This window comes from Microbacterium aurantiacum (assembly GCF_040532595.1).
Classification (GTDB): domain Bacteria; phylum Actinomycetota; class Actinomycetes; order Actinomycetales; family Microbacteriaceae; genus Microbacterium; species Microbacterium chocolatum_B.
Genome location: NZ_JBEVYX010000001.1, coordinates 671,665 through 727,197, shown reverse-complemented (window position 1 = coordinate 727,197; position 55,533 = coordinate 671,665). Strand labels below are relative to the sequence as shown.

The window sequence follows — 55,533 nt, the reverse complement described above, 5'->3', positions numbered from 1 at the left end:
TCGCCGGGTGCCTCCTCGTCGCTGGCGGCCTGCCAGAGGGAGGTGACGAGTTCCGTGCGCTCGATGGTGCGACCCTCGCGGAGCACCAGGTACTGCAGGAGCTCGAACTCCTTGAATGTGAAGGCCGCCGACTCGCCGTCGATCAGCACACGCTTGCGCGAGATGTCGACCACGACGCCACCGGCGACGGCATCCTCTTCGAGGGGCTCGTCCTGCTTCGTGCGCGCGACCGCGGACGGCTCGTGGAGGGCGAGGCGGACGACGTCGACGTCCCGCCCGCCCGCACCGACGGGGGCGAGGGCGACGGTGGCGTAGGTCTCGGCCGAGGGGGCGAGGTCGGCGAGCGTGCGGCGGAGCGCGTCGACGAGCACGCCGAGGCTCACACCGGATGCCGCGGCCTTGGCCTCGTCGATGCCGACGTACAGTGCGAAGCCGCGCGGAGCGGTGCCGGGCGGGAGGCTCCGCGCCGCGGCGGCGCCCGCAGCCGCGGGTGCGGGCGCCGGTGCGGGCGCGGCCGCAGGAGACGGCTCGACCGCGGAGGTCGGCTCGCTCACGGGGCGGAGGTGGCGGACGGGGGCGGCGGGACGCTCGAGGAGTGCGGTGTTCGACATGATGATGGTCCTTGAAGGAGGTGAACCCCGGGAGTTCGTCGGCGGCGGTGGCCGGAAGAGGGTTCTGCGTTTCGATCGCTCGGAAGCGACGGGTGCCCGGTCGGGGCGGTGTGCGAGGACTCCGACGGCGCGTGATCGACGCGTCCGCGCGGCGTCTCGGGGGATCCGTGGCGCGTCGAAGGCTCGCTCCAACGGGCGGATCCGGCGGGGATCACCGTGCTAGTGGCACATTCGACAACACAGCGCCACGCGGCCGGCCATCATCATGCCGGCAGTCCCGTTCGCCTCCCAGGCGGACAGAGAGCGTGCGTTGTCAGTCATGCCGTGATTATGACCGAGTGTTTCCGCGACGGTCAAATCACCGAAAAGGTGCCCCGCGACGTGTGACGAAATGTGACAGATCGCCCACGCGGATGCCGGTGCGCTGGGCAATCGGGGTGCGCTGAACTTTTTTGTTGCGTTTCCCCTCAAACCTCTTGCGGGTGCCGCGTCGGTGCCGTACCTTCGTCATCGAAGCGCTTAGCGAAGCGTTTCGATGATCCACACCGACAGACGACGAGGTCGACATGGCGAACATCACCGAGGTGGCTGCGGCCGCCGGCGTGTCGATCAGCACGGTCTCGTACGCGCTGAGCGGCAAGCGCCCGGTGGCGCCCGACACCCGTCGCCGGATCGAGATGGCCGTCCGCGACCTCGGTTACAGCCCCAATGCCGGGGCGCGCATGCTCGCGGGGCGTCGGACGCAGATCTTCGCGCTCACCGAGCCCCTGCGCCGCGACACCCACGCTCCCACGCACATGTCGTTCGTCCTGGCGACGGCGGTCGCCGCTCGACGCCACGATTACGACATCCTGCTCCTCACGGACGAGCAGGCGCAGGCTGGGATGCGGAGGGTCGCGGCGAACGGACTCGTCGATGCGATCCTCGTCCTCGATGTCGCCCCCGACGACCCGCGAGTCGAACTGGCGCGTCAGATCGACACGCCCACGGTGTTCATCGGCGTCCCCGATGACAATGAGGGGCTGGTGTGCGTCGACCTCGATTTCGAAGCGGCGGCCGCTGAAGCCGTCTCGGTCCTTGCGGATGCCGGCCACCATCGGATCGGCTTCATCGGACAGGCGGATGCCGCCTATGAGACGTCGAACTTCCCGCCCCGTGTGCGGCGCAGCGTGCGGGAGGAGGCGGAGCGCTGCGGCATGGAGCTCCTGCTGGCAACCACCGGCACCACGCGAACCACGCGCGAGGCAGCCCGGCGGGCGGCGGCGGATCTCCTCGATGCCGGTGTCACCGCCTTCGTGCTCCACTGCCTCGACGAGGCCCACGCGTCGGTCCTCGCCGAGGTCGACGAGCGAGGGCTCTCGGTGCCGGAAGACGTATCGATCATCTCGGTCGGCGCCTCCTTCGACACCGGCTCGCTCGCGACGCCGATCGATTCCCTCCCGCTCGTCCCCGAGGCATCCTGTGACCTCGCGGTCGAGCTCGCGCTCGAAGCGCTGGGCGACCAGCGCCCCGAGCCGGGGCTGCGCCTGCTCGCCCCGACCCGTGTCGTGCACGGTTCCGTATCGACGCCGCCCGCCGGTCGTACGGGCACCGTCTGACGCTCCCGCCCGTCCGTCTGCTCTTCTGTTTACCCCGAGTCGAAACGCTTCGACTTTCTTTGCCTGAACCGACCAACGACGGTCCCTGAGAAAGGAATGCCACCGATGGCACCCATCACCCGCTCCACCGCGCGCCGGTCTTCGACCGCTGTCGCCGCCCTATCCGCCGGCGTCCTCGCCCTGTCCGCCTGTTCGGGCGGCGGGGGTGGAGAACAGGACTCCGACACGCTGGTCCTCTGGCACTACGAGGGCCCTGACAGCGCCATGGCGAAGGCCTGGGACGAGGCCATCGCGATCTTCGAGGAGGAGACCGGCGCCACGGTCGAGTTCGAGGAGAAGTCCTTCGAGCAGATCCAGTCCACAGCCAGCCAGGTGCTCGACTCCAATGCGGCGCCCGACCTGATGGAGTTCAACAAGGGGAACGCCACCGCCGGCTTCCTCGCCAGCACCGGACTGATCGCCGACATCAGTGACGCCGTCGCTGAGTACGGCTGGGACGAGATGCTGGCGCCGTCGCTGCAGACGACCGCGAAGTACACCCCCGAGGGCGTCATGGGAGGTGACACCTGGTACGGCATCCCGAACTACGGCGAGTTCGTCGGGGTGTACCACAACCTCGACATGTTTGAGGCGGCAGGCCTCGAGGTGCCGACCACCTACGACGAGTTCATCGACGTGCTCGACGCGTTCGTCGCCGAGGGCACCACACCGCTCGCCGAGGCCGGCGCCGAATACCCGCTCGGTCAGCTGTGGTACCAGCTCGCATTGAGCCAGGCCGACCGTCAGTGGGTCGACGACTACCAGCTCTACGAGAACGCCGTCGACTGGGCGGGCCCCGAGGTGACCTACGCCAGCGAGACTCTTCTGGACTACCTCGACGCCGGCTACATCGCCTCGGATGTGTCCTCGGTCAAGGCCGAGGATGCGGGCGTGGGCTTCATCAACGGCACCTACCCGATCTTCGTATCGGGCTCCTGGTGGTACGGCCGCTTCATCGCGGAGGCGACCGACTTCGACTGGACGATGCAGGCCTTCCCCGAGACCACGCTGTCGCTCGGCAGCTCGGGCAATCTGTGGGTCGTTCCGGAGAATGCGGCGAACAAGGACCTCGCCTACGAATTCATCGACATCACGATGCGCCCGGAGATCCAGGCGATCATCGGGAACAACGGCGGGGTGCCGGTCGCGGCAGACCCCGCGGACATCACCGACCCGAAGAGCCAGGAGCTCATCGCGACCTTCAACGGCGTGCTCGACGACGACGGGCTGTCCTTCTACCCGGACTGGCCGGCTCCGGGCTTCTACGACGTGATCGTGCAGCAGCTGCAGGGGCTCGTCACCGGTGTGCAGGACCCTGCGACCACCAACGCGAACCTCGGGTCCGCGTACGACGAGGGAACCGCCGAGTTCCGTTGATCCGTCATGCGGGGGCGGATCCCCTCCGCCCCCGCACCGACCTGGAGTCCCCGCGATGACCGTCACATCCCCGCGTCCCCGACGGGCGACGCTTCCTCCGGATCAGCCCCTGATCCCACAGCGCAAGGGGGGAACAGCCGGCTACTGGCTGTACCTCCTGCCCGGCACGATCCTCCTCCTCCTGATCATCGTGATCCCCTTGGTCTGGAACGTGTACCTGACCTTCACGCGCTGGCGCGGCGTAGGAACGCCGGAATTCATCGGCCTCGAGAACTGGACGCGGATCTTCACCGATGATGACTTCTGGACATCGTTCTCGAACTCGGTGTGGATGATCCTCGCGATGGTCGTGGTCCCGACACTGCTCGGGCTCGTCATCGCCGCTCTTCTCTTCGACGTCGTCGGCCGCAAGTTCGGCGGCAGGGTCGGCAGCTTCCTCCGGGCGACCTACTACCTTCCCCAGCTCCTGCCGATCGCCGTGGCAGGCATCGTGATCGGGTGGATCGTGCGTCCCGGTGCGGACGGTGCGGCCAACCAGATCCTGGCGTCCCTCGGCCTCGGCCCGGTGGACTGGCTCGGGCAGATGCCGTCCGCACTGATCGTGCTGATGGTCGTGTTGATCTGGGTCCAGATCGGCTACCCGGTGGTCATCTTCATGGCGGCCCTCCAGCGCGTCGATCCCGAGCTGTACGAGGCAGCCGAGCTCGACGGTGCGAACTGGTTCCAGCGCTTCTCCGCGATCACGGTCAGCATCATCCGGCCGGAGATCTTCGTCGTCGCCCTCACCTGCACCATCGCGGCACTCAAAGTCTTCGGCCCCGTCTACGTGATCACCCGCGGAGGGCCGGCCGGCGCGACCCTCGTGCCCGCGTACTACGCGTACACCGAGTTCTTCACGAAGCGGAACATCGGGTACGGCGCGACGATCGCGACGGTTCTGACGATCCTCGTCGTCATCGTCTCGGTCATCTTCATCCGGGTGCAGACCGCGCTCGAGCGCAAGGAAAGGGCGGGGCTCTGATGACCGCGATCCTCACGTCCTCCGAGGCCGCCACGGTGCGCAGCGGACGTCGGCGCCCGCCCCGCTCCCGCGGCGGGATGACCAGGCGCGGCCCCGTCGACTGGCTGATGCTGGTCTTCGTGGTGATCGGCGCCCTGGTGGTGATCGCCCCGTTCTATCTCGTGCTGGTCAACTCGTTCAAATCGCCGGTCGACTACGCGACGTCGGGGCCGCTCGCTCTGCCGACGGCGCTCGACTTCACCGGGATCACGCGGTTCTGGGAGAGGGTGAACTTCCCGCAGAAGCTGTGGAACTCGCTGTTCATATCCGCCACGGTGGCGGTCCTGGCGGTGCTGGTCTCGCTGGTCAGCGCATTCGCCATCGGCATCGGTCGCGTGCGGGGTCGCACCTGGATCGTCCTGCTGTTCCTCCTCGCGAACCTGCTGCCGCAGGAAGCGCTGCTGTACCCGCTGTACTTCATGTTCAAGGAGGTGGGTCTCTACGACAGCGTGTGGTCGGTCATCATCGTGTTCGTCGTGATCCAGGCGGCCTTCGGCACCTACCTGCTGTCCTCGGTGCTCGGGACCTTCCCGAAGGAGGTTCTGGAGGCGGCATCCATCGACGGGGCCTCGCGCTGGCAGATCCTGTGGCGGGTGGTGCTGCCCATCAGTCGCCCGATCCTGTCCGTCCTGTTGATCTTCTTCTTCATCTGGACGTGGAACGAGTTCCTGCTCCCGCTCACCTTCCTGCCGTCGAACGCCAATCAGACGGTGCCGGTGGCGATCAGCGTGCTCCAGGGCGACCGTCTGATGGATGTCACGACCACGAGTGCCTCGGCGCTGCTCGGCATCATCCCCACCCTCCTCTTCTTCCTCATCTTCCAGCGCACCCTCACGCGCGGCATCACCGCAGGAGCAGTCAAGTAATGAAGTTCACCGATGGTTTCTGGCAGCTGCGTCCCGGCGTCACGGCCCTGTATGCCCAGGAGGCCTACGACATCGAGACGACGGATGCCGCGACCGACGGAGCCGGCGTCGTCGTGACGGCTCCGACCAAGGTCATCGAGCGCCGCGGCGACACGCTCAACCGCCCCATCCTGACGGTGACGCTCTCCTCTCCGCTGGAGGGAGTGGTGCGCGTACGCATCACGCACCACGAGGGCGGGCACGACCACGGCGGATTCGACCTCGTCGGCGCGGTCGCGGGCGGCGCGGGTGCGGCATCCGTCATCGACGGCGCGGGAGTGCTCGAGACCGGCAGTCTGCGCGCGACGATCGCCCCCGGCGCGCCGTGGGACCTGTCGTTCGAGGTCGACGGGCAGCGCGTCACCGGCAGCGGCCCGCGCTCGACCGGGTACGTCCACGTGGCGCCCGGAGCGGAGGTCGACCGCGGCATCGTGGCGAACGCCCGCGGCGGCGGCGGCTTCCCTCCGATGTCGACGTTCATCCACGAGCAGCTCGATCTCGGGGTGGGCGAGCTCATCTACGGTCTCGGCGAACGCTTCGGGCCCCTGGTCAAGAACGGGCAGAGCGTCGAGATCTGGAACGCCGACGGCGGGACCTCCAGCGAGCAGGCCTACAAGAACGTCCCGTTCTACCTCTCCAGTGCCGGTTACGGGGTACTGGTGAACGACCCCGGCCATGTCTCGTTCGAGGTCGGTTCCGAGGCGGTCGAGCGCGTGCAGTTCTCGGTCTCGGGCGAGACCCTCGAGTACTTCGTCTTCGCCGGCCCCACTCCGAAGGACGTCCTGGCGCGATACACCGCACTCACCGGGCGCCCGCCGATCGTCCCGGCATGGTCCTACGGGCTGTGGCTGTCCACGTCGTTCACCACCGACTACGACGAGGCGACGGTGTCCTCCTTCATCGACGAGATGGCCCGGCGCGAACTGCCTGTCTCGGTGTTCCACTTCGACTGCTTCTGGATGCGGGAGTTCAACTGGACCGACTTCGCCTGGGATCCGCGCGTCTTCCCAGATCCGGACGGGATGCTCGAGCGCCTGCATGCCAAGGATCTCCGGGTGAGCGTCTGGATCAACCCCTACATCGCCCAGCGCTCGCCGCTGTTCCGCGAGGCCGCCGACCGAGGGTTCCTCGTCCGCCGAGCGGACGGAACGGTGTGGCAGTGGGACCTCTGGCAGGCCGGGATGGCGCTCGTCGACTTCACGAACCCCGACGCCACCCGGTGGTACCAGGACAAGCTGCGCGCGCTCGTCGCGCAGGGCGTGGACTGCTTCAAGACCGACTTCGGCGAGCGGATCCCGCTCGAGGTCGCCTGGGCGAACGGCGAAGATCCCGAGCGCATGCACAACCGATACGCGCAGCTGTACAACCGCGCGGTGCACGACGTCCTCGTCGAGGCGCGCGGTGAGGGCGACGCGGTGCTCTTCGCGCGCTCGGCGACGACCGGCGGCCAGAGCATGCCCGTGCACTGGGGCGGCGACAGCACCTCGACCTTCGTGTCGATGGCCGAGACCCTCCGCGGCGGACTGTCGCTCGCGCTCAGCGGCTTCGCGTTCTGGAGTCACGACATCGGAGGCTTCGAAGGGACTCCGGATGCCGAGGTCTTCAAGCGCTGGACGGCGTTCGGTCTTCTCGGCAGCCACTCCCGCTTCCACGGTTCCAGCTCGTACCGCGTGCCGTGGCAGTTCGACGAGGAGGCGGTCGAGGTCACGCGTCGGTTCACGCGGCTGAAGATGCGGCTCATGCCCTACCTCTTCGGCCTCGGCACGGAGGCCGCGGCATCCGGTGTGCCGCTCATGCGTCCGATGGTGCTCGAGTTCCCGGACGACCCGGCTGCGACCTACCTCGATCGCCAGTACATGCTCGGCCCCGATCTCCTGGTGGCGCCGGTGTTCCGCGCCGACGGGCGGGTGTCGTTCTACCTCCCCGCGGGGGAGTGGACCCACCTGCTCACCGGAGCGCGGGTGACGGGAGGACGCTGGATCGAGGAGACCCACGACGTCTTCAGTCTGCCGCTCTACGCGCGTCCGGGGGCCGTCCTGCCGTGGGGTGCGCGCGACGACCGCCCCGACTACGACTATCTCGAGGGCCTCACGTGGCGGATCTATCCCGGTGGGAGCGGTACCATCGAGCGTCGGATCGCGACGCCCGACGGTCGCACCGCCTCCTTCACCATCGACCGCACGGGAGTGACCGAATGACCGCGACCACCGGCCGTACCGATTACCGCGACAGCGGCCTGGTCTTTCCCGAGGGCTTCACCTTCGGGTCGGCGACCGCCGCCTACCAGGTGGAGGGCGCGTTCGACGAAGACGGTCGTGGACCCTCGATCTGGGACACCTTCTCCAAAACCCCGGGCAAGGTCTGGAACGGCGACACCGGCGACGTCGCGTGCGATCACTATCACCGGGTCGAGAGCGACCTCAACCTCATGGCCGACCTCGGCCTCGGCGCCTACCGCTTCTCCATCGCGTGGCCCCGCATCATGCCCGCCGGCGTCGGCGAGGTGAACCAGGCGGGCATCGACTTCTACGCGCGCCTGGTCGACGGGCTGCTCGAGCGCGGCATCCGTCCCGTGGCGACCCTGTACCACTGGGATCTGCCGCAGGCGCTGGAAGATGCCGGCGGCTGGCCCGTCCGCGCGACCGCCGACGCGTTCGAGCGCTATGCCGAGGTCATGGGCGCGGCGCTCGGCGACCGCGTGCACACCTGGACCACGCTCAACGAGCCGTGGTGTTCGGCCTACCTCGGCTACGGACAGGGCGGTCATGCGCCCGGTCGACACGAACCGGATGCCGCGCTCGCCGCCGTCCACCACCTGAACCTCGCGCACGGCCGGGCCGTCCAGGCGCTGCGCGCGACCTCGACCGGCGATCCGGAGTACTCGGTGACCCTGAACTTCCACGCTCTGCGCGGGGAGGGGGACGGCGCGGCCGAGGCGATGCGGCGCATCGACGCCCTGGCGAACCGGGCCTTCACGGGCCCGATGCTGCACGGCGCCTACCCCGAGGACCTCCTCGTCGACACGCGCGAGGTCACCGACTGGTCGTTCGTCCGCGACGGCGACCTCGCCGACATCCGTCAGCCGATCGACGTGCTGGGTGTCAACTACTACTCCACCGCCACGGTCCGGATGTGGGACGGCGTCTCGCCGAAGCAGACGAACGACGGCCACAAGGGCGTTCCGGGCGCGACGGCATGGCCGGGCAGCGACCGCGTCGTGGAGTTCGTCGAGCAGCCGGGACCGTACACGGCGATGGGGTGGAACATCGCTCCCGAAGGGCTCGAGGAGCTCCTCGTGGCGCTGGGGGAGGAGTTCCCCGATCAGCCGCTCATGGTGACGGAGAACGGTGCCGCCTTCGACGACGTCGTCGCCGCGGACGGATCGGTCCCGGACCCCGAGCGCGTGGACTACCTGCGCCGTCACTTCACCGCCGCGCACCGCGCGATGGAGCAAGGGGTCGATCTCCGCGGGTACTTCGTGTGGTCGCTTCTCGACAACTTCGAGTGGGGCTACGGCTACGCCAAGCGCTTCGGCATCGTCCGTGTCGATTTCGACACCCTCGCGCGTACGGTGAAGGACTCCGGGCGCTGGTACGCCGAGCTCGCGCGCACCGCCGTCACGCCCTGAGCCTCATCCGAGACGGGCGAGGAGTCGCCGCAGCCAATCGGTGCGCGCGCGGAGCGACGCACGGCTGAGCTGCGCCTCCGGCACGAGCGCGTCGAATCCGTGGGCCCCGCCCGGCCAGACGTGCAGCTCGGCGTCGCCCCCGGCCGCCCAGATGCGTCGCGCGTAGTCGACATCCTCGTCGCGGAACGTCTCGGCGGACCCGACGTCGACGAACGTCGGAGGCAACCCCGAGAGGTCGTCGGCGCGCGCCGGGGCGGCGTAGGCGGGGACGGGGTCGATCCCGGCGAGGTAGGCACGCCACGCCGTGGCGTTGGCGCCGCGGTCCCACGCGCCGATCCCCGCCATCTGCAGTGACGATGCGGATTCGTTGCGGTCGTCGAGCATCGGACAGAGGAGCATCTGACCGGCGGGTACGGGGCCGCGCCGGTCACGGCTGAGCAGCGTCACAGCCGCGGCGAGGCCTCCGCCCGCGCTGACGCCGCCGACGACGATGCGCTGTGGATCGAGTCCGAGGGAGGGGGCCTCGCCGGCGAGCCACACCAGCCCCGTGTAGACGTCCTCGACCGCCGCCGGGTACGGGTGCTCGGGCGCGAGGCGGTAGTCGACCGCTGCGACGGCGAAGCCCGCGGCGGACGCCCACCGAGCCACCGCCGGCAGATCGTCGTAGGGGGTTCCGACGACCAGGCCGCCCCCGTGCACGTGATAGAGCACGGGGACGGGGGCGGCGGCCTCGGTGGGGCGCAGCAGGACGATCTCCACCGACTCCCGTCCGGTGAGATCGGCGCGGAGGACCCGCACCTCGAGCTCGCCGTCGAGGCTCAGGGCCTCGGCATCCGGGCGTATGCTGCGCGTGCGCAGCGCCGGGATCTCATCGTCGGCGAGCCCGGTCACGACGTCGTCGCGCGTGGCGAGAGCGTATCCGACCTCCGGGTCGAACGGCGGTGGGGTGGGCATGTCAGCCTTTCAGGGAGCCCTGCAGCAGCGCCGAGACGAACTGCCGCTGGAAGATCAGGAAGACGATGAGGGTCGGGGTGAGAATCAGCAGCGAGCCCGCGCACAGGAGCGGGATGTCGGTGCCCCACTGGCCCTGGAAGGCGCCGAGCGCGCCGGCCATGGTCCGCTTCGTCGGGTCGTCGACGAGGACGATCGCGAGGAGGAACTGGTTCCACGTCCACAGGAACAGCAGGATGCTGAGCGAGGACAGCGCCGGCAGCGACAGCGGCACGTGGATCTTCCAGAACAGCTGCCATGTCGTCGCGCCGTCCATGCGCGCGGCCTCGGAGAGGTCGTTCGGCATGTTGATGAAGTGCGCGCGCATCCAGGTGACCGCGAACGGCATGAACAGCCCGATGAGCGGCAGGATGATGGCCCAGCGGGTGTTGAGGAGCCCCATGTCGCGGATCTGGTAGTACAGCGGCACGATGATGCCCTCGAAGGGGAGGGTGAGCCCGAGGATGAACACGACGAACACGACGCGTCCGCCGGCGGGCTTGAGGTGCCCCAGCGCGAAGCCGGCGAGGGTGGCGATCAGGACAGCGATCGGGACGACGCCGAGCTCGATCAACACGCTCGACCAGAGCAGCGCCGGCATGTTCGCAGACTGGAACGCGAGGAGGAAGTTCTCCCAGTGCGGCCGCTCGGGCAGGCTCAGCCCGTTGGGGTACGTGCCCGGCTCGTGCAGGGCGGTGATGAACAGGCTCACGAACGGGACGATCGTGACCAGCATGAAGACGATGATGAGAACCCGTCCGAGGACGCGCTCCCGTGTGGAGACGATCATCCTTCCCTCGCTCGGAGAAGGCGCTGCAGCGGGAGCACGACGATGAGGACGAGCACCATCAGCGTGATGCCGAGAGCGGAGGCCGTCCCGATGTCGCGCTGGAAGAACGCGAGGTAGTAGATCTGCAGACCGGGGACGAGCGTGCTGTCGCCGGGCCCGCCCTGGGTGGAGATGTAGATGATGTCGAAGCTCGCGAGTGCCGAGATGACGGTGATCGTCACGGCGACCGCGATCTCCTGGCGGAGGCTCGGGAGAGTGATGGACACGAACTCGCGGACGGGACCCGCGCCGTCGATGCGTGCGGCCTCGTAGAGGTTCGGGTCGATCTTCGTCATCCCTGCGAGGAGCAGAAGGAGGCAGAAGCCGAACTGCACCCACGCCCCGATGACGCCGACCGCGGGGAGGGCGGTGGAGAAGTCGCCGAGCCACGCACGGGTCACTCCCTCGAGGTCGATGAGGCGCAGGAGCTGGTTCACCATGCCGTTGGAAGACAGCAGCCAGGTCCACATGATGCCCGCCGCGACCAGCGGAATCACCTGGGGGAGGAACAGGACGGTGCGCGAGACGCCCGCGAGCTTCGTTGCCGCGATCGCGCGGATGATGTTCGCCGCGAACAGTGCGAGGGTCACCGGGATGATGCTGAAGTACAGGATCAGCTCGAAGGCGTTGAGGATCGAGCCGGTGAGCTTCGGGTCGGTGAAGACCTGGACGTAGTTGGACAGCCCGGCCCACGTGGCGGGGGTGATGCCGTCCCAGTCGTACAGGGAGTACTGCGCCGTGCGCCCGATGGGGAGCAGGACGAACGCGGCGTAGAAGACGGCGGCGGGGAGTACGAGGAGGTACACTCCCGCCGCCGTCCGCAGCCGCCGGGACCGGCGACCGCCCGCCACGCGTCCGGGGGTCGTGGGGGCTGCGTTTCGGGCCGCAGCCCCCCGCGTGGAGGTTGTCATTCGTCAGTCGCCGATTTCCTGCTCGTAGTCGGCCTGGACGTTGCTGAGCACGGTCGCGGCGTCTTCTTCGCCGGCGGCCAGGCGCTGGACGTTGGGGGTCCAGCTCTGCGCGTAGATCGCACCGGTGGCGTTGGCGATGAAGTCCATCGCACCGTTGACCTCGTTGATCGTGTTGCCGGCGGCGAGGGTCGCCGCGGTAACCGACTCGGGGTCGACCTCGGGCATGAAGGCGTCAGCCGGGCCCATCGGGTGGCTGCCGCCGACCTCGACGGTGATGGTGCGGGCCTCTTCGTCGGTGGCGATCCAGTCGAGGAAGAAGGCCGCGCAGTCGGGGTTCTCCGCGCCGGCGGCGATCCCGTAGGTGAGCGGTGCCGACATGGCGCCCATCTGCTCGCTGCCCTCGAGCGGCGGGACCAGGAAGAAGCCGGCGTTTCCGGGCATCTGCGCGTCGAGGTTGCCCGACTCCCAGTCGCCGCTGAAGACGAAGAGGCTTTCGCCGCCGATGAAGCGGCTCATCATCTGCGAGTAGTCCAGGGAGTTGATGTCGTCCGCGAAGTAGCCGGCGTCGATCCAGCCCTGGAGGTGCTCGGCGGCCGCGAGGGTCTCCGGCGTGTCGATCGTCGCGCCGGGCGCCTGGAAGATCCACTCGTTGATCGGGGCGGTCGGACCGTAGGAGGCCATGAGGCCCTGCAGCGGGAACAGCAGGCCGCCGGTCGCACCGCCGTTGAACTGCGCGATCGGGGTGATCCCGGCATCCTTCGCCGCCTGCAGGTAGCCGTCGAACTCCTCGAGCGTGGCGGGCGCCTCGGTCATGCCGATCTGCTCGGCGAGCTCCTTGTTGTAGAAGACGCCGGTCATCGAGAAGTTCAGCCCCATGCCGTAGAGGGGTCCGCTTCCTCGGCGGCCCTCGTCGTCGACGCGCAGCTGCTCCAGCTGCGACTCGGGCCACTCGGTCCATCCGTACGCCTCGGCGTAGGGATCGAGGTCGAGCAGGAGCCCGCCTTCGGTGAGCGCCGACATCTGCGGCAGACGCATGAGGTCCGGCGGCGAATCCTGCAGCACGCGCGGGGCGTTCTGCGTGATCACGGCGAACTGGTCTTCGCGGATGTCGAAGGTGACGTTGGGGTACTGCGCCGTGAACGCGGTGGCGAGCTCTTTCGGCAGCGGGAAGCCGGTCTCGATGTACATGTCGAGGACGACGTCCTCCGTGCCGCATCCGGCGGTCGGGTCGATGTCGGCCGAGCCGGTCGGTGCGCTCTGGCCGCCTCCGGGAGGGGCGCAGGCGGTGAGGGCGAGGAGGGCGCCGACGCCGACGGCGGAGAGGGACAGCATGCGGCGGTGCGGGATTCGAGACATCGATGTCTCCCTTTCGAGCTGTGGGGACGGTGTTCGGGTGTGTGCTGCAGTGATTGCTAAATCGCGTTAGCAAAGTCATCTTGCGCCGCTCGCGGCTGATTGTCAACTCCTTTCGGATGAATGGATCGTCGCGCCCTGTCGCTAGGATTCTCGCGACAGGGAGGGGCGTGGATGCACAAGCGGGTCACGCTCGCCGACGTGGCGAACGCCGCGGGAGTCTCGCGGACGACCGCCTCCCTCGTGCTGTCGGACCGCGGCGACGAGCTGCGGATCTCGGAGGCGTCGCAGCAGCGGGTACGGCGGGTCGCTGCCGAACTCGGCTATCGGCCCAACGTCATCTCCACCAACCTCCGCAGCGGATCGAGTCAGACGATCGGGTTCATCTCCGACACCGTGGCGACCTCGCAGCTCGCCGGGGACATGATCAAGGGGGCCCTGGAGCACGCGCACCGCAACGGCTACATGCTGTTCATCGGTGAGACCGAGGGCGACCTCGACGAAGAGCGTCGTCTCGTGCAGGCGATGGTCGACCGACAGGTGGACGGGCTCATCGTCGCGTCGATGTTCACACTCGAGCGCTCGGTTCCCGCCGGTATCGACCCCGGCGCTGTCGTTCTGCTGAACGCCCTTCCCGAGGCGCCGGCGGATGCCGTGATCCCCGACGAGTACGCCGCCGGGCGAGCAGCGGTCGAGACGCTTCTCGCACGCGGGCACACCAGGGTGCATCTTCTCGGGGCCGGGCCCGGGCGCACCGATGTCCCCGGTCAGACCGTCGCGGGGAGCGAGCGTCTGGGCGGCATCCTCGACGCGCTGTCGGATGCCGGGTTGGAGCCCGCGAGTGGACGCCTGGCCCGGGTCTGGCTCCCCGAGGACGGCTTCGCGGCGATGCGGGACCTCCTCGACACCGGAGTCCGCGGGGAGGCGGTGATCGCGTTCAACGACCGTCTCGCCTTCGGCGCGTATCAAGCCGTGCAGGAGGCCGGGCTGCGGATTCCGGACGACTTCTCGATCATCTCCTTCGACGATCATCAGCTCGCCGGGTGGCTGCATCCGGCGCTCACCACATTCGCGCTGCCGCACTACGACCTGGGCAGGCGTGCCGTGGAGATCCTGCTCGCGCGCGCCGATACCCGCCGGGAGCCCGCGGTCGAGCGGTTGCCCATGCCCCTGCGCGTGCGCGGATCGGTGGCCGCGCCGCGGGCGTAGCCTGGTGGGGTGACCGATCTGCGCTTCTCCCACGAGACCGACGCGTCGCGCTACACCCTCCATCGCGGTGGCGACCTCGTCAGCGTCCTGGATTACCGCGACGACGGACGCACCGTCGCCCTGACGCGCGCGTACACCGTTCCTACCTTCCGCGGCCACGGGTACGCCGCCGAGGTCGTCGACCGAGCGGTGGCCGAGATCGAGGGTCTCGGCGACCGTCGGGTCTCTCCGGTGTGCTGGTATGTCGCCGACTGGTTCGCCGCCCACCCGGAGCGAGCGGCCATCCTGGCCGACCGGCGCTCGGCCTGACGCTCGGTCCGTCGCTGTTCGCGCCCTATGCTGGCGGCGTGAACCTGGAAGAGGTCTTCGTCGCGGTCGCCATCGCGTTCGAACTCATCGGCGCGACGGCCATGGTGATCGGGTTCGTCGTCGCCCTCGTGCTCGGCATCCGTACCCTCGCCCGGGGTGACGGCGGGCAGGCGGCCTTCATGACCCTGCGCACGACCCTCGGCGGAGCGATCCTCCTCGGGCTCGAGGTGCTGGTCGCCGCCGACCTCATCCGCACCATCACCTCCAAGCCGTCGATGGAGGATGCACTGATCCTGGGGATCATCGTCCTCATCCGAACGGTGCTGTCGATGTCGATCCAGATTGAGATCGAAGGCACTTTGCCCTGGCGTCGCGCGCTCCTCACCTCGGGCGCGGCGGTCGTCGGCCGCGAGATCGCTCGTGACCGCGATCAGGCGGCGATGAAGCGCGATGCGCCGGAGCGCACCTGAGGGGTGTTGTCAAGCCCGTGGATCGTCGACGCCGCGGTGTGAGGCTGGTGCGCAGACGAGAGGAGTGCGCCATGAGCACGACAGGCAACGAGTTCGAACAGCCGGGAGTGAACTACCCCGACCGCAACGACGCCGACGGCGCCGAGGAGACCCCGGGGGCCGCCGACGCAGAGCGCGACGCAAGCCCCACCGACATCGGAGACGACGGCGCGAGCCACGAGGCCGTCGGGATCGGTGTCGTCGGCGGTGCCGATCACCACGGACAGGATGCCGACCGTGACACGCTCACCGTCGGTGAGGCGCAACGGAAGAACGGCTTGGGCGATGCCGCCGAGCAGAGGTTGCCGGCGATGTCGCAGAACAACGCCGACGACGTGGCGAAGGTCTCCGGGATCGTCGCGCAGACCCGATCCGACATCGGCACCGGCTCGTTCGACGAGATCCGGCACGTGCTCGCGCAGCGGCTGGAGCAGACCGGCATCGCGCTTCCGGACGACGAGGTGGATGAGCTCGTCCGTCAGATCTCCACCGGGGACGCCGCGGCCCCCGACCGTCCCTGACGGAGGACTCAGGCGGCGCCGCGCGACCCGTAGAGGCCGACACGGTCCGGGATGTCGAAGTGGACCGCCGGAAGCCACGACGCCGGGTCGGGCCATGGGCGGGAGGCCGGAAGGCTGCGGAGTCGCCGACGGAGCGCGGCCGCCGACCCCTCGATGGGCAGCACGCGCGCCGGGGCCCGATGGGCGAGTGCTCCGAGCCACCAGTGCTTCCACTCGCCCTCGACGGAACCGGGGGAGGCGACGACGTAGTAGTCGGGCATGAACGCCGTGCCCGCGTCGAACAGGGCCAGAAGCGCCTCCACCTCGACTTCGAGCGTGCCCAGGGTGGCACGCTCCTGGAACAGTTCCACCCACGCGGCGGCGACATGCTCGAGCGGATCGGCATCGTGGACGACGTAGGGCTGGGGTCTGGTCGCGATCGCGAGGGCCGCGTCGGATGGATCCTGCCCGCGAAGGGAGAGCGCGGCAACGGCGGGGAGATCGGAGATCCCCTCGAGAAGCTCGTTGCGGTCGCATCCGACGACGGCGACGACGGTGGACCGGGCTGCGGAGTCGGAAGAAGGCGCCATGGTCCACGATAGGACGCCGGGTGTTTCGCCCGGGTATCGACTCGGCGACGATCCGCGGAGTGATCGCCGGGGCGTCGGGTGCGACGGTGCGGCAGTCGTCCGGCGTGGGGGAGTCCGGCCCCGCCTCCATCCCAGCGGGATAGCGTTGAGCGAGTGACGCTGAACCATATCCGACGGGGAGAGGGCAGCCCACTGCTCCTCGTGCATGGCCTGGGCGCAGGGTGGCGATCCTGGGCCCCGCTCCTCGATCGGCTGGCCGAGCACCGTGAGATCATCGCGGTCGACCTGCCGGGCTTCGGCGAGACCCCACGCGGGGCCGGCGAGGTCTCGATCGCCACGCTCGCCGACTCCGTCGCGGACTTCATCCACGACCAGGGGCTGGACGGGGTCTCCACCGCCGGTCAGTCGATGGGCGGCCGGATCGTGCTCGAGCTCGCGCGGCGTGGGGTCGGCGGCGACACCGTGGCGTTGGATCCGGGCGGCTTCTGGAACCATCGCGAGCTCGTCGTCTTCGGAGCAACTTTACGGCCGTCGATCGCTCTGGTCCGAGCGATGCGCGGGATGCTGCCAGCCCTCCTGGGCAACCCCGTCGGCAGGACTCTGCTGCTGGCGCAGTTGTCGGCGCGGCCCTGGGCGCTCTCGCCCGAGACCGTGCTGCCGGACGTGCGCGGACTGGCCGATTCGCCGGCGACCGGTGACGCCCTGAACGCCCTCACGAAAGGACCCGTGCAAGAGGGCGCGCCTGCCGGGACGGTCCCCGGCCGAGTCACGATCGGGTGGGGGAGGCGCGATCTGGTGACCGTTCCCCGCCAGGCCTCTCGGGCTGCGGAACTGTTCCCCGATGCCGTGCTGCACTGGTTCGAGGGCTGCGGCCATTTTCCGCAGTGGGACGCCCCCGACGAGGCGACGAGACTCATTCTCGACCGCACCCGCTAGGGCGTCTGGGTGTCTGCCCGGCGATCGAGATGGTCGAGGCAGGCAGATTCGTTTACGGTCGGCTGCATGACCGGTTCGACCGCTGAATGGAATGATTCCGGGTGGCACACCGCGGCTCGTGACTTCGTTCCCGCGTCACATCGCCATCTGCCCATGCTGCGCGTCTATCTGCCCTTCATCGACCGCGACGGCAACGTCGTGCGATGGTCCGAGTACGTCGACGTCGAGGAGCACTCCGCATCGCTCGACTGGTTCGAAGCGACCCGTCACCTCTTGGGCGACAACCCGGGCATCAGCGACCTGGACTCATGCAAGGGCGAATTGGACGCGCCGACCGCGCAGGCGCTTCGCGATGCCATCGGCGATCTGCCGCTGCGATGCCTTCGGTGGGTTGGATATGGCGAGGTGCCCACTTCCCCCACGGTTCGCGTGTTCGGGGAGGACTATTTCGAAGCCGATCTCCTGGCCGTCGACGTGAAAGCCGAGCGCCGCATCCCGGAGTTCGCCTGGGATCCCGACGGGAGGCTGGCGTGGGGCGGCCGACTCTACCCCGATTCCCTCATCGTCGCCGCTGAGCTGTCCACCTTCCGGCAGCTCCGTAACGACCCGCGCTTGGACTCCGTGTCGGTTCGTGCCGATCGAGATGAGCTGCCCGCCAGCGCGGGAGATTGAGACGTCACGAGCATCGTCATGGCCCACGGGAGAGTCGACGCCGCGTCCGACGAAGAGCGGGATGGCCGGCGGCAGGCGTGAGAGGACCTCGCGGCGGCGACCGCGGGTGGTCGAGGGCTACTCGTACCAGAGTTCGTCCGACTCGAGCCAGCTCTCGAATTCGCCGTCGGTCCAGGCCTCGCCCGATTCGACGGCGATTCTGACGAGATCTCCGGACTCGTCTGCGATCACGCAGTGCTGTTCGCCGTTCCGGAGGGCTTCGAACGTCATCGGCACGCTCACGAGCCATGTCCCATCCGATCGCTGTGCGACGCGGGCGTGGGACACGTCGGCTGCAACGGTCCCGATCTCGGCGTCGCCGACGCATTCCTCGGCGAGCTCCTCTTGCGGGGTGGCTGAGATCTGGCTGCCAACGGTCGCCGACGGGGAGGGGGAGGGTAAGCCCACCGCATCGTCTGTAGGCACGCAACCGCTCAGGGACAGCGCCCCGACAACGGCGAGTGCGACCTTCGTGCCGACTCGGATCCGTGAGAGCGCGCTCTGGATTACCTCGACGTGATCCACACCGCGATCCTATGAGCGACCAGGGTCCGCCTGCGTGAGCCTCAGTCGCGGAGAATGCGAATTGCGAACGGATGGTGTCGCGTTGAGCGGTCTTCTTGCGGGCTCCGCCCGAAAGGTCTTTAATTCACTTGAAGATTCGGACTTGAATGTCGGAGGTCGTCGCTAGTATTCGAACATGAATACGAGCCGGTTGATCGAGTTCAGCGAGGAAGAGCTCGCGGAGCTCGACGAGGTCGCGCAGTACGCGGAGGCGATGACCCCGGCGCTGGGGGCGATGGAGGTCGGCAACGTCCGCAATCAGGCCCGGGCGGGTGCGATCGCGGAGCGGGCGGCGCGGCGTCAGTCGGCGTCGGTGCGGTCGCAGGAGATGGTGTACCGCTCGGTCGCAGCGGAGCTTGCCGGGGTGACCTTCACTACCGACCGGTCGATGCAGGCGCAGATCAACCAGGCGATGGAGTGGGTCGAGTGCTACCCCGCGACGCTTTCGGCGTGGGAGGCGGGGCGGATCACCCGCGGCCACGCGACGGCGGTGTTGCGGTGCGGGACGGTTCTGCCGCGGGATGCGCGGGCGGAGTTCGACGCCGCTGCGGCGGAATTGTGTGTGGGGCAGAGCGTCGGGAGGGTGAAGGACCGTCTCGACCACCTCGCGCAGGAGCTGCACCCCCGCACGTTGGCGGAGCGGCACCGGGACGCGCGATGCGAACGCCGTGTCGGGTCGATCCCCGTCGGCGATGGAATGTCGGATGTCATCGCCCGCGTCCCCGCGATCCTCGCCGCAGCGATCGATGACCGGCTCAACGAGCAGGCCTCCACCATCATCGACGCCGACCCCGACGGCAGAACCCGCGACCAGATCCGCGCGGACATTCTCTGCGACATGCTCCTCACCGGCTCACCCCTCGCCGACCCCACCATCGATGGAGACGGCAACGGCACCCTGGGGATGATCCGCGCGAAAGTACAGGTCGTCGTGCCGGCATTGACGCTCCTTGGGAAAGACGACGATCCCGCGAACGACACCACCACCGCCGATCTTGTCGGGTCGGCACCGATCGACCCGGCCACCGCCCGCGCACTCGCCGGCGCCGTCGCGACCTGGGAGCGTCTCGTGGTGCACCCGGTGTCGGGGCAGGTGCTGTGCACCGACTCCTACCGTCGAACCGCGTCGATGGCCAGGTTCCTGAAGGCCCGGGACCGGCACTGCCGATTCCCCGGATGCCGCCGGCCCGCGATCCGCTGCGAACTCGACCACACCTTCGACTTCGCCCTCGGCGGGCCCACAGACATCCGAAACCTCTGCCACCTGTGTCAACGACACCACTCGATGAAGCAATTCACCTCGTGGGGTGTCCGACAACTCGGCGGCGGGGTCCTCGAATGGACCTCCCCCACCGGGAGGGTCTACATCGACGCCCCACCGGCGCCACTCGTGCGATTCATGCCGTCGGGAGGTGGAGCACCACCCCCGGACGGGAGCGGCGGCGCCCCACCGCCCGACCCCGCACCCTTCTGACGCAGACCGTCCGGTTACCGAACGATCGCGCAGGTGCCTCAAGGCCCCCAGAGTGAGACACGGACGTTCGGCGCGCCGTAGATCGCTGTCGTCGCTATCAGCGGTGCACGTCGGTGACCCCAGGTCGATGACCACCGCGCGGCCGCCCGGGCCGTCATGGACGGCAATTTACCGCAGGCTGATGTGTGTTGATTTGCCTAACCGGCAGTACCAATGTGGCATCCGTCGGCTTCACTTCTGATCGCATGGATAGAACGCCTGCTACTTGGCATGCAGAGGTAGGCCGAGCAGAGGAGACCTCCGATGGAAGATGAGGGAGGTCAGATCGAGTGGAATAGCTCAGGGGTGGGGCGTGCCCTGACTCTTCCTTCTTGGACGCGTGCTTGGGGCAGGATGCCGACCATGCGGTCTACCGAGGGCGACGGCGCGGGCGTGTCGACCGGACGCGGGGCCGGAACCACCCCCACGTGAGGGACAGAGCCGTGACTCCCATGAGCGAGAAGAAGACCGTCGTCGCCCAAACTCCTGACAGCGCCGCGACAACAGCTGCAGAGAGCATTACGACTCCGGCAAGCATCAGCGCCCACATAGCGATTCGCGGGACCATGGTTCTCAGCATGCCAGTGTGATCGATGCGATCCGCCCGGCGCGGGGGCGGGCGTCCAAGCTCGACGATCGGCGGCCTGGGTCGGGCAGATCCGCGGTAGTCCGCGTCTGTTAGCGTCGCGGGATGCGGCCCTGGAGGAACTCCGTCATCTACTGGGCGGGACCGCCTTTCCCGTTGCTCGTGATGCAGCTGGTGCTGTGGCTCGCCCTGGGCGGGGTCTGGACATGGGCGGCCGTGCACAACCCCGACGCTTGGCGAGTCGTCCTGAGCGTCGGGTCCATCGGACTGGCGGTGTTGTGGTCGATCACGACCGTCGCGGTGATTCGCTATCGGAAGAAATGGCGTGCGCGATAGGTGCGAGGCGACCCGTCGGTGAGTTGCAGCAGCCGGGCGGCATCCGATCCCCTCCCCGTCGAACGGGTCTAGGTTGGACCCGATGTCCACATCCGCCTCCACCGCCCCTTCGACCCTGTCGATTCCGCTGACGAACCCCCAGCGGTGGCGGGCGTTCTGGGTGTGCGTGTCGGTCGCGGCCATCACGATCCTCGATCTCACCAAGGTCAACGTCGCGGTTCCATCGATCGAAGCCTCTCTCGGCGCCGACCCCACCGCGCTGCAGCTCGTCGTCTCGGGCTACGTGCTGACCTTCGGCCTCGCGCTCGTGCCGTTCGGCCGGATCGGCGACCAGTGGTCGCGGCGCGGCCTGTTCATCATCGGTCTGGCGCTGTTCACGCTCGCGAGCGCGGTGTGCGCCCTCGCGCCCGATCCGACGACGCTCATGATCGGACGTCTCGTGCAGGGCATCGCCGCCGGCATCCAGATGCCGCAGGTGATCGGAACGATCCAGCAGCTCTTCCAGGGCAAAGAGCGCGGGCGGGCGTTCGGTCTCTTCGGTGCGACCATCGGCATCTCCACGGCCTTCGGGCCGACCCTCGGCGGACTCCTCATCGCCCTCGGCGGCCCCGAAGACGGCTGGCGCTGGATCTTCTGGATGAACGTGCCGCTCTGCCTCGCCGCGATCGGTCTGGCGATCTGGGTGCTCCCGAGCGTCCGCAAACGCGACGGCACGCGCATCGAGCTCGACCCCGTGGGGGTGTTCCTCTTCGCCATCGTCGTCATCTCACTGATGTGGCCGTTCCTCTTCACGACCGGCTCGCCCGACGACAACCCGGCGCGATGGTGGGCGCTCGCCCTCTTCGCCGTTTTCGGGGTGCTCTTTTTCCTCTGGGAGCGCCGGTATGCCGCGAGCGGGCGCGCGCCGCTCGTGCCGTTCGGTCTCTTCCGCATCGCGTCCTACCGGAACGGCACGCTCATCGCCGCGTCGTACTTCACCGCTGCGCCCGCGCTGTTCCTGCTCACCACACTGTTCCTCCAGCTCGGCCTCGGGCTCGAGCCGGTCTTCGCCGGCATGGTCGGCATCGGCTTCGCGGTCATCAGTGCGGTCGGATCGTGGGTCGGCGGCAATCTCGTCAACCGCTTCGGACGCCCGCTGGTCGTCATCGGCCTCGCGATCATCCTGGTCGCGGTGATCGCGCTCGCCGTCGTGGCGTTCTTCCTGCCGCCCGAGATCGCGCCGTACGCGATGGCCGGGGTGATGGCTGTCGGCGGTCTCGGCGGCGGTCTGGTCATCGCCCCGAACCAGACGCTCGCGCTCGCCGACATCCCGGTCCGCGACGGCGGCCTCGCCGGATCGGTCGGCCAGCTCGGCCAGCGCATCGGGTCGGCGGTGGGCACCGCGGTCGGACTGTCGCTGTTCTACTCGACGATCTACCGCGAGGTCGGCAACGGCACCCCGACCCTGTCGACCTACCACGACGCCTACGCGTTCGGCATGGGCGCGGTGGTGCTGTTCCTCCTGATCGCCCTCGTGCTCGGCATCCTCGACATCTTCTCGCGCCGTCGCGAGCCGGATGCCGAGCCCGCCGCGTCCGCGAAGACCGAGTCCGCCGGCGTGGAGGGAACCTCCCGCTGAGCGGTTCATCGACGGGCGCGGCCTGCCGAACGAGTGATGTCGGAGGACGCGTCTACCGTGGAAACATGCGCATCCTGCACACCTCCGACTGGCACATCGGGCGCTCGTTCCACGGGCACTCGACGCTGGAGGCGTTGCGCGGCGTGCTCGAGCGTCTGGTCGCGCAGGTGCGCGATAACGACGTCGACCTCGTGCTCGTCGCCGGCGACGTGTTCGATTCGGCAGCGCCGTCCGCGGCCTGCTACCCGATCCTGAGCGACACGCTCCTCGCCCTCCGCGAGACGGGTGCAACGGTCGTCGTGACCAGTGGCAACCATGACTCGGCCGCGCGGCTGGGCTTCCAGTCCGCCCTCCTGCGCGACGGCATCCACGTCCTGACCGATCCGGCCGCGGTCGGCACCCCGATCACGGTCAGCGACGCTGCCGGTCCGGTCCACGTGTACGGCATTCCCTACCTCGAGCCGGCGCTCGTGCGCCATGTGTGGTCCGGGGTTCCGATGCGCTCCCAACACGATGCGCTCACCCACGCGATGGCGCTGATCCGAGCCGATCACGCCGCGCGCGGCGGCCGTGCGGTCGTGATGTCGCACTGCTTCGCGGCCGGCGTCGAGGCGACGCCCGGTGTCGAGCGCGAGATCCGCCAGGGAAGCCTCGATGTGGTCCCGGTGTCAGTCTTCGACGACGTCGACTACGTCGCACTCGGGCACATCCACGGTCGTCAGACGCTCGCCGATCGCGTGCGATACGCCGGTGCGCCCCTGCACTACAGCTTCGGCGAGCAGGACAAGCCGCGTGGCTCGTGGCTCGTCGACCTCGACGACGGCGGATTCTCGACGGCAGAATGGCTCGAGCTGCCGATCCCGCGCCGTCTGGTCACGGTGCGCGGTCCGCTCGACGAACTCCTCACCGATGAGCGGTTCGCGGATGCCGAGAACGCCTGGGTCTGCGCGCAGTACACCGACCAGACGCCGCAGATCGACCCGATGCGGCGGCTGCAACAGCGCTTCCCGCATTGCGCGACCGTGATGCACACCCCTGACGTCCCGCGGGTCAGCGACGAGCGCTCCTACGCGCAGCGGGTGCGGCACGCCCGGTCGGATGCCGAGCTCATCGACGCCTTCCTGGTCCACGTGCGCGAGGGCGAAGGGGCCGACGAGCGCGAGCGCGAACTCATCCGCGAGGTCCTCGACGACCACGCCCTCACCGAGGCACGGTCGTGAAGCTCCACCGGCTCGAGCTCACCGGGTTCGGTCCGTTCCGCGACACCCAGATCGTCGACTTCGACGCGTTCGAGACCGACGGGATCTTCCTCATCGCCGGCCGCACCGGCGCGGGCAAGTCGAGTGTGCTCGACGGCGTGTGCTTCGGGCTCTACGGCGGTGTCCCGCGGTACGAGGGCTCCGAGCGGCGCCTGCGCAGCGACCACTGCGACCCCGCCGACCCCACCCGTGTGGTGGTGGAGTTCACCGCGGGTGACACCCGTTGGCGCGTGACGCGCTCGCCCGAGTACGACCGGCCGAAGCAGCGCGGCACGGGGATGACCACCGAGCCGCACCGCGCCCAGCTCGAGGAGTGGATCGACGGCGAATGGATCGGCCGCGCCGCCCGCCCCGTCGACGTCGCGCGCGACCTCGATGAGATCCTGGGGCTCAGCCAGCAGCAGTTCCTCCAGGTGATCCTCCTGGCGCAGAACCGATTCGCCGAGTTCCTCCTCGCCAAGAACGACGACCGTCAGCGCCTCCTCCGGCGTCTGTTCGGCACGCGCACCTACGAGGGCTACCAGTCCGCGCTCGACGAGCGTCGGCGCGCCGCCGAGGCGCACGTCACATCCGCCGGCGAGGGTGTGCAGATGCTCCTCGCCGAAGCAGAGGCGATGCTCGCCACCGATGGTCTCGAGGGGGCCGATGGTGAGGCGAGTGACCCGGACGGAGCGCGAGCGGAGATCGGGGAAGGGGCGCCGCTCGAGTCTCGCATCGCCGCCGTCGGGCGCGGCGTCGACCGCGCGGCCTACCGGGCCGAGAGCCTCCGGCGGGAGAGCGACGCGGCCGAGGAGGCGCACCGCTCCGCCGACCGTGCGCACACCGATCTCGTCGCCCTGCGAGATGCGCAGGGCGAGCGCGCTCGGGCCCGCGCGGCGCTCGCGGCGCGCGAAGCCGAGTGCTCCGCGATCGACGCGGACCGCGCGGTGCTCGCCGCCGCGCGTGAGGCGGAGGAACTGCGTCCCGTGCTCGAGGCGGAAGCCGCCGCCGAGGTGGCGCTGGCCACGGCGCACCGGGCGGAGGATGAGGCCCTCACGCAGTGGCGGGTGACCGCCGAAGCGGACGACGCCGATCATCCACGGAATCCCGCAGTGGACGAGCTCGCGGCCATCATCGACGCGGCGACGGCCGCGGCCGCCGTCGCCGATGCCGCCCGCGGTGTCGAGCGCGATCTCGAGCGGTGGCGCGCCGAGCTCGACGGCATCTCGGCGCGGGTTAGGGCCGGCGAGGTCGCGCAGGCGGACCTGGAGGCGCAGGCCGCTGCGCTTCCGCTCGAACTCGCAGCGCTCGACCACGACCTCGCCGTGGCGCGGGACGCGGCCGGAGGGCGGGATGCCGCGCGGCAGCGGGTGGCCGATCTCGAGTCGCGGCGGATGGCCGCGCAGGAGGTCGTCCGAGAGGAGGTGCTGCTTCGCGACGCCGAGGCGGCATACCTCGCGCGGACGACGGCGCACGACAGCGCACGGACGGCGGTGACCGCGCTGCTCCAGCGTCGACTGGCCGGCTACGCCGGCGAACTCGCGAACGCGCTCACACCGGGTGAGCCGTGCGGTGTCTGCGGATCGATCGAGCACCCCTCGCCCGCGCGCCACGACGGCGAACCCGTCACTGATGACGAGATGCATGCGGCGGAGAGCGCGCGCGATGCCGCAGCCGCCGCCGAGCAGGAGGCGGCGCGACTCGCGACCGCCGCGCGCGAGCGTGTCGCTGCGGCGCGCGAGCGCGCGGGCGGCGAGTCCGAAGAGGCCCTGACCGCCACGCTGACCGCGGCCCGCTCCATAGCCGCAGACGCGGATGCGGCGGCCGTACGCCGCGAAGAACTCGTCGAGCGTCGTGCCCAGCTGGCGGCGAAGGTCACTGACGTCGCCGCGGAGCGCGACCAGGTGCGGCTGCGCCTGTCGGCGGAGCGCGAGCGTGCGGCATCCGTCCGCGCAGAGATCGGTGCCGCCGAGCAAACAGTCGATCGAGCCCGCGGAGGCTACGCGACCGTCGCCGCCTGCCAGGAGGCCGCCGAGACCCGCCGGGGGGCGGCGGAGGCGCTGCGGCGCGCACGAGAGGAGACCGCGCGGGCCCGCGCGGCACGGGAGCAGGCCACCGCGCACACCGCCACGGCGCTGGAGCCGACACGGTTCGCAGACCCTCTCGACGCGGCCGGCGCCCTGCGTGACCGCGCGACGCGCGGACAGCTCGAGACCCGCATCACCGACCACGACGTGGCGCTCCGCACCGAACGCGACCGCGTCCGCGAATGGGAGCTGAAGCTCGCCGGCGTCGACGACGAGCCGGTCGACGTCGAGGCCGCCGCCGTGGCGGCCGCCGCCGCGCGCGACGCGTGGAGCGCGGCGGTGGAGGCCGCAGCGAGGGCCGCGCAGCGCGCCGCGCACCTCGGCGAGCTGGCCACCCGTGCCGGTGACGCGCAGCGGAAGATCGGCGACCTCGCGGCGGAGGCCGCGGCGGTGACGCGCCTCGCCCACACCGTCGCCGGGCGAGCACCGAACACGCATCGGATGACTCTCGAGTCCTTCGTCCTCGCCGCCGAGCTCGAGGAGATCGTCGCCGCAGCCAACCTCCGTCTCGACGAGATGTCCGCCGGTCGGTACCGCCTCCAGCACAGCGACGCCCTCGCGGCGCGGGGTGCGGCATCCGGACTCGGCCTGCAGATCCTTGACGCGCACACGGGACGCCCGCGCCCGGCATCCTCGCTGTCCGGCGGTGAGACCTTCCTCGCGTCCCTCGCGCTCGCGCTCGGGCTCGCCGAGGTCGTCACCGCGCGCGCCGGCGGCGTGCGGCTCGACACCCTCTTCATCGACGAGGGCTTCGGGTCGCTCGACGACGAGACGCTCGACCTCGCGATGCGCACCCTCGATGGACTCCGCCAGGGCGGACGCACCGTCGGCCTCATCAGTCACGTCGCCGCGATGAAGGAGCAGATTCCCGCCCAGCTGCTCGTCGAAGCCACGGCGCAGGGCCCGAGCGTCATCCGCCAAGACGTCGCCGTTCCGGCCCCGGGCTAAGCTCGAACCCATGAACAAGAGCACGCTGTGGACGATCCTCGGGGTCATCGTGGCCGTCATCATCGCGTGGGTGCTCGTCGACGTGCTCTTCTCGGTGCTGTGGTTCATCGGCAAGCTCGTTATCGTCGCCATCGTCGCGGCGATCGTCTTCTTCATCATCCGCGGCGCCTTCTCCCGCCGCGAGTGACGTCGCGCGCTCGCTCGCGGGTGCCGAGCGCAGCCAGTCGCCGCGTCACGAGGTGAGCTCGCACCGCCGGATCTGCGGTAAGGCCGATCGCGATATCGAGACAACGGTTCCGGTCGTCCTGGTCGCCTCGTCTGATTGCCAGATCGGCTCGGCAGACCCAGTATGGCTGGTGTTGTCGGACGGCGACCTCCGGTAACCCGCCCAGCAGTTCACCGGCCTCGGCGACCAGCCCCGCGCGCAGCATCGCTCCTGCAGCCCCGATCGTGGCCCCGAGCGACGGAGCGGAGTGGAGCAGCCCCCGGTACAGGGTGAGGATGGCGTCGATGTCTACGGGTACTTCGTCGGCGCGCGAGGAATGTATGGCACTGATGGCCGCCTCCAGCTGAAACCGTCCGGGGCGTCCGGCCGCGGACGCGCGCCGTAGACACTCGTCGGCTCGTCGACGGAGGGGTGTCGACCACAGCGCGATGTCCTGATCCTCCAGAGGGATGAAGACACCCGCGACGAGGCGTGCCGGGCGCCTGCTCTCGGTGTGGAGAAGGAGGGCGAGGAGGCCCCACACTTCCGGCTCACCGGGTATCGCCTCGGCGAGCACCTCAGCAAGACGGATCGCCTCGCCCCGGAGAGCATCGTCGCGCTCGTCCCCGGTCGCCCACACTGCGTCGCCGGCGCCGTACGCCGCGTAGACCGCCTGGAGCACCGCGTTCAGGCGGCGCGGCAGATCCTCGGGGTCGGGGTGGTGGTATCGGATACCCGCGTCGCGGATCTTCGCCTTGGCTCGGCTCAGTCGCTGCCCCATCGTCGACGGGGGAACGAGGTAGACGCTCGCGATGCGAGCGGCGTCGAGCCCGAGCACAGCCTGCAGCATCAGCGGTGCGTGCAGGCGGGCGTCGATCGCCGGGTGTGCGCACACCAGGAGAAGCGTCAACCGATCGTCGACCTGCGGCTCTGGAGTGGCCTCGGCAGCCTCGAGATCGGTGAACTCCTCGGGGTCCACGACTATGGTGCGGGTCGCACGGGTGAGGGCGGTACGGGCGTTGTTGCGGGCGGCGACGCGCAACCACGCCTCCGGTGACGAGGGAACGCCTCGATCTCGCCACGCGGAGACGGCGGCCAGGAAAGCCGCCGCCACCGCGTCTTCGGCGAGTTGCAGGTCTCCCGTCATCCGGAACACCCAGCCGACGAGCCGCCCGAAGAAGGCGCGATGGGCCTCGTCGAGCGCGGCGTCAGCGGATGCGCGACTCATTCCATGGGAGGGATCAGCGGGCGCACCTCGACCGTGCCGCGCACCGCGGCGGGGCAGCGGGCGGCCCAGTCCATCGCGCTGTCGAGGTCCGGCACATCGATCAAGAAGATGCCCCCCAGCGACTCTTTCACGTCGGCGAACGGGCCGTCCTGAACGTGCACCGTGCCCCCACGAAGTGTCAGCGTCGTCGATGTCTCTGGGGGCTGGAGACCTGCGGCGGCGCTCATCACCCCGCTCTCGCGCAACGCGGTGACATAGCCGGACCACGACGCCCAGTAACGCGCGGCGCGGTCCGGATCGGTGCGGTCTGCGAAGTCCTCAGCGGACTCATTGGCAAGAATCGCGTACTGCATCGTTGCTCCCTGCATCGTCTTCCTGGTGGTCGCATCAGTGACTGGGTGCGGGCACCAGAGGAGAGCCAGTCTCCAGCATCGTCTTCAATCCCGACAGGATCAGCGCCCATCCGCGCTCGATGTCGCGGGCGGTCTCCGTGTCGGGCAGGCCGTCATGCCGCAGAGTGAGGTGAGTGAGCCCGGGAACACCCATGGCAGCGGGGCTGAGCTCGTACGTCACGACACTCTCGGGAAGCAGGGCGACATCGTCGTTCCAGCGGCCGCGGAACGTCATGCTCAAGCGCGTGTTCTCGACCACGTCGCGCAGCTCCCCGGTGATGACAGATGCCTCGCCGAGGCGGTACTCGTACGAGGCGCCGGGACTCAGCTCGTCGAAGTGCGCCGCGAAGCCGAAGTAGTAGCCCGAGCTGGAATCGCGCGCGGTGAGCGCCTCCCACACCTGTTCCGGCGTCGCGGCGATGACGGTCTGAAGCTTCTGAATCGACATGGTGGTCTCCTTCTCTGGTGGCACGAACCGCTCGTGTCACCAGAGAGACCATCGGCCTTCCACCGTTTCGACATTCGGAGGAGAACATCGTCAGGTCATGCGGTAGCCGACGCCGCGAACGGTCTCGATGACGTCGCTGCCGAGCTTCTGGCGAAGATACCCGACGTACACGTCGGCGACGTTGGAGCCCGGATCGAAGTCGTACCCCCACACCCGACTGAGGAGCTGCTCGCGGCTGAGCACCTGACCGGCGTGCCGCACGAACTCCTCCGCGAGGGCGAACTCGCGCGCCGACAGCTCGACCGACTGGCCCGCGACATGCGCCCGGCGGGTACGGATGTCGAGGGCGATGTCGCCGTGCACGAGCTCGTCCTTCGGGGCGGCGTCGTCCCGGCGCATGCGCAGGCGGATCCGCGCGACCAGTTCGTCGAAACGGAAGGGCTTGCCGAGATAGTCGTCGGCGCCTCCCTCGAGCCCCGCAACGGTGTCTTCGAGCTCGACGCGCGCGGTCAGCATGATCACCGGCATCCGGGAGCCGGACCCGCGGAGGTTCTCGAGCACCGCGAAGCCATCCATGCCGGGCAGATTCACGTCGAGGACGAGGAGATCGAACTCACCGGTCAGGGCCAGTTCGAGTGCGTCCGTGCCGGTCGCGGCGACGCGGGTGGCGAAGCCGGCGGAACGCAGGCCTTTGTCGATGAAGCCCGAGATCCGGGCCTCGTCTTCGGCGATGAGAATCGATGCCATGGCTGTTCTTTCAGGGGGCGGTCGGGGCGGAGACGGAAGCGGGCGGCGTCGACGACGGTGTGGACGGGGGAGGGGGCGGAAGGTCGGGGCGGGGGGGGATCACGAGCCCTTCAGGCACGCTGAGGCGACTGCTCGACAGGGGGACCGAGATGATGAAGACCGCCCCTCCGTCGGGGGCATCGGTCACCCGCGCCGCGCCGCTGTGGGCGCGCGCGATGACCTGGACGATGTTCAGCCCGAGGCCGCTGCCCGCGGCATCCGTATCGGACCCTCGGTGGAAGCGGTCGAACACGCGCTCCTTCTCGTCGTCGGCGACACCCGGCCCGAAATCGCGTACCGACAGCTCCCAGCGGTCGTCGACGACGGCGCTGGAGATGACGAGGCGACCCCCGCCGTGTGTGACGGCATTCTGTGCAAGCTGCAGCGCCGCCTGGGTGATCCGGGCGGGATCGAGCGCGGTGACGACCTCGGCGATCGGTCCCGACTCGACCTCGGCGCCGGTGATGCCCTCGCTCTTGCGGATGATCTGCCGCACGAGATCGGCGGCATCGACCTCCTCGGACTTCACGGGCGCGGGCCCGTGGAGGGCGGCGGAGGCCGCGAGATCCTGCACGAGCCGCGCCATGCGCTCGAGCTCGTCGACGACGAGGTCTCGCGTCTCGCGCACATCCCGGGGGTCATCGGGATCGAGCACCTCGAGGTTGCCGCGCACGATCGTCAGCGGGGTCTTCAGCTCGTGCCCGACGTCGCTGAGCAGTCGCCGCTGTGACTCGAGGGCATCGTCGATGCGGTCGAGCATGTCGTTCATCGTCTCGGCGAGCTCGGAGACGTCGTCTCGTCCGTGGATCGGGATGCGTTCGGTCACCGACTGCCCCGACACGCGTTCGGCGGTGTCGCGCATCTGGCGGATCGGGCGCAGCAGCCGAGTGGTCACGAGCGCGGCCGCGCCGGCGATGACCGCGATGGTGATGGCGGACGCGATCACCCAGACCTGCGCCGACTGCTGGACCTCCGCGAGCTCGGCGGTGAGGTCGTAGGCGAGCACGAACGTCCCGTCGTCGCCGTCCCCGACGGAGATCGGGGTCGCGAGGTATCGCCAGAGGACGTCGTTCTCGGCGTAGGTGCCGATCACGGGATCACCGGCGGCCGTTACCTCCGCGACGTGGAGGATGAACCCGGGCTGTGTCAGCAGGTCGACATCGAGCGCGACGCCGGGGACCAGCCGCGGGGCGCCGTTGATGAGGCCGACGGTGCCGGTGTTGTCGTCCGGCGCGGTGCGCTGTACGACGGCCGCCAGTGCCTCCGACGTCGAGGCCCAGGTACCCGCCCGGGGGTCGCCCTGCTCGACGAGGAACCGGGCGGTGTCGAGACCGCCCTGCAGGAGCGCGTCGACCTGCTGGAGGGTGCGCGCGCGTTCCTGCAGGAACACCGCGAACCCCACGGCGGTCACACCCAGCGCGGCGACGATCGTGATGACGGCGATGAGGCGCGTGCGCACCGAGAACGCCGGAAGGCCCCGGCGGCGTGCGGTTCTCGTGCGCGTCACGCGTTTCAGTATGGAGCCGCACGCGCTCGCGCCGGGTGAGCCTAAGAGAGGTCTCATCCCATCGGGCCGGCTCACGTGCTGGAATCGAGAGGTGTCCGCCCCGCTTCCCGATGAGCTGCTCCTGCGCGAGGCCCTGGAGATTCCGGATGCCGTGCCCGTCGCCCTCCGCACCCGTGAACCGCTCGGCGCGGGGACCGTGACCGGCTTCGAGGTGGTGGGCGCCGACGGACACCCGGCGACGTACTTCGTCGACACCTCGGGGCGCCGGGTCGCTCAGGAGACGGGACTCGCCACCGGAACGCCGGATGCCCCGGGCGAGCGCATCTGGCTCCACCCGCAGGATCCTCACCTTCCCGCGCTCGCCCCGGTCGCGTTCGGCGACGCCGCGCGCACCCTCCTCCGTCGCATCGGCCGCGATGCCATCGAGGCTCCCGAGCTCGTCGCCTACCGCCCCGGGCGGCGCGCGGTGTTCCGGGTCCTCTGCGGCGACGGCGTCCGCTGGGTCAAGGTGATCCGGCCCGAGCGGGTGGAACGGATCGTGGGGCTCCACGCCCTCCTCGCGGATGCCGCGCTGCACGTTCCGCAGATCGAAGCGTGGGCGGACGCCGGACTCCTGGTGCTCCCGCAGGCGCCGGGCCGGCCGGCCGTCGAGGTCGCTCCGCCGGCATCCGGTCTCCTCGACGAAGTCGACCGTTGGCGGGCGGCGATGGCGGGTGCTCCGCTCGAGAACCGTGCCCGGTCGGAGCTGCCCGAACGCGCCGCGTGGTACACCGCGCGCCTCGCGCAGCGCCTCACCCCGGACGCGGCGGAGCGCCTTCGGACCCACGCGGCCCGTGTGGCGCCGCTCGTCGGAGACGGAGGCGAGCGAACGGTCATCCACGGCGACCTGCACTTCGGACAGCTCTTCCTCGACGACGCCGGACGGATGTCGGGGGTCATCGACGTCGACACCGCCGGACGCGGTGCGGCCGCGGACGACAGTGCGGCCCTCATCTCGCACGCTCTCGCCAGCGCGGCGCTCGATCCCGGTGCACGCGGCGGATGGGCGTACGCGGTCGGAGTCGCCGCGCTCGCGCGCTGGGACGACGCCGCCGCCCACGTGCGGGAGCGCGTCGCTGTGCATCTGTGGGGGCACGCGCTCGGTGCCGACGGCATCGGCGACGTCGCGCGACGCGATGTGCTGCTGACGGTCGCGAAGGCGCTGCTGGCAGGTGAGGACGTCCCTAAGGACGGTCTCATGGACGCCTTCGATACGCCTTAGCGAAGACCCTCAGAGTGGAATCACCGCCGGTTCCCCCCGGACTGCGGCAGAGAGAGGACAGCATCATGAACACCAAGAAGAAGTGGATCGCCTACGGCGTCGCCGGCGCCCTGGGACTCACGATCGCCGGCGGTGCGGCCGCCGCCACCGCCGCCAACATGACCATGCGCACCACCGACGGGACCGTCGTCCCCGGCGGCTCGATCGAGGGCAACTCCGGTCAGCTCGGTGACACCGTGCAGATCCGGGCGACGCTCACGTCGGCGTCGATCCAGTCGTCGCCCTCGCCGACCCCGTCACCGACGATGAGCGCACCGTCGGTGCAGAGCTCGCCCTCCCCGGTGACGCCGCCCAGCGTTCCGTCGCCCGTGACGCCCCCGTCGCCCGTCACGCCCCCGTCGCCGGTGTCGCCGCCCTCGCCGGTGACGCCGCCCAGCCCGGCATCCGTCCCGTCGCCGGCCTCGGCGCCGTCGGCCGCGTCGAACTGACGCGCACCTGACCCCCACCGGAGACCCCGGAGTCCTGCAGGCTCCGGGGTCTCCGGTTGTCCGGGGGAGGTGGTGTCACACCTCGGACGTGGCTAATGCGGGTGCGTCTCGCTGAGGTGGGAGTACAGCTGGGCGCTGCACGCGGTCACCGCGGTGCGCCAGTCGGTGATCGCGTCGTCCTGCGCACGGTCCGAGACCGCCTTGAAGATGCGGATCGGCACGTCGAAGTGCCCCGCGACCCAGATGTAGGCGTAGGTCTCCATGTCGACCAGGCCCGCACCGAGCGGCCGGATCACCCCTACTGCTTCGACATCGTCGACGAAGTGGTCGCCGGTGGCGATGACCGCGTCGCCGCCCGCGGTCTCCAGGCGCTGGGGGAGCGAGACGTGCTGGCCCACGATCCCGTCGATGTCGGTGACGTCGTGCTGGACGGCGGCGGAGATCTCGTACACGCCGTAGTCGATGCGCGGATCGATCGCGCCGGCCGTGCCGACGACGACGATCTCGTCGTAGTCTCCTGCGTCCAGGGCCCGGGTGAGCGCGTAGGTGGCCTGCAGCTTTCCGGGGCCGGTGACGAGCCGGTCGAACCCGGGGATCTCGTCGGGGAAGGCGGACAGTTCGGCTTCGAGTGCGGCAACGAGCAGTTTCACCCCCCTATTGTCCTCCGCCGCATCGCGCTTCTGGGGCAGGATGGGCGCGAGGAGGAATGCTCATGCCGTCAGTCGCCCTGGATGCCCCCGCGGGAATCGACGCCCGTCTCGGGTGGGACCCGAAGGTCGAAGCCCACGATCGCAAGCGGGCACTCGCCCGCGAGATCGTCGCCGAACGACTGGGGGTGCACGAGAGGGACGTCCTCATCGTCCGCGAGGCGCCGGGGTCGTTCGGTTTCCACACCCAGCTCATCGCCGAGATCGACGGCGAGGTCCTGCCGCTCACGATCCGCAACATCAGCTTCCGCGCGGCGACCGTCGTAGCCGTCGGCGACGCGGGCCGGGTCTTCGGGCTCGACCTCCGCGACGCCCAGCCCGACCCGGACACGCTGGCCGAGATGCGGCGCCACTCGCACCTGTTCAACGAGGACGACACCGCCGCTCTCGTCCGGCACTGGACCCGCGTGCAGGCCGTGCGCGACGCGGACGGGCGCGGCACCCGGGTCGCAGCCGAGCACGTCCGACTGGATGCCGGGGGCCGACGGGGCTGGATCCCCGACCGTCGGGCGCGCTACGACGTGGTCGACCTGTCACGGGACGGGTGGGTCATCACCCTCGCGGCGGCTCGACCGGCATCCTACGAAGCCTGAGTTCGAGCGGCGCCGCCCCCGGGTCAGTCTTCGACCAGGTCGGGGAGCGCGGAGCGGAGCTCGTCGAGCCACGCGCGCGCGTTGCCGTCGGACGGCGCGCGCCAGTCCCCGCGCGGTGAGAGCGACCCGGCGGGGGAGACCTTCGGCCCGTTCGGGATCGCCGAGCGCTTGAACTGCGCGAACGCGAAGTACCGGCGGAGGAACACCTGCAGCCACCGTACGATCTCGGGCAGGTCGTACGCGTAGCGGTCGGTGTCGGGGAAGCCGGGCGGCCAGCCCCCGGCATCCGCATCCCGCCAGGCGTGCCACGCGACGAACGCGATCTTCGACGGGCGGAAGCCGAAGCGCAGCACGTGGAAGAGCGTCAGATCGTGCAGCGCGTACGGACCGATGCGGTCTTCGGTGGACTGGATCTTCCCGTCCTGCCCGGCGGGCACGAGCTCGGGCGAGATCTCGGTGTCGAGGACCGACTGCAGGACCTCTCGAGCGCGCTCGCTGAGTTCGGCCGCGCCGTCGCTCCCGCCGCGATGGGCGATCACCCAGCGGATCAGGTGCTGGATGAGCGTCTTCGGCACACCGGGGTTCACGGCGTAGTGGCTCATCTGGTCGCCGACGCCGTAGGTCGCCCAGCCGAGCGCGAGCTCGGAGAGATCGGACGTGCCGATCACGATGCCGTTCTTCTGATTCGCGAGCCGGAACAGGAAGTCGGTGCGGATGCCGGCCTGCACGTTCTCGAACGTCACGTCGTACAGCGGCTCGCCGCCCGCGAACGGGTGGTCGATGCCGCGGAGGATCTCGGTCGCCGCCGGACGGATGTCGATCGTCTCGATCGAGGCGCCGATGGCCTCGGCGAGGGCGATGGCGTTCGACTTCGTGTGGTCGCTCGTTGCGAAGCCCGGCATCGTGTAGGCGAGGATGTCGCGGCGCGGCCGCCCGAGGCGGTCCATCGCGCGCGCGACGACGAGGAGGGCGTGCGTGGAGTCGAGCCCGCCGCTGACGCCGATCACCGGGCGCGGGTTGCCGATCGCCTGCAGACGCTGGACGAGACCCGAGACCTGGATGTTGAACGCCTCGTAGCAGTCCTGCGCGAGGCGCGCGGGGTCGTCGGGGACGAAGGGGAAGCGGTCGAGCGGACGCCGGAGCCCGATGTCGGTCGCGGGCGGGTCGAGGGTGAACGGGATCGAGCGGTGGGGCGCGGCATCCGTCATCGTCCGCCGGTTGTCGTCGAACGTGCCCTGCCGCACGCGGTCCTGACGCAGGCGGTCGAGGTCGACATCCGCGATCGAGAGCCGCGGCCCGTCGGGGAAGCGCTCGGTCTCGGCGAGGAGCGTCCCCGCCTCGTAGATCATCGTCTGGCCGTCCCACGACACGTCGTTCGTCGACTCGCCCTGACCCGCCGCCGCATACGCGTAGGCAGCCAGGCACCGCAGCGACTGCGACTGGCAGAGGTCTTTCCGGTCGTCTGCGCGCGCAATGGTGATCGGACTGCCGGAGAGGTTCACGAGCACGCTTGCGCCCTCGAGGGCGGCGAGCGACGACGGCGGGACGGGGACCCACACGTCTTCGCAAACCTCGGCGTGGACGACGAGCCCGGGCACGTCCGTCGCCGGGAAGAGGAGGTCGGGCCCGAAGGGGGACTCGAGCGAACCGACCCGGATCAGCTGTCCGCGCTGGTCGTCGCCCGGTGCGTACCAGCGGCGTTCGTAGAATTCGCGGTAGGTCGGCAGATACGACTTGGGAGCGACGCCGAGCAGGCGCCCGCGGTGGATGACGACCGCGCAGTTGTAGAGGCGGTTGCGGTGCCGGAGAGGCGCGCCGACGACGAGCATCGGCATCATGTCGGCGGATGCCGCCACGAGACGTTCGATCGCGGAGACGACGGCGTCGAGGAGGGCGTCCTGCATCACGAGGTCTTCGATCGAATATCCCGTGAGGCAGAGCTCCGGGAACACGGCGACCGCGACGGACTCGTCGTGGCAGCGGCGGGCGGCGTCGAGGACGGCGTCGGCGTTGGTCGCGGGGTCGGCGATCGCCACGGGCAGCGTGCAGGCGGCGATGCGGGCGAACCCGTGCCGGTAGGCGCTCTCGAACGGCAGGCTCATGGATCCCAGTCTGTCAGGGAGGGTCCGCCGGGCGCGCGCCTGTCGCGGCGATGCGCAGCTCAGTCGCTGCGGGTGAGGCCGGCTTGGATCGCCTGGCGGATTCGCCAGATCGGGAAGCCGCTGAGTTCTTCAATGAGGTCGACGTCGAATCCGTGCACGAAGTACGCCTCGCGTATCGCGCGGATGCGGGTCGGGGTGTCTCCGAGGGCCAGGGCGAACTCGGTCGCGTAGCGCTCCCAGACGCCGGCCTCGAACTGCGGTGTGGTCACGGCGCAGTCACCTCCTCTCGATGGACAGGAATCGGTTCGGGAAGCTCAGAATAGAGCCGCCTGAACGGATGGTATTCCTCTGGCGTTACAACAAAGCGACGTGTAGATTCCGATGCCCTTTCGGCGCCGGGCGCCTCGCAGGTCGTCGATAGGGTCGAACGATGCGACAGCGGCGCCAGACCTTCATGATCGGCGGCATCGGACTCGTCCTGTGCGGTGTGCTCGGGATGCTGCAATACGCCGCACCCGGCCTTGGCCCGGTCGTCGGACTCCTCGTCGATCTGGTCTTCGCGGCCGCGGTCCTGCTGTTCGCGATCGGTCTGTCTCGCGCGGCCAGCGTCGTGGCGCGAAGGCCGCTCGGCGTAGCCGCGCTCACCGTCGTCGCCGTGTTGCCCCTCGTGATGCGGGCAGTCCAGCCGCTGCTGCCGACCATGGACGCCGCGACGTTCGACGCGGGCCTCGACGCGTATCGGGAGGTCGAGACCATCCTGACCGCCGTGTTCTCCGTGAACCTTCTGGTCTCCCTCGTTGCGTGCCTGCTGGCGTCCGTGCAGATCGCGCGCGCCGCCGTGGTTCCGGCGCCGTGGAACTGGGCGCCGCTCTGGGTATTCGCCGTGTCGGTCATAGCCGCGGTCATTCCACAACTGCTCTTCGCTGCCGCCGGCTCCTCGGGGGCGCAGGCCTTGGCCGAGGCGGCGATCCTGCTCGGCGCGATCGGATTCCTCGCCCGAACCCTCGGCCTGGGCATCCTCGCCCTGGTGCTCGCGGCTCGCCTCCGCAACGACAGCGTGGACGTCTACCGCTCGACCTGAACGACCGCGGACGTCGCCACCCTCGAGTGCTACCGTGGGCCGAGCCGGAGGGAGGAGCCACGCGATGTTCGACGCCGTGATGTCCTTCTTCTCCGTGCTCTTGTCGCTGTCGGGGGCGATCGCGCTGAGTCCGTCCGACTCCGCGGCGGTCTGGGCGCTGGTGGCGGCATCCGTCCTTCTCGTCGCTCTGCTGCTGACGACCACCGCGCACCCGCCGCGCGGTCCGTCGCTCGACGGAGCCGCCCGCGCCATCGACGTCTCCGTCGTGGTGGCGCAGAGCGATCCGGATGCTGCGGGGCACCCCCGTTCGCGTGCACCGGGTGTCGCGGCTTCGGCCGCGTAGCACTCGACGCCCTTCACCCGTCCTCGGGTGATCCCTGTCGTCGTCGATGACCGTCGTGGCCGTTCCGCGACCCCTCATCATCGACGAACGGACCTCACTGTGGACCTCCTCTCCTTCCCTCCCCTCGCGGCCGTCCTCGACGCGGCGTACACGCTGCTCATGGGACTCGCCGACCTCCTCCAGCCACTCGCCGGCTCGGCATCCGCGGCGCTCGCCGTCATCGTGCTGACGCTGCTGGTGCGCACGATTCTCATCCCCGCCGGCATCGCGCAGGCCAGAGCCGAACAAGCACGGGCGCGGCTCGCGCCGAAGCTGCAGGCGCTGCAGCGCCGGTACAAGAACGACCGCGAACGGATGTCGCGCGAGACGATGAAGCTCTACGCCGACGAGAAGTCCTCGCCGCTCGCAGGGTGCGTGCCGGTGCTGATCCAGGCGCCGATTGTCGGGGTCGTCTACGCGCTGTTCCTGTATCCGGTGATCGCCGGGCATACGAACGCGCTGTTGGAGGATCAGCTCCTCGGCGTCCCGCTCGGCGCGAGCCTTGTCGGCACGATCGCGGGCGGAACCGCGACCGCATCGACGGCGTTGGTGTTCGGCATCCTGCTGCTGGCGATCGTCGTGGTCGCAGAGGTGACACGACGCGTGTTCCGGCCGGTCGACGGCGGTGCGACCGACGCGGCGCCGGGCGCGGAGACGGTCGCGCGGATGGCGGGCTTCCTGCAGTTCGGGACGGCCGTGGTCGCGATCTTCGTGCCCCTCGCCGCCGCGCTCTACCTCGTGGTCACCGTGGCGTGGACACTCGTGCAGCGGATCGTGCTGCGGCGGCGGTTCCCGGTGGTCCCGGCCGATGGATGACGGGCTACACGTCGGACGGCAGCTCCGTGGCGTAGTCCCTGGCCGCGCGGCCGTACATCGGCAGGTGGGCTGAGAGCGCCGTCAGGGCGATCCGCAGGGCCTCATTCGGTCGGCCGGCGCTGTGCAGCGCGAGAGCGAGGAACGCCGCGGGCGCATCCCCGAGCTCGGGTGCGTCAAGGTGCTCGAGCAACTCGATCGCCTCATCGACGTGACCCACGTTCCGCAACGTGCTCGCCAATTGGAGTGTGACCCGATGCTGCTCCTCCGTGTTGAGGCCCGCGGCCAGAGCGCGGCGGTACGGGGCCACGGCTTCGGCGCCGAGATCGAGTGCATCGTGGACGCCGCCCCACTCGGCCAGCGCTCGCGCATCGCCCTCAGGCCGCTCGTCGACGAGCGCCCGCATGCTCGCGAGCATCTCTTGCGGCTTGCTGTCATCGAAAGACTTCCAGAATGCCGCGACCCGGGCGTTCCACTCGGCATCCGCTTTCATGTGTGGACCCCGTCCAGCCTGTCGTGCATGGACGCGGTCAGATCGAGTACCGCTGCACGCGTGCGGGCGTGATCACGAGGCGTACGAGATCGGCGTCGCGCCACTCGTCCAGCACAGCGAGCTTCCCCGGCTCGCCCGCGTAGTACAGCCGAGCGAGCCGGTCGGCCAGCTCGAACGCGCCATCGTCGTGCACGGCCACGGATCCTTCGATCGAGACCCACTGCTCGGGCTCGCCCACGGGCGCGGAGACGACGATCGACGCACGGGGAGTCTCCCGCACCCGCGCCACCCGCGGCGTGGAGGCGAACGAGAAGAGCTGGATCTCGTCGGCGTCCGTCAGCTCGAACCATACGGGCCGAGGCGCCGGCCAGCGGCCGCCCGTCGGCGCCACGGTGATCATCGCCTGGAGGGGCCGAGAAAGCAGCTGTCGATCGGATGCCGTGAAGTGGGTCACGGGCGACAGTCTCGCATCCGGGCGGGCTCTCGACCAGCACATCACCGCCTCGCGGTGGGTACCCTTTCGGGGTGGCAGGCTTCGACTTTACGGTTCCCCGCGACGTGGTCGTCCAGTGGACGCGCGACCGGTTCAACGAGGGCGAGGAAGCCGACGAGCGAGTGGAGGAGCGGCCGTGGGGGTTCACGGTCTCCACGCAGTCTCGCGAGTTCCTCGACACCGGTGACGAGCTGACCATGCTGGTGGGGGGCGGCCCTTACATCATCGATGGCGAATCGGGAGAGGTGTGGGCGACGAGCTCGTCACCCATCGCGTACTACGGCGCAGCCGAGGACCCCGGGTGGAGTGCCCTCGACGACATCGAGACCTTCGAGCGGTGGCGAACGCGTCGACTCGCCGGCGACGCCAACGTCTTCGACATCACGGATCCCGGCGGTGCCGATGACCGGCTGCTGCAGCGTCACGCGCGGTCACAGTGGATGCTGCTTCCGTTCGCCCGGGAGGGCGCCATCGGCTGGTCGGACATGGAGGTCGGTTATCTCGTAGAGCCGCGCGGCGAGGGATGGGTGTACCGGTGGTGGAATCGCGGGACCTTTCGCGACGAGGCGGTCTTCAGTCACGAGGATGACGCGAGGAAGATGCTCCTCATCCAGCTCGTGCGGCGCCCGTATCCCGGCGCGTACGAGCCGCGGCATCCGCTGAGCGACGTGAAGTCCTTCGAGGTCGACGGTCATCCCGCCCTCCGCTGGGATGGTCGCGAAGCGGTCTTCCTGCGGCGCGGAGATCGCGAGCGGTTCCTGCCGTTCGTCCGCGCTTCGCTCGCCGACATCGACGCGTCGTTCTCGTCGCCCGCGGGGACGCCTCTCATTAGATACGACGCGCTGCAGTGACCCGCGCGCCGGGTCAGAAGTCCGCCCGGAGCGGTTCGCTGTCGCAGGGTGCGAGTCCGTAACCGCCCAGATAGTGGAGGGTGACGACCATTCCCGGCTCGAGCTCCTGCATGTAGGCGAAGAAGCGGCCGTCGCTCCGCACCTCCGTCGTTGCGGTGCGCTGGGCGCTGACGTCCTCGTCCTCCCACCGGGCCGTCATCACGACCGTTCCGTGGTCAGCCGGGGTTCCGTCGGGCTTCATCACCAGACCTGCTGCTCCGGGCTCTTGGAAGAATTCGATTCCCTTGAACGCGGTCCTGCGCCCCGAGTTGGTCTCGAGAGATGCACCGCCGGTGCACTGCGGAGCGCACACCCCCGACACCCACCCGGAGATCTCGAGGATGTTGGTCACCTCCCACATCTCGCTGCGACGCTCGTCGATGAACTCCTGCCAGACCGGGTCGCCGTCGAGGGATTCCGTCATGACACCGATCTCGCGGGACTGCAGCGGCGGGAGGAGCACCCAGCTGTGCTCGAGATAGGTCCGGTAGAACGGGGTGGTCTGACGGACCCGCGGGTACACGATCGCCGGCGCCTCGGTCGGGTTCTCCAGCTTGATCGTGAAGCGCTTGCGCTGAGACGGCGAGGCGCTCTCAGACCAGAACTTGTCATAGTTCGACTGGGCGAGGTTGTCGCGGTCGCTGCTCTCGTGGATGGCGGGGTCGGAAGGATCCTCGTACAGCGGGATGTCGACCGTGATGCAGTAGTGGCCACTCGTCGGGGCGACCCATGGCACCTCGAGTTCACGCACTTGCCCCGCGGGGATCGTCACCGGCGCCGAGAGTCCGAGGGGTTCGAGTGCGGCCGCCGGCCTGTCGTCGGCGTTCGTCGTGAGGTTCTTGATGGAGAAGGAGGCTCGGACGTCCCTCGCCTCGACGCCGCCGCGGTTGCGGACCTTCGCCACGACGCGATTGGGGCTTCCAGCCCACGGGACATTGAGCCATCGCGGGTCGGCGTCGCTCTTGGCGTTCCGCACCTCGATGTCAGGGCTCTGCCACTGCTTGTCGCCGTTCGGCCACGTGCGGATCGACAGCTCGGGCCTCGCCTCGGAGTCGTATCGGATCTGCAGCTCCGCGCTGTCAGGTGTCGTCGTCAGCACCCGAGCGACGAAGTCCTTCGGCGCCCCCTCCGAAAAGTCTTTCTCCCTGTAATCGTCGCCGGCCTCGAGAAAGGCGCCCTCGGTGAGTACCGAGTCGGTGTCGTCCACGGCATCCGGATCGTCGTAGAGCCGCAGCGCCATAGGGCGGCTGTCATAGTTCTGGCCGCCCTTCGGTGAGACGACGTCGACACCCATCACGACCTGCGACATCGGCAGCGAGCCGTCGCCGATCGAGACACCCTGCCGGTTGCGGTACTCGAAGTAGTAGTTGCGGCCGTCGGCGATCCGCACCTCCACCCCGCGGAACGAGCCGCCCGGCACGGTGGTAGCCGCCAGCGCGTGAAGCCTCACCGTCTCGAGGACGGGCGCGCCCCCGTTCGCGGCGAAGTTGTAGCACTTGAGCTGGTCTTTCGTCACCCATCCGAGAGCCATCCGCATCGCCAGGCTGAGGTGCGGCACGTTGCGGTCGCGGTGCATGAGATCCCAGTCCCGCAGCTGGCGGTTCGCGAGGCCTTGGTTGTGCCAGGGGTAGAGATACAGATCCGGCAGCTGGAGCGAATGGCCGATCTCATGCGCGAGGGTCTCGTAGACCTGTCGGCCATCGATCGCCGTCCAGTCCTCGGGCATCATCATCATCGGCAGGGTGCGGTCGCTTCCGTTCAGCTTGACCGTCTGCGTCGACTGCTGCGGCCACACGAATCGGCCGATGCTCTCCGCGGTCGCCGGCGTCACCGCGGGGTCGGGCCGGTTCACGGTGCGCACCACGAAGGCGAGGGCATCCACCTGCGAAAGATCGAGGATCGGCGGGCGCGCCGGCTGCGCGCCGGTCTCGGCGGCGTTGGCCTGCTCGAGCGCCGACACGAGTGCCTTCCAGGCGTCGGGCCGCGGGTTCCAGCGGCGCGGACGCGTCGATCCCGGATTCGCGGGATCGGGTTCGGTCTCGACCTCGAAGTAGGTGTTCCAGTCCTGCGCGGCGTGGACGGGTCCGGCGACGGCGTTGCCCGCGAGGCTCATCGTCATCTTCCCGTAGGAGACCTCCGCGAAGTAGGAGGCGACCGACCGGGTGACGCCGCCGACCGTGACCCCGCCGATCATGGCGTCGCGCCAACCATCCCGGATGGCTCCGATGTCGGCGGCGGCGGTCGGGTAAAGGTTCGAGGTGGTGTCGATGAGCACGATCCCCATGCGCCACGCAGCGGGCGCCTTGTACACGTCGATGTTCTGCGGACCGGAACCCCCGCCACCCCACGCGGGCCGCACGATCGGGGCGTCGCATCTGCCGGTGACGGAGAAGGACGGCCCGAGCCGGTCGTTCTGCCAGACATCCGTCACTTCGAAGCTCGCGCGACCCATCACCTCGCCGGTGCCGACACGCTTCGCGGTCACGACGCCGGTGCCGGTGCGCCACCCTCCGGTCAGGAGCAGATGAGGGGCGGATGCGTCGAAGCTGTCATCGCGCGAGGGCGACACGGCTCCGAGATCGGCGTCGTCGACGGAAAGCTCAAGGTCGTCGAAGGTCACTCCGCTGCCGGTTGTGTCGACCCGCACGGGCGCGTACCCCCCGACGAAGAGCGGCGCGGGATCGAGCGTGAGGAGCACCGGATCTGCGATGCCGATGGGGAGGGCGGTCGCAACGACCTGACTGCCGGCCGCGAGCAGGACACGCCCGTCGACGACCGTCGCAGCGGTGACGGGTTCGCTCGAGATGTTCGGGATGACGCGGGTCACCCCGTCGCTCACAGCAGCGAGCTCGCCGGCGGGACCAGTGATCAACGCCCAGTCGGGGGTGAGTGACACGATCCGCCCGGCGAAGGGCAGCGGCGCCGGTGTGACCTGTGTGACGGTCGCGGTGGTGAGATCGCTTCGCTGCACGATGGTGCCGGCGGGGGTCGCGGCGAGCACATGGATCACGGCGCCAGCTCCTGCGGGCACAGCCTCCAGGGCACCCGGGAGGGAAGGGAGGAGATCCACGACCGTCGTGCCGGGGGAGGGGTCGAGGTTGTAGCGAACGAGGCGAGGCGCGGGCAGTGCGTCGAGCACCGCGAGGCCTTGTGGCACGGCCGGGTCGGTGAGGACCAGGAGGGCCCGCACGGCTCCGGGCTGCGCGGCGAACGCGGTCGCGTCCGCGCGATCGGCGCGGTTGAGTCTGGCGAGCCAGAGACCATCCCGGTCGGCGACGACGATGCGCCCCTTCGCGGAGTCGATGGCGAGATGGGTCGGCTCGACGTACCCCGCGCCGATCTCACGGCTCTCGTACATGCCATCGACCTCTCGCAGGAGGTCGAGCAGGGTGAGCCGTCCGGACCGCTCCGCCACTACGACGATGTTGCGGGACGGTGAGTGCGCCAGCGCCACGATGTCGGTGAAACCCTCGGCCACGACGGTCGATGCCATGATGAGCTCCTTCGATCGAGGCGGCGTCTCGAGCCTCGACGAGAACCCGGCGCCGACAAAGGAGAAGAGGGCACACGGTTCGCTCTGATACAGGCGGCTCGAGTTCTCGTCGCAGCTCCACACGGCGATCGCGGTCGAAGATGATCAGCGCATCAGTTCGCGTCCGGGTCGGGAATGTCGTGAGGCGGCGCAGGTGCGGGCGCAGCGACGGGTGTCGTGTGCGATTCCGGGTCGCCGTCCGGGCGGCCTCGTCGAATGGCCATCATGGTCACCTCCCTTCGATGATCTCGATGCGAGTTGGGGACTCTTCCTGGGGAGTCAGGAGCGCGTATGTGGTCGATGATGCCGACGCCACCCAAGCGGCGAGGAGGAGGGCGAAGCCGATGACGAGCAGATGGTGCCGCTGGTTGACCTGGCTCCGCGCGACGGCGTGAGCGTCGATGCGACTCAGCATGAGCGATCGACGCAGGGTGATGGTGCTGTAGCCGTAGTACCTCGGGACCATGACCTCGAGGTGCGGCTCGAGCATCAGCCTCGACCGGGTGGCGAGGAGGCCGAAGATCGCCGCCAGCAGGTACAGCACGAGGCTGAGCGTGCTGAGCCAGGGCAACCCGGATGCGGTCACCAGCTCCGTCCCGCTCAACACGGCGCTGGCGCCGATCAGGATCGCTGCGCGCGTCGACGCGGCAGACATCCGATCCTTCATGTGGTCTTCTTGGCGCTCCATCTGGTCTTCGAGAAGCGCGAGTTGATCGTCGTCGAGTTCACGCATGCCCTCGAGCACCATGGGCCGATGTTGCTTTCCCCGAAGCATCATGGCGCGAACCTATCGATGCGTCCGCGGTTTGTCTACGACCGCACGCGCTCGCCTGATACCGGGCATTCCGTCGCCTCGACATCACTCTGCCGGTGCGGATGTCGGAGACGCCGCTCCGTGAGGGCATACGCGTCGACAGGCGGCTGCGGCTCGGTCCGCTGAACGCGGAGAGGATCGCTTCGCTCGCCCGCCGCTTCCAGGCGCACATGACCCGCCGCTACCTGGACGCGCTCGCCGTCTGACCTGCGCCGCCGTGGGGAGTTCCGCTGATCAACCGTGTCATGGTGGATGACATGGACACGTCTGCCGGCGCCTGGGGCGACCACTGCCTCGCCACGGTTCGGGGAACGGAGTTTGCGGTCTCGCGATACTCATCGCCGACGATGACACGCGAGGCTGTGTCGCTGCTTCCGAGCCATGCGCACATCGCCGACCTAGCGTGGGTCGGCGAGCTTCTCGACGAGAACCGTCGCATCACCGTTGAGCACGCCGCCATCACACGCCTTCGACGGGTCGACGCGTACTGCTGGTACGCGGGCGAGGGCCCGTTCGGCGTCGAATTCTCCGATCGGGATCGAGACCGGATCCGTGAGCCTCGTTCCCTCGAGTCCGGCGAGGCTGATCTCGCCTATGGGGGCGCGCCGGAGTCGGATGCGCGAGTCGCGGCGCTGCCCGGTCTCGCGAACAATCCCTGGCTCGGCCGCGTCGTCGGGCGCGTGCCCATTGCTACGATCACGGACTACCACCAGGCGTTCGTCGAACTCGATGTCACGCAGTGGCCCATCCCCATCGTCTACGCGAGGGTGCCGAAGCGGGGATAGGGCGGGACTCGTGACGGGCCCGGTCGAGGCGCGTCATACACATCGGGTCGATCCGATTCGGAATGGCCGCACAGAGTGCGTCGTGTCATGATCTCGACGTGCCTGAAACTCATGCGCCCCGCGTGCGAGGCGCCGTGACGTACGCGGCGCGTCTCGCCGCGCAGCCGCGCCTGCTTCTCGCCGTCAAGACCGCGGTCGCCGCTGTACTCGCCTGGTACCTGGCGCCGCTGATCCCGTTCGCCGAGGACCAGTACTCCTACTACGGGGCTCTCGGTGCCCTCGTGACGATGCACCCGACCGTGGCGCGGTCGGCGCGCGTCGGCGGGGAGGTGCTGATGGGCCTCGCGCTCGGCATCGCCCTCAGCCTGTGTGGTGTCGCGGCTCTCCGTGCCGGCGTCCCGGGAGGACTCGTGCTGGGCGTCGTGATCGGCGTCGCGGTCCTGCTCGGCGGGTGGCGGTTCTTGGGACTGGGCGGCGATTGGGTCGCCCTCGCCGGTCTGTTCGTCCTCTTGGCGGCGGGCGGCGATCCCGAGGGATTCTCCGTCTCGTACCTCGGGACGGTCGCGTTCGGCGTCATCGTCGGGATCGCGGTGAACCTGCTCGTGGTTCCGCCGCTGTACATCCGGCGCGCGGGCGAGAGACTGTCGCTCCTGCGGGATGAGCTGACGACTCTCCTCGACGAAGCGGCCGACGCTCTGGCGCGCGGCGATGTCGATCGCGAAGGACTCGCCCCGGCGCTGGCTCGTGTCGACGAGGTCAGCGTCACCGTCAGGGAGGAGGTCAGGGAGGCGGAGGAGAGCGCGCGCGCCAATCCGCGTCGGCGGCGACACGTCGATGAGCGGGACGAGAACGCGCGGCGGATGGCGGCGATGGAGCGATTGGGCTACCTCGGGCACGAGCTGGTCGATCTCCTCGTCGATGTGCAGGCCGCCGATCCGGCGCTCGGGCCGTCGGAACGGCAGGCCCTCGCGGAGGCGATCGCGCGGGTGTCGGACCTCGTGGCGACGCCGGTGGGACACCCTGACGCGCCGTCGCGCTTGACGGCGGCCTCCCGCGCCCTCGACGCCTACGAAGCCGGCATCGTCGTGCCCGACTCGGGCCTCTTCCGGGAGACGGCCGCGGCCGCCGCGATCGATCTGTGCCTTCGACGGATCATCGACGCGGCGCGCCCCTTCGTCTGAACGCGGAGGCAGCTACTCAGGTGCTTCCTTGGGGCGGGTGGGGCGGAGGACGAACGCCGCGAGAGCACCCCCGATCGCGCCGAAGAGGTGCGCTTGCCACGAGATACCCTCCGCGGCGCGGAAGATCCCGGCCAGCATGCTCCCGCCGTGCACGACGACGACCGCCACGGCGATGAGCGCATACAGGATGCCGTGGCCGAGGGACCGGGCGACGAACGCCCGCGCGAAGATGTAGCCGAAGTAGCCGAAGACCAGGCCGGACGCCCCCACCGTGACCGTGCCGGGAGCGTTGAAGACCCAGGTGCCGATGCCCGCGATCACCCCGACGATGCCGGTCACCGCCCAGAACCTCCCGATGCCGTCGAGGGCGACGATGATCCCGAGGACCAGGAAGGGGATCGTGTTGGCGAGCAGGTGCGGCCACCCGGTGTGCAGGCCGTGGGAGAGCACGATGCCGTCAAGGCCATCGACGACCCACGACTGGATGCCGAAGGCAGTGACCCAGCTGCCGGGCAGCACCGCGTCCAGCGCTCTGATGAGCCACATCGCACCCAGGAGGATCAGCGGCTGGAGGACGCGCAGGCCCCAGCCGCGTGATCGCGATCGGGTCGGGGGCGTGGTCATTCTCACATCGTCGCATCTGCACTCCGACCCCGGGCGACGTCGGCGCCCCCGGTTAGGGTCAGGGGGACGGTCCGAGCGGCGGGCGGTCGGGAAGGGCACGTTGCGGTACATCGAGGACGAGGGCCGGATCGTCTGGAGCGCGAGCGACCTGAAGGCGGCCGCGGAGTGCGAGTTCGCGTGGCTGCGGGCGATCGACGCGAAGCTCGGTCGCGTCGCCCCCGTCGACGAGCCCGACGACCCGACGCTGCGCCGGGCGGGGGAGCTCGGCGGTGAGCACGAGCTCCGTGTGCTCGCCCGCTACCGCGAGCAGTACGGCGACGGGGTCGTCGAGATCCCCGAGACCCGATCCTCCGACGCTGTCGCGCTCGCGGAGGCGGTCCGGTTGACCGACGCGGCGCTGAACTCCGACGCCGATGTCATCTATCAGGCGACCTTCGCCACGCACGACTTCGTCGGATTCGCCGACTTCCTCGTCCGAGACGACACGGGAACGTGGGTCGTGCAGGACACGAAGCTCGCCCGGCACGCGCGCGTCACCGCGCTCATGCAGCTCGCGGCGTATGTGGTCCAGCTCGACCGGCTCGGCATCCCGCGCTCCGACCGGGTCGAGCTGCTCCTCGGCGACGGCACCACCAGCACGCATGAGGTCAACGACCTCCTCCCGGTCTTCCAGCTGCGCCGCGACCGCCTGCAGGCCCTCATCGCCGACCGCCGGCTCGACCTCGGCGCCGCGGGCGACCCCCTCGCGTGGGGCGACCCGCGCGGCGACCTCGGCGTCGTCGCCTGCGGACGCTGCGCCACCTGCGATCTCGAGGTCGTCGCCTCTGGCGACCTCCTCCTCGTCGCGGGCATGCGACCGGTCCAGCGCGCGCGCCTGCGCGCCGCCGGCGTCGAGACCATCGACGACCTCGCGCGGCTCGAGACACCTCCCACGGGGATGAACCCCGACACCGTCGCACTGCTGCGCACCCAGGCGACGCTGCAGCTGAGCTCGCCCCCCGACATCCCGAACTACGAAGTCGTCCAGCCGCAGGCGCTCGGCGCCCTCCCGCGCCCCAGCCAGGGCGACCTCTTCTTCGACTTCGAAGGCGACCCGCTCTACACCGAAGGAGAGGGCACGACCTGGGGCATCGACTACCTCTTCGGCTGGGTCGACCTGGACGAGCAGTACTCGGCGCTGTGGGCGCACTCCTTCGCCGAGGAGAAGGAGGCGCTCGAACGGTTCCTCGACATGATCGCCCTGCGCCGTCAGACCCACCCCGACCTGCACATCTACCACTACGCCCCGTACGAACCCACGCACCTGCTCGCCATGGCCGCCCGCTACGGCGTCCGCGAAGCCGACGTCGACCAGCTCCTGCGCGACGGCGTCTTCGTCGACCTCTATCCGATCGTGCGGCGAGCCCTGCGCGTCGGGTCTCGTTCCTATTCGATCAAGAAGCTCGAACCCCTCTACATGGGCGAGGAGGTGCGCACCAGCGACGTCCAGAAGGGCGATGATTCGATCGTCAAGTACGTGCAGGCGCGCGCTCTCCAGCAGGACGGACCGGATGCGGTCGCCGAAGCCGCCCGCATCCTCGACGACCTCGCCGACTACAACCGGTACGACTGCGTCTCGACCCTGCGCCTGCGCGACTGGCTCGTCGACCGCGCCCGCGAGGCGCAGCTGCGCCCCACCCCGAATCCCGATCCGGACGAGAACGGATACACGCCGTCGGAACGGGCCGATCGGCTGGGCGCCCTCGCCGCTCACCGCGATCCCGACTCCGCCGAGGCGCGTGCGCTCCGCCTCGGCGCGGCAGCGATCGACTACTACCCCCGCGAGGCGAAATCGTTCTGGGCCACGCACTTCCTGCGTCTGCGCGAACCCGCCTCGCTATGGGAGGAGACGCGCGACGTCGTCACGCTGGACTCCTCCCGCTGTCGCGTGGTCGCCGACTGGCACGCGGAGGAGGGTAAGCGCGCGCTCCGGCGCCGTCTCGAGCTGCGCGGCGAGCTCGCGCCGGGCACCCGCATCAGCGAGGGGAGCGATCCGTTCGCGCTCTACGAGCTGCCGGTGTCTTTCCCGTTCGCCGACAAGCCCCGCTGGATTCACGCGGATCACCGTGTCACCGTGATCGAAACCCTCGATGACGGGGCGATCGTCGAAGAGACCGCCATCGACGGTGAGACCTGGCCCGAGCTGCCGATCGCCCTGACACCGGCCGCGCCACCGCGGGCGATGAACCAGCAGACCGCGATCGATGCGTGGGCCGACGCCCTGGTTGCCGCCGCGCCGGAGCTGCCGTGCGACCCGGCGACCGACATCCTGCTGCGCCGCCCGCCACGGACCCGGTCGGGCGCCCTTCCGCCGCAGACCGGCGACGACATCGAGGACATCACCGCCGCGCTCCTCGACCTCGACCGCAGCTACCTCGCCGTGCAAGGCCCTCCGGGAACGGGCAAGACCTTCGTCGGGTCGCATGTCATCGCGCGGCTCGTCGCCGACCACGGCTACAAGGTCGGTGTCGTCGCCCAATCGCACGCGGTCGTCGAGCACATGCTCGACCGCATCGTGGCCGCCGGCGTCCCGCCGCAGCAGGTGGGAAAGGCCCTGAAGAAGCCCGAGGACGCCGAGCGGGTGCGCTTCACGCCCATCCCGAAGAACGGCGTCGCCGCCTTCGCGGGCGAGCACGCGGCATCCGGATTCGTCGTCGGCGGCACCGCGTGGGACTTCGCCCACGAAGGCCGTATCCCGCGGGGGAGTCTCGATCTCCTCGTCATCGACGAGGCCGGACAGTTCTCGCTCGCCTCCACCATCGCCGTCTCGCTCGCGTCGTCGCGCCTGCTGCTCCTCGGCGACCCGCAGCAGCTGCCGCAGGTGAGTCAGGGAACCCACCCCGAACCCGTCGACACCTCCGCGCTCGGCTGGGTGATGGACGGCGCCGACGTCATACCGCCCGCCTTCGGCTTCTTCCTCGCCCGGTCGTGGCGTATGCACCCCGCCGTCGCGCGATCGGTGTCGGAGCTGTCGTACCGGGGCGAGCTCGCCGCGCAGCCGGCCACCGCGATGCGTGCGCTCGCGGGCGTCGAACCGGGCCTCCACCCGGTGCCGCTCCGCCACACCGGCAACGCCACCCGCTCGCCCGAAGAAGCCGCACGAGTCGTGGAGATCGTCCGCGACCTCGTCGGGCGCTCCTGGACCGGCATCGACATCGACGATTCCGGCGGAGCGATCCCCACGGCGCCGCGCGCGCTCAGGGCCGAGGACATCATCGTCGTCACCCCCTACAACGCCCAGCAAGTCCTCGTCGAGGAGGCCCTCGCCGACGCGGGGTTCGACGACATCCCCGTCGGCACCGTCGACAAGTTCCAGGGGCAGGAGGCGGCGGTCGCGATCGTCTCGCTCGCGGCATCCTCCGGGCGAGACGCACCGCGCGGACTGGAGTTCCTCCTCCTCCGCAACCGCCTCAACGTCGCGATCTCGCGCGCGATGCACACCGCGTACCTCGTCTATTCGCCGGGGCTGCTCGACGACCTCCCGCGCACCCCCGACGGTGTCGCTCGCCTCAGCGGATTCGCCCGACTGGTCGGCGTCGCATGACCCGCGCGTAGACTCGCGCGAGACGACACCGAGGGGGCGGCATGGCGGAAGAAGCACCGAAGCAGTTCGAGATCGACCTGCCGCAGGAACTGATCGGCGGCGCCTTCGCCGACTTCGCCAACGTCTGGCACACGCCGAACGTCTTCGTCATGGATTTCCTCACCCTCGCGCAACCTCCGCGAGACGAGATCCACCCCGACACCGGGGAGGCGATGACGGTGGTTCCGGCGCGCGTGGTCAGCCGCATCCGCATTCCTCCGGAGCAGGTGTTCGAGCTCGCCAAAGCCCTCACGCAGCAGCTGGAATTCTGGGAGCGCGAGACCGGTCGGCGGATGCCGCCCTCCGGCGATCTCCCCACCGCGTGAGCGCTGTCGACTAGCCTTCCGACGGGCTCCGTGTCAACCCCGTTCTACGCGCCAGAAGCCCTGCGTACTCTGACGAAGCGCCTTCACGGCGCAAGTGCGGCATCCGTTCGGCGAGGGGCGGATGCCGCACGTCGTGTCTGCGGCGCACGCGCGTCGACTCGGCCCGTTCGAGTGGCAGCTATGGCCGCCTCCGTGCGCGTGAGGGGCCACAGGCGACACCCGTAGCGGTCGTCCCGCGCGAGCGGGTGCTCGCGTGGCAGAAAAAGCCGCCTCGGCCCGGGCGAGAGGGCCCGGAGTGACACCTGAACGCAGGTGCCGACAGCGCCGGTTCGGGTCAGACGGTGCCGTAGAGGCGGTCTCCGGCGTCGCCGAGCCCGGGGACGATGTAGCCGTTCTCGTCGAGACGCTCATCCATCGCGCCGAGAACGAGGGTCACGTCGCGTCCGTCGACCTGCTTCTCGATCGCGGCGACACCCTCGGGGGCGCCGAGAAGGCAGATCGCGGTGATGTCCTTCGCTCCGCGCTGGAAGAGGAAGTCGATGGCGGCGCCCAGCGATCCACCGGTGGCGAGCATCGGGTCGAGCACGAAGCACTGCCGGTCGCTGAGGTCGTCGGGAAGACGCTCGGCGTAGGTCGAGGGCTCGAGGGTCTCTTCGTTGCGGACCATCCCGAGGAACCCGACCTCGGCGGTCGGGATGAGCTTCACCATGCCCTCGAGCATGCCGAGACCGGCGCGCAGGATCGGCACGACGAGCGGACGGGGGTCATCGATCTTGACGCCGACGGTGGTGGTCACCGGGGTCTGGATCTCGAGCGGTGCGACGCGGACGTTGCGGGTCGCCTCGTACGCGAGAAGCGTCACGAGCTCCTCGGTCAGCTGCCGGAACACCGGCGACGGGGTCGCGGAGTCCCGCAGAACCGTGAGCTTGTGGGTGATGAGCGGGTGGTCCGCGACGTGCAGGCGCATAGTCCCCAGGGTAATGCGTCGAGCGCCGCCGCCGAGGCTCGATCGGCGCGGACGCCGCCGCCGCGTATCCTCGGGGCATGATCGTCGCCGAGACCGACCGCGTCGCCATGCGGCGGGCGCGCGAACTCGCCGCCGAGGCAGCCGGTCACGACGACGTCCCCGTCGGCGCGGTGGTGACGGATGCCGCGGGGGTGGTCATCGGCGAGGGACGCAACCTCCGCGAAGCCACGGGCGACCCGACCGCCCATGCCGAGATCGTCGCGCTCCGCGCCGCCGCCGCGGCGATCGGGTCGTGGAACCTCGCCGACTGCACGCTGGTCGTCACCCTCGAGCCCTGCCTCATGTGCGCGGGGGCGATCCTTCAGGCCCGCGTCCCTCGCGTGGTCTACGGCGCGTGGGACGACAAAGCCGGCGCGGCCGGCTCGGTCTACGACGTGCTCCGTGACCGCCGTCTTCCGCATCGGGTCGAAGTCGTCGCCGGTGTCGAGGCCGACGAGGCGTCCGCCCAGCTCCGCGTCTTCTTCGACGCCCAGCGCTGAGTCTGCGCCGACATCAGCCCCGCTGACCCTCAGCGCGGCAGGTGAGGGAGCACCTCGGCACCGAGGTAGTGGACGTGGTCGACGTCCTGCAGGTCGAGCAGCTGGAAGTACACGCGTTCGATCCCGAACGATCGGTAGACCGCGATCCGCTCGGCGATCTCATCCGGCCCACCGACGATGTTCACGCCGTCGCGCACCTGCTCCAGCGTCCGGTCGATCCGCGCCGCCCGCCGCGCGACGGTCGCATCGTCGGGGCCGGCGATCGTCGACATCGCGATCGAGAGCTTCACCGTGCCCGGGTCGCGCCCGGCCCGCTCGCACGCCGCGTGCAGGTTCGCGATGCGCGGGGCGATCTCGTGGTCCTCCGGGAAGCCGAGGTTGTACTCCGACGCGTACCGCGCGACCAGGTCGGGCGTCCGGCGAGGCCCGCCGCCGCCGACGATGATCGGCACGGCATCCTGCGCCGGCTTCGGCAGCGCCGGGGCATCGACCAGGCGATACTCGCCGCCGTCGAATCCGTACGGCTCGCCCACCGGGGTGCGCCACAGGCCGGTCACGATCTCGAGCTGCGCCTCGAGCAGGTCGAACCTCCGGGACGGGAACGGGATGCCGTAGGCCTCGTGCTCACGGGCGAACCAGCCGGCACCCAGCCCGAGTTCGACGCGCCCGCCCGACATCCGGTCCACCTGCGCGACCTGGATCGCGAGCGGGCCCGGAAGGCGGAAGGTGACCGGCGACACCAGTGTGCCGAGCCGGATCGCCGACGTCTCGCGCGCGAGTCCGGCCAGCGTGATCCACGCGTCGGTCGGTCCGGGCAGCCCGTCCCGGTCGCCGCCGGCGAGGTAGTGATCCGATCGGAAGAATCCGGTGAACCCGTGCTCCTCCGCGGCGCGGGCGTACTCGAGCTGGTCGTCGTAGGTGGCGCCGAGGTGGGGCTCGGTGAAGACGCAGTACTCCATGCGTCTACTCTGCCCGCACCGGTGGGGTCGCCGAGGCCGATCGCCCGCCCGACGGGTCAGTCGGCGGAGCGGATGATGATCGCCTCGGTGGGCGGGGCGGGGTCGGCCGCTGCGCCCACGTAGCCGATGATCTCGAGCAGCGCGTGACGGAAGACCGCGGGGCGCTCCAGGTGCGCGGAGTGGCCCGCGCCCTCGACCGCGACCTCGGTGACGGTCCCGCCGCCGGCGGCGTACCGGCCGAGGACGTCCCGCGTCTGCGAGACCATCTCCTGTGCCGGCGCGACGTCCGCGCCCGGCCAGCCGGGCACGATGCCGAGCTGTCCGAGGTAGTTCAGGTCGTAGAACGACGCATCCGAGACGATCGCGTCGGCGGTGCCGTGGATCCACAGGATGGGCGGCTTCTCGGCGAGGTCGACGATCCCGGAGACGTCGAAGTACTGCGGGACCATCGTGTTGAGCACACCGTGGCGGCCGGCGGCGAAGCCCGGCCAGTTCTCGCTCGGAACCGCATCCCCGGGGTAGTTGCCGTCGGCTGTGGAGGTCGTGAGCATCGAGGCGACCCACACGTCCTCGTGCTCGGTCGTGTAGTCCGAGGCGACGTAGCCGGCGCGGAAGACACTGCGGGGCGACGTCTGCGCGTCGGCGGAGGTGTCGTGGTCGATGAGGCGCTGGACGAAGTCCGGGTTGGCACCCCCGCCGCCGCAGCCGGCGTCGTCGTCGGTGAGCCGCGAGCCGTCGCGGCGGGTGCCGCCGAATCCGTAGGGCGACACCGGCGACTGGAGGGTGAGGCTCAGGACGGGGTGGTCGAGCGCGTACTGCAGGACGACGCCCCCGCCCATCGACCAGCCGACGAGGTGCGCGGTCGGGATCTGCAGGGCGTCGAGGGTCGCGTGCACGTCGTCGCTGAAGTCGCGGACCCCGCGCGTTGCGTCGACGGGCGCGTGCTCGGTGCCGCCGAAGCCGCGCAGGTCGATCGCGATGGCCCGCAGGTCGCTCGGCAGATCCTGCATGATCTCCTGCCAGAACAGCGACGAGGAGACATTCCCGTGCACGAATACGACGGTGCGGTCGGGCGGGGTCTGCGGGTCGTCGCCCGCACGCTCCAGGATGTTCACGGTCAGTCGGTCGGTGTCGACGATGCGAGACGTGATGCCGTCGAACAGGGTCATGCGAACCTCCGGTCTGCCGCGCCGGGCGTCGACGCCGCGGCGTTTTCGACTATAACCCTCGGCGCCTGTGCCCGCAGTGTGCCCGCCGCATGGCCGCCGTGTGCCCGCCGTGTGGCCGGCGGTCGTCGCGCGGTGGTGAGGGGATGCCGCCCTCCTACGATGAGGGGATGGCTGATTCCCTTCCCTCGATC

At 69.7% G+C, this 55,533-nt stretch carries 55 protein-coding genes (2 of these 55 cut by a window edge); 32 read left to right on the top strand and 23 right to left on the bottom strand.

Translation table 11 applies throughout. The features are described 5' to 3' along the window. A protein-coding gene (locus ABXJ56_RS03605) for a winged helix-turn-helix domain-containing protein (protein ID WP_353998353.1) crosses the window boundary here: on the bottom strand, positions 1 to 611 show its 5' portion. 157 nt of this gene lie to the left of the window's left edge; the window shows 611 of its 768 coding nt (coding positions 1-611); its start codon is at positions 609 to 611; its stop codon lies beyond the left edge, outside the window. 566 nt (positions 612 to 1,177) lie between these two features. On the opposite strand from ABXJ56_RS03605, the gene ABXJ56_RS03600 reads away from it, so the two are divergent. The 6 genes from ABXJ56_RS03600 to ABXJ56_RS03575 all read left to right on the top strand — a co-directional run bounded on the left by ABXJ56_RS03600 (position 1,178) and on the right by ABXJ56_RS03575 (position 9,218). After that, the gene (locus tag ABXJ56_RS03600; protein ID WP_353998352.1) at positions 1,178 to 2,209 is read left to right on the top strand and encodes a LacI family DNA-binding transcriptional regulator; all 1,032 of its coding nucleotides are present in this window, start codon (positions 1,178 to 1,180) and stop codon (positions 2,207 to 2,209) included. Between the two features lie 105 nt (positions 2,210 to 2,314). Further along, on the top strand, positions 2,315 to 3,625 hold the full coding sequence (locus tag ABXJ56_RS03595; protein ID WP_353998351.1) for an ABC transporter substrate-binding protein: 1,311 nt from the start codon (positions 2,315 to 2,317) through the stop codon (positions 3,623 to 3,625). 55 nt (positions 3,626 to 3,680) lie between these two features. Then, the gene (locus ABXJ56_RS03590; protein ID WP_353998350.1) at positions 3,681 to 4,646 is read left to right on the top strand and encodes a carbohydrate ABC transporter permease; all 966 of its coding nucleotides are present in this window, start codon (positions 3,681 to 3,683) and stop codon (positions 4,644 to 4,646) included. Beyond that, positions 4,646 to 5,551 (top strand): carbohydrate ABC transporter permease, encoded by a 906-nt coding sequence (locus ABXJ56_RS03585; protein WP_435404952.1) that lies wholly within the window; start codon positions 4,646 to 4,648, stop codon positions 5,549 to 5,551. Before ABXJ56_RS03590 ends, ABXJ56_RS03585 begins: the two co-directional genes overlap by 1 nt. After that, positions 5,551 to 7,788 carry an alpha-xylosidase gene (gene yicI, locus ABXJ56_RS03580; RefSeq protein WP_353998349.1) on the top strand — a complete coding sequence of 746 codons (2,238 nt, stop codon included), beginning with the start codon at positions 5,551 to 5,553 and terminating at the stop codon, positions 7,786 to 7,788. Before ABXJ56_RS03585 ends, yicI begins: the two co-directional genes overlap by 1 nt. After that, positions 7,785 to 9,218 carry a GH1 family beta-glucosidase gene (locus ABXJ56_RS03575; protein ID WP_353998348.1) on the top strand — a complete coding sequence of 478 codons (1,434 nt, stop codon included), beginning with the start codon at positions 7,785 to 7,787 and terminating at the stop codon, positions 9,216 to 9,218. Before yicI ends, ABXJ56_RS03575 begins: the two co-directional genes overlap by 4 nt. Positions 9,219 to 9,221: 3 nt before the next feature. Here ABXJ56_RS03575 and ABXJ56_RS03570 read toward each other — a convergent pair whose 3' ends face one another. The 4 genes from ABXJ56_RS03570 to ABXJ56_RS03555 are packed head-to-tail and all read right to left on the bottom strand — an operon-like array spanning position 9,222 to position 13,304. Continuing rightward, positions 9,222 to 10,172 carry an alpha/beta hydrolase gene (locus ABXJ56_RS03570; RefSeq protein WP_353998347.1) on the bottom strand — a complete coding sequence of 317 codons (951 nt, stop codon included), beginning with the start codon at positions 10,170 to 10,172 and terminating at the stop codon, positions 9,222 to 9,224. Between the two features lies 1 nt (position 10,173). Next, the gene (locus tag ABXJ56_RS03565) at positions 10,174 to 10,998 is read right to left on the bottom strand and encodes a carbohydrate ABC transporter permease (protein WP_353998346.1); all 825 of its coding nucleotides are present in this window, start codon (positions 10,996 to 10,998) and stop codon (positions 10,174 to 10,176) included. Beyond that, positions 10,995 to 11,948, bottom strand: a complete 954-nt coding sequence (locus ABXJ56_RS03560) for a carbohydrate ABC transporter permease (RefSeq protein ID WP_435404951.1) — start codon at positions 11,946 to 11,948, stop codon at positions 10,995 to 10,997. The genes ABXJ56_RS03565 and ABXJ56_RS03560 overlap by 4 nt, the downstream gene beginning before the upstream one ends. Positions 11,949 to 11,951: 3 nt before the next feature. Continuing rightward, positions 11,952 to 13,304, bottom strand: a complete 1,353-nt coding sequence (locus ABXJ56_RS03555) for an ABC transporter substrate-binding protein (protein WP_353998344.1) — start codon at positions 13,302 to 13,304, stop codon at positions 11,952 to 11,954. Between the two features lie 171 nt (positions 13,305 to 13,475). Between ABXJ56_RS03555 and ABXJ56_RS03550 the strand changes: the two genes are divergently transcribed. From ABXJ56_RS03550 to ABXJ56_RS03535, 4 genes are all read left to right on the top strand, one after another. Then, entirely contained in the window at positions 13,476 to 14,510 is a 1,035-nt protein-coding gene (locus tag ABXJ56_RS03550) for a LacI family DNA-binding transcriptional regulator (protein ID WP_353998343.1), read from the top strand. 9 nt (positions 14,511 to 14,519) lie between these two features. Further along, the gene (locus tag ABXJ56_RS03545; protein WP_353998342.1) at positions 14,520 to 14,819 is read left to right on the top strand and encodes a GNAT family N-acetyltransferase; all 300 of its coding nucleotides are present in this window, start codon (positions 14,520 to 14,522) and stop codon (positions 14,817 to 14,819) included. 38 nt (positions 14,820 to 14,857) lie between these two features. After that, positions 14,858 to 15,289, top strand: a complete 432-nt coding sequence (locus tag ABXJ56_RS03540) for a DUF1622 domain-containing protein (RefSeq protein WP_353998341.1) — start codon at positions 14,858 to 14,860, stop codon at positions 15,287 to 15,289. A gap of 71 nt (positions 15,290 to 15,360) precedes the next feature. Then, complete coding sequence (locus ABXJ56_RS03535) at positions 15,361 to 15,849, top strand: hypothetical protein (protein WP_353998340.1); 489 nt, start codon at positions 15,361 to 15,363, stop codon at positions 15,847 to 15,849. A gap of 8 nt (positions 15,850 to 15,857) precedes the next feature. Here the strand turns inward: ABXJ56_RS03535 and ABXJ56_RS03530 are convergent, their stop codons facing one another. Beyond that, positions 15,858 to 16,418 (bottom strand): hypothetical protein, encoded by a 561-nt coding sequence (locus ABXJ56_RS03530; RefSeq protein WP_353998339.1) that lies wholly within the window; start codon positions 16,416 to 16,418, stop codon positions 15,858 to 15,860. 153 nt (positions 16,419 to 16,571) lie between these two features. Between ABXJ56_RS03530 and ABXJ56_RS03525 the strand changes: the two genes are divergently transcribed. Both ABXJ56_RS03525 and ABXJ56_RS03520 read left to right on the top strand, forming a co-directional pair. Then, positions 16,572 to 17,354: an alpha/beta fold hydrolase gene (locus ABXJ56_RS03525; protein ID WP_353998338.1), complete on the top strand. Its 783-nt coding sequence runs from the start codon at positions 16,572 to 16,574 to the stop codon at positions 17,352 to 17,354. Positions 17,355 to 17,420: 66 nt separating this feature from the next. After that, positions 17,421 to 18,026, top strand: a complete 606-nt coding sequence (locus ABXJ56_RS03520; protein WP_353998337.1) for a hypothetical protein — start codon at positions 17,421 to 17,423, stop codon at positions 18,024 to 18,026. A 117-nt stretch (positions 18,027 to 18,143) separates the two neighbouring features. Here ABXJ56_RS03520 and ABXJ56_RS03515 read toward each other — a convergent pair whose 3' ends face one another. After that, a complete protein-coding gene (locus ABXJ56_RS03515; protein ID WP_353998336.1) occupies positions 18,144 to 18,590 on the bottom strand; it encodes a hypothetical protein in 447 nt (148 codons plus the stop codon). 175 nt (positions 18,591 to 18,765) lie between these two features. Here ABXJ56_RS03515 and ABXJ56_RS03510 point away from each other — a divergent pair, with 175 nt between their 5' ends. From ABXJ56_RS03510 to ABXJ56_RS03485, 6 genes are all read left to right on the top strand, one after another. After that, positions 18,766 to 20,103 (top strand): HNH endonuclease signature motif containing protein, encoded by a 1,338-nt coding sequence (locus tag ABXJ56_RS03510; protein WP_353998335.1) that lies wholly within the window; start codon positions 18,766 to 18,768, stop codon positions 20,101 to 20,103. Positions 20,104 to 20,833: 730 nt separating this feature from the next. Beyond that, positions 20,834 to 21,064 (top strand): hypothetical protein, encoded by a 231-nt coding sequence (locus ABXJ56_RS03505; RefSeq protein ID WP_353998334.1) that lies wholly within the window; start codon positions 20,834 to 20,836, stop codon positions 21,062 to 21,064. 82 nt (positions 21,065 to 21,146) lie between these two features. Further along, a complete protein-coding gene (locus tag ABXJ56_RS03500) occupies positions 21,147 to 22,682 on the top strand; it encodes an MFS transporter (protein WP_353998333.1) in 1,536 nt (511 codons plus the stop codon). A gap of 65 nt (positions 22,683 to 22,747) precedes the next feature. Next, complete coding sequence (locus tag ABXJ56_RS03495) at positions 22,748 to 23,902, top strand: exonuclease SbcCD subunit D (RefSeq protein WP_353998332.1); 1,155 nt, start codon at positions 22,748 to 22,750, stop codon at positions 23,900 to 23,902. After that, positions 23,899 to 26,955: an SMC family ATPase gene (locus tag ABXJ56_RS03490; RefSeq protein WP_353998331.1), complete on the top strand. Its 3,057-nt coding sequence runs from the start codon at positions 23,899 to 23,901 to the stop codon at positions 26,953 to 26,955. Before ABXJ56_RS03495 ends, ABXJ56_RS03490 begins: the two co-directional genes overlap by 4 nt. 10 nt (positions 26,956 to 26,965) lie before the next feature. After that, a complete protein-coding gene (locus ABXJ56_RS03485; RefSeq protein ID WP_353998330.1) occupies positions 26,966 to 27,142 on the top strand; it encodes a hypothetical protein in 177 nt (58 codons plus the stop codon). Here the strand turns inward: ABXJ56_RS03485 and ABXJ56_RS03480 are convergent. The 5 genes from ABXJ56_RS03480 to ABXJ56_RS03460 all read right to left on the bottom strand — a co-directional run bounded on the left by ABXJ56_RS03480 (position 27,111) and on the right by ABXJ56_RS03460 (position 31,521). Further along, on the bottom strand, positions 27,111 to 28,388 hold the full coding sequence (locus ABXJ56_RS03480; RefSeq protein ID WP_353998329.1) for an RNA polymerase sigma factor: 1,278 nt from the start codon (positions 28,386 to 28,388) through the stop codon (positions 27,111 to 27,113). The genes ABXJ56_RS03485 and ABXJ56_RS03480 overlap by 32 nt on opposite strands. Beyond that, positions 28,385 to 28,741: a YciI family protein gene (locus ABXJ56_RS03475; RefSeq protein ID WP_353998328.1), complete on the bottom strand. Its 357-nt coding sequence runs from the start codon at positions 28,739 to 28,741 to the stop codon at positions 28,385 to 28,387. Before ABXJ56_RS03475 ends, ABXJ56_RS03480 begins: the two co-directional genes overlap by 4 nt. A gap of 34 nt (positions 28,742 to 28,775) precedes the next feature. Continuing rightward, on the bottom strand, positions 28,776 to 29,228 hold the full coding sequence (locus tag ABXJ56_RS03470; RefSeq protein ID WP_353998327.1) for an SRPBCC domain-containing protein: 453 nt from the start codon (positions 29,226 to 29,228) through the stop codon (positions 28,776 to 28,778). Between the two features lie 90 nt (positions 29,229 to 29,318). Further along, positions 29,319 to 29,975, bottom strand: a complete 657-nt coding sequence (locus ABXJ56_RS03465) for a response regulator transcription factor (protein ID WP_353998326.1) — start codon at positions 29,973 to 29,975, stop codon at positions 29,319 to 29,321. Positions 29,976 to 29,985: 10 nt separating this feature from the next. Continuing rightward, complete coding sequence (locus ABXJ56_RS03460) at positions 29,986 to 31,521, bottom strand: sensor histidine kinase (protein ID WP_353998325.1); 1,536 nt, start codon at positions 31,519 to 31,521, stop codon at positions 29,986 to 29,988. Between the two features lie 91 nt (positions 31,522 to 31,612). Between ABXJ56_RS03460 and ABXJ56_RS03455 the strand changes: the two genes are divergently transcribed. Together ABXJ56_RS03455 and ABXJ56_RS03450 are read left to right on the top strand one after the other, a co-directional pair. Next, on the top strand, positions 31,613 to 32,782 hold the full coding sequence (locus ABXJ56_RS03455) for a phosphotransferase (RefSeq protein WP_353998324.1): 1,170 nt from the start codon (positions 31,613 to 31,615) through the stop codon (positions 32,780 to 32,782). A gap of 65 nt (positions 32,783 to 32,847) precedes the next feature. Beyond that, entirely contained in the window at positions 32,848 to 33,270 is a 423-nt protein-coding gene (locus ABXJ56_RS03450) for a hypothetical protein (protein WP_353998323.1), read from the top strand. A gap of 92 nt (positions 33,271 to 33,362) precedes the next feature. Here the strand turns inward: ABXJ56_RS03450 and ABXJ56_RS03445 are convergent, their stop codons facing one another. Beyond that, entirely contained in the window at positions 33,363 to 33,920 is a 558-nt protein-coding gene (locus ABXJ56_RS03445) for a phosphorylase family protein (protein ID WP_353998322.1), read from the bottom strand. A 62-nt stretch (positions 33,921 to 33,982) separates the two neighbouring features. Here ABXJ56_RS03445 and ABXJ56_RS03440 point away from each other — a divergent pair, with 62 nt between their 5' ends. After that, positions 33,983 to 34,570 carry a hypothetical protein gene (locus ABXJ56_RS03440; RefSeq protein WP_353998321.1) on the top strand — a complete coding sequence of 196 codons (588 nt, stop codon included), beginning with the start codon at positions 33,983 to 33,985 and terminating at the stop codon, positions 34,568 to 34,570. 23 nt (positions 34,571 to 34,593) lie between these two features. Here ABXJ56_RS03440 and ABXJ56_RS03435 read toward each other — a convergent pair whose 3' ends face one another. Continuing rightward, entirely contained in the window at positions 34,594 to 36,672 is a 2,079-nt protein-coding gene (locus ABXJ56_RS03435; protein ID WP_353998320.1) for an NAD(+) synthase, read from the bottom strand. Between the two features lie 59 nt (positions 36,673 to 36,731). Further along, on the bottom strand, positions 36,732 to 36,941 hold the full coding sequence (locus ABXJ56_RS03430) for a hypothetical protein (RefSeq protein ID WP_053548193.1): 210 nt from the start codon (positions 36,939 to 36,941) through the stop codon (positions 36,732 to 36,734). A gap of 161 nt (positions 36,942 to 37,102) precedes the next feature. Between ABXJ56_RS03430 and ABXJ56_RS03425 the strand changes: the two genes are divergently transcribed. The 3 genes from ABXJ56_RS03425 to ABXJ56_RS03415 all read left to right on the top strand — a co-directional run bounded on the left by ABXJ56_RS03425 (position 37,103) and on the right by ABXJ56_RS03415 (position 38,951). Further along, a complete protein-coding gene (locus ABXJ56_RS03425) occupies positions 37,103 to 37,753 on the top strand; it encodes a hypothetical protein (RefSeq protein WP_353998319.1) in 651 nt (216 codons plus the stop codon). Between the two features lie 64 nt (positions 37,754 to 37,817). Next, the gene (locus ABXJ56_RS03420; RefSeq protein ID WP_353998318.1) at positions 37,818 to 38,096 is read left to right on the top strand and encodes a DUF6412 domain-containing protein; all 279 of its coding nucleotides are present in this window, start codon (positions 37,818 to 37,820) and stop codon (positions 38,094 to 38,096) included. A gap of 99 nt (positions 38,097 to 38,195) precedes the next feature. Further along, positions 38,196 to 38,951: a YidC/Oxa1 family membrane protein insertase gene (locus ABXJ56_RS03415; protein ID WP_353998317.1), complete on the top strand. Its 756-nt coding sequence runs from the start codon at positions 38,196 to 38,198 to the stop codon at positions 38,949 to 38,951. 4 nt (positions 38,952 to 38,955) lie between these two features. Here the strand turns inward: ABXJ56_RS03415 and ABXJ56_RS03410 are convergent, their stop codons facing one another. Both ABXJ56_RS03410 and ABXJ56_RS03405 read right to left on the bottom strand, forming a co-directional pair. Beyond that, a complete protein-coding gene (locus ABXJ56_RS03410) occupies positions 38,956 to 39,441 on the bottom strand; it encodes a tetratricopeptide repeat protein (RefSeq protein ID WP_353998316.1) in 486 nt (161 codons plus the stop codon). Positions 39,442 to 39,478: 37 nt separating this feature from the next. Beyond that, a complete protein-coding gene (locus ABXJ56_RS03405) occupies positions 39,479 to 39,895 on the bottom strand; it encodes a pyridoxamine 5'-phosphate oxidase family protein (RefSeq protein WP_353998315.1) in 417 nt (138 codons plus the stop codon). A 71-nt stretch (positions 39,896 to 39,966) separates the two neighbouring features. Here ABXJ56_RS03405 and ABXJ56_RS03400 point away from each other — a divergent pair, with 71 nt between their 5' ends. Beyond that, positions 39,967 to 40,785 (top strand): YrhB domain-containing protein, encoded by an 819-nt coding sequence (locus ABXJ56_RS03400; protein ID WP_353998314.1) that lies wholly within the window; start codon positions 39,967 to 39,969, stop codon positions 40,783 to 40,785. A 13-nt stretch (positions 40,786 to 40,798) separates the two neighbouring features. Here ABXJ56_RS03400 and ABXJ56_RS03395 read toward each other — a convergent pair whose 3' ends face one another. Then, entirely contained in the window at positions 40,799 to 44,317 is a 3,519-nt protein-coding gene (locus ABXJ56_RS03395; protein ID WP_353998313.1) for a hypothetical protein, read from the bottom strand. Between the two features lie 268 nt (positions 44,318 to 44,585). Next, a complete protein-coding gene (locus ABXJ56_RS03390; protein WP_353998312.1) occupies positions 44,586 to 45,104 on the bottom strand; it encodes a hypothetical protein in 519 nt (172 codons plus the stop codon). Between the two features lie 128 nt (positions 45,105 to 45,232). Here ABXJ56_RS03390 and ABXJ56_RS03385 point away from each other — a divergent pair, with 128 nt between their 5' ends. The 3 genes from ABXJ56_RS03385 (at position 45,233) to ABXJ56_RS03375 (ending at position 47,136) form a co-directional block, all read left to right on the top strand. Further along, positions 45,233 to 45,376 (top strand): hypothetical protein, encoded by a 144-nt coding sequence (locus ABXJ56_RS03385; protein WP_353998311.1) that lies wholly within the window; start codon positions 45,233 to 45,235, stop codon positions 45,374 to 45,376. 51 nt (positions 45,377 to 45,427) lie between these two features. After that, positions 45,428 to 45,955 carry a hypothetical protein gene (locus ABXJ56_RS03380; protein WP_353998310.1) on the top strand — a complete coding sequence of 176 codons (528 nt, stop codon included), beginning with the start codon at positions 45,428 to 45,430 and terminating at the stop codon, positions 45,953 to 45,955. 98 nt (positions 45,956 to 46,053) lie between these two features. Beyond that, positions 46,054 to 47,136 carry an FUSC family protein gene (locus ABXJ56_RS03375; protein WP_353998309.1) on the top strand — a complete coding sequence of 361 codons (1,083 nt, stop codon included), beginning with the start codon at positions 46,054 to 46,056 and terminating at the stop codon, positions 47,134 to 47,136. A 12-nt stretch (positions 47,137 to 47,148) separates the two neighbouring features. Here ABXJ56_RS03375 and ABXJ56_RS03370 read toward each other — a convergent pair whose 3' ends face one another. Then, on the bottom strand, positions 47,149 to 47,760 hold the full coding sequence (locus ABXJ56_RS03370) for a rhomboid family intramembrane serine protease (protein ID WP_353998308.1): 612 nt from the start codon (positions 47,758 to 47,760) through the stop codon (positions 47,149 to 47,151). Positions 47,761 to 47,860: 100 nt separating this feature from the next. On the opposite strand from ABXJ56_RS03370, the gene ABXJ56_RS03365 reads away from it, so the two are divergent. Further along, positions 47,861 to 51,343, top strand: coding sequence for a TM0106 family RecB-like putative nuclease (locus tag ABXJ56_RS03365; protein ID WP_353998307.1), 3,483 nt, complete (start codon positions 47,861 to 47,863; stop codon positions 51,341 to 51,343). Positions 51,344 to 51,384: 41 nt separating this feature from the next. Continuing rightward, complete coding sequence (locus ABXJ56_RS03360) at positions 51,385 to 51,708, top strand: DUF3467 domain-containing protein (protein ID WP_353998306.1); 324 nt, start codon at positions 51,385 to 51,387, stop codon at positions 51,706 to 51,708. Between the two features lie 334 nt (positions 51,709 to 52,042). Here the strand turns inward: ABXJ56_RS03360 and upp are convergent, their stop codons facing one another. Next, a complete protein-coding gene (gene upp, locus ABXJ56_RS03355; protein WP_353998305.1) occupies positions 52,043 to 52,675 on the bottom strand; it encodes a uracil phosphoribosyltransferase in 633 nt (210 codons plus the stop codon). A gap of 77 nt (positions 52,676 to 52,752) precedes the next feature. Between upp and tadA the strand changes: the two genes are divergently transcribed. Next, positions 52,753 to 53,214 (top strand): tRNA adenosine(34) deaminase TadA, encoded by a 462-nt coding sequence (gene tadA, locus ABXJ56_RS03350; RefSeq protein WP_353998304.1) that lies wholly within the window; start codon positions 52,753 to 52,755, stop codon positions 53,212 to 53,214. A gap of 29 nt (positions 53,215 to 53,243) precedes the next feature. Here the strand turns inward: tadA and ABXJ56_RS03345 are convergent, their stop codons facing one another. Both ABXJ56_RS03345 and ABXJ56_RS03340 read right to left on the bottom strand, forming a co-directional pair. Continuing rightward, complete coding sequence (locus ABXJ56_RS03345; RefSeq protein ID WP_353998303.1) at positions 53,244 to 54,173, bottom strand: TIGR03560 family F420-dependent LLM class oxidoreductase; 930 nt, start codon at positions 54,171 to 54,173, stop codon at positions 53,244 to 53,246. 56 nt (positions 54,174 to 54,229) lie between these two features. Next, positions 54,230 to 55,342, bottom strand: a complete 1,113-nt coding sequence (locus ABXJ56_RS03340) for an alpha/beta fold hydrolase (protein ID WP_353998302.1) — start codon at positions 55,340 to 55,342, stop codon at positions 54,230 to 54,232. A 167-nt stretch (positions 55,343 to 55,509) separates the two neighbouring features. Between ABXJ56_RS03340 and proC the strand changes: the two genes are divergently transcribed. Then, on the top strand, positions 55,510 to 55,533 hold the start of the coding sequence (gene proC / locus ABXJ56_RS03335; protein WP_353998301.1) for a pyrroline-5-carboxylate reductase. 825 nt of this gene lie beyond the right edge of the window; only the first 24 of its 849 coding nucleotides appear in the window; it begins with the start codon at positions 55,510 to 55,512; its stop codon lies off the right edge, out of view.

Bases quoted from the DNA above. Each gene is read 5' to 3' on its own strand.
- ABXJ56_RS03450 (WP_353998323.1), top strand. From the start codon at position 32,848: ATGAACACCAAGAAGAAGTGGATCGCCTACGGCGTCGCCGGCGCCCTG.
- ABXJ56_RS03480 (WP_353998329.1), bottom strand. From the start codon at position 28,388: ATGAGTCGCGCATCCGCTGACGCCGCGCTCGACGAGGCCCATCGCGCC.
- ABXJ56_RS03420 (WP_353998318.1), top strand. From the start codon at position 37,818: ATGTTCGACGCCGTGATGTCCTTCTTCTCCGTGCTCTTGTCGCTGTCG.
- ABXJ56_RS03500 (WP_353998333.1), top strand. From the start codon at position 21,147: ATGTCCACATCCGCCTCCACCGCCCCTTCGACCCTGTCGATTCCGCTG.
- ABXJ56_RS03390 (WP_353998312.1), bottom strand. From the start codon at position 45,104: ATGGTGCTCGAGGGCATGCGTGAACTCGACGACGATCAACTCGCGCTT.
- ABXJ56_RS03385 (WP_353998311.1), top strand. From the start codon at position 45,233: ATGTCGGAGACGCCGCTCCGTGAGGGCATACGCGTCGACAGGCGGCTG.
- ABXJ56_RS03590 (WP_353998350.1), top strand. From the start codon at position 3,681: ATGACCGTCACATCCCCGCGTCCCCGACGGGCGACGCTTCCTCCGGAT.
- upp (WP_353998305.1), bottom strand. From the start codon at position 52,675: ATGCGCCTGCACGTCGCGGACCACCCGCTCATCACCCACAAGCTCACG.
- ABXJ56_RS03530 (WP_353998339.1), bottom strand. From the start codon at position 16,418: ATGGCGCCTTCTTCCGACTCCGCAGCCCGGTCCACCGTCGTCGCCGTC.
- ABXJ56_RS03440 (WP_353998321.1), top strand. From the start codon at position 33,983: ATGCCGTCAGTCGCCCTGGATGCCCCCGCGGGAATCGACGCCCGTCTC.
- ABXJ56_RS03345 (WP_353998303.1), bottom strand. From the start codon at position 54,173: ATGGAGTACTGCGTCTTCACCGAGCCCCACCTCGGCGCCACCTACGAC.
- ABXJ56_RS03600 (WP_353998352.1), top strand. From the start codon at position 1,178: ATGGCGAACATCACCGAGGTGGCTGCGGCCGCCGGCGTGTCGATCAGC.
- ABXJ56_RS03575 (WP_353998348.1), top strand. From the start codon at position 7,785: ATGACCGCGACCACCGGCCGTACCGATTACCGCGACAGCGGCCTGGTC.
- ABXJ56_RS03485 (WP_353998330.1), top strand. From the start codon at position 26,966: ATGAACAAGAGCACGCTGTGGACGATCCTCGGGGTCATCGTGGCCGTC.
- ABXJ56_RS03495 (WP_353998332.1), top strand. From the start codon at position 22,748: ATGCGCATCCTGCACACCTCCGACTGGCACATCGGGCGCTCGTTCCAC.
- ABXJ56_RS03370 (WP_353998308.1), bottom strand. From the start codon at position 47,760: ATGACCACGCCCCCGACCCGATCGCGATCACGCGGCTGGGGCCTGCGC.
- ABXJ56_RS03425 (WP_353998319.1), top strand. From the start codon at position 37,103: ATGCGACAGCGGCGCCAGACCTTCATGATCGGCGGCATCGGACTCGTC.
- ABXJ56_RS03595 (WP_353998351.1), top strand. From the start codon at position 2,315: ATGGCACCCATCACCCGCTCCACCGCGCGCCGGTCTTCGACCGCTGTC.
- yicI (WP_353998349.1), top strand. From the start codon at position 5,551: ATGAAGTTCACCGATGGTTTCTGGCAGCTGCGTCCCGGCGTCACGGCC.
- ABXJ56_RS03410 (WP_353998316.1), bottom strand. From the start codon at position 39,441: ATGAAAGCGGATGCCGAGTGGAACGCCCGGGTCGCGGCATTCTGGAAG.
- ABXJ56_RS03520 (WP_353998337.1), top strand. From the start codon at position 17,421: ATGACCGGTTCGACCGCTGAATGGAATGATTCCGGGTGGCACACCGCG.
- ABXJ56_RS03340 (WP_353998302.1), bottom strand. From the start codon at position 55,342: ATGACCCTGTTCGACGGCATCACGTCTCGCATCGTCGACACCGACCGA.
- ABXJ56_RS03560 (WP_435404951.1), bottom strand. From the start codon at position 11,948: ATGACAACCTCCACGCGGGGGGCTGCGGCCCGAAACGCAGCCCCCACG.
- ABXJ56_RS03505 (WP_353998334.1), top strand. From the start codon at position 20,834: ATGCGGCCCTGGAGGAACTCCGTCATCTACTGGGCGGGACCGCCTTTC.
- ABXJ56_RS03435 (WP_353998320.1), bottom strand. From the start codon at position 36,672: ATGAGCCTGCCGTTCGAGAGCGCCTACCGGCACGGGTTCGCCCGCATC.
- ABXJ56_RS03585 (WP_435404952.1), top strand. From the start codon at position 4,646: ATGACCGCGATCCTCACGTCCTCCGAGGCCGCCACGGTGCGCAGCGGA.
- tadA (WP_353998304.1), top strand. From the start codon at position 52,753: ATGATCGTCGCCGAGACCGACCGCGTCGCCATGCGGCGGGCGCGCGAA.
- ABXJ56_RS03565 (WP_353998346.1), bottom strand. From the start codon at position 10,998: ATGATCGTCTCCACACGGGAGCGCGTCCTCGGACGGGTTCTCATCATC.
- ABXJ56_RS03470 (WP_353998327.1), bottom strand. From the start codon at position 29,228: ATGTCGATTCAGAAGCTTCAGACCGTCATCGCCGCGACGCCGGAACAG.
- ABXJ56_RS03555 (WP_353998344.1), bottom strand. From the start codon at position 13,304: ATGTCTCGAATCCCGCACCGCCGCATGCTGTCCCTCTCCGCCGTCGGC.
- ABXJ56_RS03510 (WP_353998335.1), top strand. From the start codon at position 18,766: ATGAATACGAGCCGGTTGATCGAGTTCAGCGAGGAAGAGCTCGCGGAG.
- ABXJ56_RS03570 (WP_353998347.1), bottom strand. From the start codon at position 10,172: ATGCCCACCCCACCGCCGTTCGACCCGGAGGTCGGATACGCTCTCGCC.
- ABXJ56_RS03395 (WP_353998313.1), bottom strand. From the start codon at position 44,317: ATGGCATCGACCGTCGTGGCCGAGGGTTTCACCGACATCGTGGCGCTG.
- ABXJ56_RS03535 (WP_353998340.1), top strand. From the start codon at position 15,361: ATGAGCACGACAGGCAACGAGTTCGAACAGCCGGGAGTGAACTACCCC.
- ABXJ56_RS03380 (WP_353998310.1), top strand. From the start codon at position 45,428: ATGGACACGTCTGCCGGCGCCTGGGGCGACCACTGCCTCGCCACGGTT.
- ABXJ56_RS03360 (WP_353998306.1), top strand. From the start codon at position 51,385: ATGGCGGAAGAAGCACCGAAGCAGTTCGAGATCGACCTGCCGCAGGAA.
- ABXJ56_RS03550 (WP_353998343.1), top strand. From the start codon at position 13,476: ATGCACAAGCGGGTCACGCTCGCCGACGTGGCGAACGCCGCGGGAGTC.
- ABXJ56_RS03465 (WP_353998326.1), bottom strand. From the start codon at position 29,975: ATGGCATCGATTCTCATCGCCGAAGACGAGGCCCGGATCTCGGGCTTC.
- ABXJ56_RS03475 (WP_353998328.1), bottom strand. From the start codon at position 28,741: ATGCAGTACGCGATTCTTGCCAATGAGTCCGCTGAGGACTTCGCAGAC.